General features: G+C 43.3%; 62 protein-coding genes, 1 pseudogene and 1 riboswitch (1 of these 64 running past the window's edge). Of the genes and pseudogenes, 36 read left to right on the top strand and 27 right to left on the bottom strand.

The genetic code is table 11. The features are described from left to right. The 6 genes from leuB to ilvE form a co-directional block, all read right to left on the bottom strand. Positions 1-102: the 5' end (the start) of a 3-isopropylmalate dehydrogenase gene (gene leuB, locus ABVF09_RS01440; RefSeq protein ID WP_371068452.1), read on the bottom strand. It extends 1,005 nt beyond the left edge of the window; only the first 102 of its 1,107 coding nucleotides appear in the window; the start codon lies at positions 100-102; its stop codon lies off the left edge, out of view. A gap of 55 nt (positions 103-157) precedes the next feature. Beyond that, positions 158-1,702 (bottom strand): 2-isopropylmalate synthase, encoded by a 1,545-nt coding sequence (locus ABVF09_RS01435; protein ID WP_026771444.1) that lies wholly within the window; start codon positions 1,700-1,702, stop codon positions 158-160. Continuing rightward, positions 1,689-2,723, bottom strand: a complete 1,035-nt coding sequence (gene ilvC, locus ABVF09_RS01430; protein WP_026570565.1) for a ketol-acid reductoisomerase — start codon at positions 2,721-2,723, stop codon at positions 1,689-1,691. Before ilvC ends, ABVF09_RS01435 begins: the two co-directional genes overlap by 14 nt. A gap of 57 nt (positions 2,724-2,780) precedes the next feature. Then, positions 2,781-3,305 carry an acetolactate synthase small subunit gene (gene ilvN / locus ABVF09_RS01425; protein ID WP_026570564.1) on the bottom strand — a complete coding sequence of 175 codons (525 nt, stop codon included), beginning with the start codon at positions 3,303-3,305 and terminating at the stop codon, positions 2,781-2,783. Continuing rightward, entirely contained in the window at positions 3,302-5,023 is a 1,722-nt protein-coding gene (ilvB, locus tag ABVF09_RS01420; RefSeq protein WP_026570563.1) for an acetolactate synthase large subunit, read from the bottom strand. Before ilvB ends, ilvN begins: the two co-directional genes overlap by 4 nt. A 423-nt stretch (positions 5,024-5,446) precedes the next feature. Beyond that, a complete protein-coding gene (gene ilvE / locus ABVF09_RS01415) occupies positions 5,447-6,355 on the bottom strand; it encodes a branched-chain-amino-acid transaminase (protein ID WP_371068451.1) in 909 nt (302 codons plus the stop codon). 577 nt (positions 6,356-6,932) lie between these two features. Between ilvE and ABVF09_RS01410 the strand changes: the two genes are divergently transcribed. From ABVF09_RS01410 to ABVF09_RS01385, 6 genes are all read left to right on the top strand, one after another. Continuing rightward, the gene (locus tag ABVF09_RS01410; RefSeq protein ID WP_026570561.1) at positions 6,933-7,133 is read left to right on the top strand and encodes a cold-shock protein; all 201 of its coding nucleotides are present in this window, start codon (positions 6,933-6,935) and stop codon (positions 7,131-7,133) included. 84 nt (positions 7,134-7,217) lie between these two features. After that, positions 7,218-7,685 (top strand): DUF6884 domain-containing protein, encoded by a 468-nt coding sequence (locus ABVF09_RS01405; RefSeq protein WP_153461838.1) that lies wholly within the window; start codon positions 7,218-7,220, stop codon positions 7,683-7,685. Between the two features lie 420 nt (positions 7,686-8,105). Further along, entirely contained in the window at positions 8,106-8,966 is an 861-nt protein-coding gene (locus ABVF09_RS01400) for a manganese catalase (RefSeq protein WP_026570559.1), read from the top strand. Between the two features lie 489 nt (positions 8,967-9,455). Next, on the top strand, positions 9,456-10,412 hold the full coding sequence (locus ABVF09_RS01395) for an AAA family ATPase (RefSeq protein ID WP_371068450.1): 957 nt from the start codon (positions 9,456-9,458) through the stop codon (positions 10,410-10,412). After that, entirely contained in the window at positions 10,409-11,608 is a 1,200-nt protein-coding gene (locus tag ABVF09_RS01390) for a DUF58 domain-containing protein (protein ID WP_026570557.1), read from the top strand. The genes ABVF09_RS01395 and ABVF09_RS01390 overlap by 4 nt, the downstream gene beginning before the upstream one ends. Then, positions 11,605-12,795 (top strand): DUF2339 domain-containing protein, encoded by a 1,191-nt coding sequence (locus tag ABVF09_RS01385; RefSeq protein WP_371068449.1) that lies wholly within the window; start codon positions 11,605-11,607, stop codon positions 12,793-12,795. The genes ABVF09_RS01390 and ABVF09_RS01385 overlap by 4 nt, the downstream gene beginning before the upstream one ends. Positions 12,796-13,165: 370 nt before the next feature. On the opposite strand, the gene ABVF09_RS01380 is transcribed toward ABVF09_RS01385, so the two are convergent. Then, positions 13,166-13,660, bottom strand: coding sequence for a GNAT family N-acetyltransferase (locus ABVF09_RS01380; protein ID WP_371068448.1), 495 nt, complete (start codon positions 13,658-13,660; stop codon positions 13,166-13,168). Between the two features lie 175 nt (positions 13,661-13,835). Between ABVF09_RS01380 and ABVF09_RS01375 the strand changes: the two genes are divergently transcribed. The 7 genes from ABVF09_RS01375 (at position 13,836) to ABVF09_RS01345 (ending at position 20,351) form a co-directional block, all read left to right on the top strand. Continuing rightward, positions 13,836-14,069 carry a phage holin gene (locus tag ABVF09_RS01375; RefSeq protein ID WP_026570554.1) on the top strand — a complete coding sequence of 78 codons (234 nt, stop codon included), beginning with the start codon at positions 13,836-13,838 and terminating at the stop codon, positions 14,067-14,069. Positions 14,070-14,085: 16 nt separating this feature from the next. After that, entirely contained in the window at positions 14,086-15,201 is a 1,116-nt protein-coding gene (locus ABVF09_RS01370) for an N-acetylmuramoyl-L-alanine amidase family protein (RefSeq protein WP_371068447.1), read from the top strand. A gap of 253 nt (positions 15,202-15,454) precedes the next feature. Beyond that, positions 15,455-17,248 (top strand): M3 family oligoendopeptidase, encoded by a 1,794-nt coding sequence (locus tag ABVF09_RS01365; protein WP_371068446.1) that lies wholly within the window; start codon positions 15,455-15,457, stop codon positions 17,246-17,248. Between the two features lie 352 nt (positions 17,249-17,600). Next, positions 17,601-18,785, top strand: coding sequence for a cation:proton antiporter (locus tag ABVF09_RS01360; RefSeq protein ID WP_026570553.1), 1,185 nt, complete (start codon positions 17,601-17,603; stop codon positions 18,783-18,785). Positions 18,786-18,864: 79 nt separating this feature from the next. Then, positions 18,865-19,278: a universal stress protein gene (locus ABVF09_RS01355; protein ID WP_371068445.1), complete on the top strand. Its 414-nt coding sequence runs from the start codon at positions 18,865-18,867 to the stop codon at positions 19,276-19,278. Between the two features lie 104 nt (positions 19,279-19,382). Beyond that, positions 19,383-19,484, top strand: a riboswitch (TPP riboswitch). Positions 19,485-19,576: 92 nt separating this feature from the next. After that, entirely contained in the window at positions 19,577-20,167 is a 591-nt protein-coding gene (thiT, locus tag ABVF09_RS01350; RefSeq protein WP_026771439.1) for an energy-coupled thiamine transporter ThiT, read from the top strand. A 34-nt stretch (positions 20,168-20,201) separates the two neighbouring features. Further along, on the top strand, positions 20,202-20,351 hold the full coding sequence (locus ABVF09_RS01345; protein WP_162832882.1) for a hypothetical protein: 150 nt from the start codon (positions 20,202-20,204) through the stop codon (positions 20,349-20,351). Between the two features lie 374 nt (positions 20,352-20,725). Here ABVF09_RS01345 and ABVF09_RS01340 read toward each other — a convergent pair whose 3' ends face one another. Further along, a complete protein-coding gene (locus ABVF09_RS01340; RefSeq protein WP_026570550.1) occupies positions 20,726-21,085 on the bottom strand; it encodes a YflT domain-containing protein in 360 nt (119 codons plus the stop codon). 187 nt (positions 21,086-21,272) lie between these two features. On the opposite strand from ABVF09_RS01340, the gene ABVF09_RS01335 reads away from it, so the two are divergent. The 3 genes from ABVF09_RS01335 (at position 21,273) to ABVF09_RS01325 (ending at position 24,894) form a co-directional block, all read left to right on the top strand. After that, entirely contained in the window at positions 21,273-22,136 is an 864-nt protein-coding gene (locus ABVF09_RS01335) for a DUF1028 domain-containing protein (protein ID WP_152525517.1), read from the top strand. A 195-nt stretch (positions 22,137-22,331) separates the two neighbouring features. Further along, a complete protein-coding gene (locus tag ABVF09_RS01330; RefSeq protein ID WP_371068444.1) occupies positions 22,332-23,759 on the top strand; it encodes a hypothetical protein in 1,428 nt (475 codons plus the stop codon). Positions 23,760-23,898: 139 nt separating this feature from the next. Further along, the gene (locus tag ABVF09_RS01325; protein ID WP_371068443.1) at positions 23,899-24,894 is read left to right on the top strand and encodes a zinc-binding dehydrogenase; all 996 of its coding nucleotides are present in this window, start codon (positions 23,899-23,901) and stop codon (positions 24,892-24,894) included. Positions 24,895-24,966: 72 nt separating this feature from the next. Here the strand turns inward: ABVF09_RS01325 and spoVAE are convergent, their stop codons facing one another. From spoVAE to ABVF09_RS01300, 5 genes are all read right to left on the bottom strand, one after another. After that, positions 24,967-25,317, bottom strand: coding sequence for a stage V sporulation protein AE (spoVAE, locus tag ABVF09_RS01320; protein ID WP_026570546.1), 351 nt, complete (start codon positions 25,315-25,317; stop codon positions 24,967-24,969). Then, positions 25,314-26,333 (bottom strand): stage V sporulation protein AD, encoded by a 1,020-nt coding sequence (gene spoVAD / locus ABVF09_RS01315; RefSeq protein ID WP_026771434.1) that lies wholly within the window; start codon positions 26,331-26,333, stop codon positions 25,314-25,316. The genes spoVAE and spoVAD overlap by 4 nt, the downstream gene beginning before the upstream one ends. Beyond that, on the bottom strand, positions 26,333-26,797 hold the full coding sequence (spoVAC, locus tag ABVF09_RS01310) for a stage V sporulation protein AC (protein WP_202616116.1): 465 nt from the start codon (positions 26,795-26,797) through the stop codon (positions 26,333-26,335). Before spoVAC ends, spoVAD begins: the two co-directional genes overlap by 1 nt. 16 nt (positions 26,798-26,813) lie before the next feature. Continuing rightward, entirely contained in the window at positions 26,814-27,287 is a 474-nt protein-coding gene (locus ABVF09_RS01305; protein ID WP_026570543.1) for a YhcN/YlaJ family sporulation lipoprotein, read from the bottom strand. A gap of 304 nt (positions 27,288-27,591) precedes the next feature. Beyond that, entirely contained in the window at positions 27,592-28,596 is a 1,005-nt protein-coding gene (locus ABVF09_RS01300) for an aldo/keto reductase (protein WP_371068442.1), read from the bottom strand. Positions 28,597-28,769: 173 nt separating this feature from the next. Between ABVF09_RS01300 and ABVF09_RS01295 the strand changes: the two genes are divergently transcribed. Next, a complete protein-coding gene (locus ABVF09_RS01295) occupies positions 28,770-29,216 on the top strand; it encodes a hypothetical protein (protein ID WP_026570541.1) in 447 nt (148 codons plus the stop codon). Between the two features lie 38 nt (positions 29,217-29,254). Here the strand turns inward: ABVF09_RS01295 and ABVF09_RS01290 are convergent, their stop codons facing one another. After that, entirely contained in the window at positions 29,255-30,010 is a 756-nt protein-coding gene (locus ABVF09_RS01290) for a hypothetical protein (protein WP_026771431.1), read from the bottom strand. A gap of 229 nt (positions 30,011-30,239) precedes the next feature. Here ABVF09_RS01290 and ABVF09_RS01285 point away from each other — a divergent pair, with 229 nt between their 5' ends. Further along, positions 30,240-30,638, top strand: a complete 399-nt coding sequence (locus tag ABVF09_RS01285) for a hypothetical protein (RefSeq protein ID WP_026771430.1) — start codon at positions 30,240-30,242, stop codon at positions 30,636-30,638. 271 nt (positions 30,639-30,909) lie between these two features. On the opposite strand, the gene ABVF09_RS01280 is transcribed toward ABVF09_RS01285, so the two are convergent. Next, positions 30,910-31,092, bottom strand: a complete 183-nt coding sequence (locus ABVF09_RS01280) for a hypothetical protein (protein WP_026570538.1) — start codon at positions 31,090-31,092, stop codon at positions 30,910-30,912. Positions 31,093-31,257: 165 nt separating this feature from the next. Here ABVF09_RS01280 and ABVF09_RS01275 point away from each other — a divergent pair, with 165 nt between their 5' ends. The 4 genes from ABVF09_RS01275 (at position 31,258) to ABVF09_RS01260 (ending at position 35,195) form a co-directional block, all read left to right on the top strand. After that, positions 31,258-31,836, top strand: a complete 579-nt coding sequence (locus ABVF09_RS01275; protein WP_371068441.1) for a class I SAM-dependent methyltransferase — start codon at positions 31,258-31,260, stop codon at positions 31,834-31,836. A 474-nt stretch (positions 31,837-32,310) separates the two neighbouring features. After that, complete coding sequence (locus ABVF09_RS01270) at positions 32,311-32,850, top strand: TRAP transporter small permease (RefSeq protein WP_026570536.1); 540 nt, start codon at positions 32,311-32,313, stop codon at positions 32,848-32,850. Then, on the top strand, positions 32,847-34,127 hold the full coding sequence (locus ABVF09_RS01265; protein ID WP_026771428.1) for a TRAP transporter large permease: 1,281 nt from the start codon (positions 32,847-32,849) through the stop codon (positions 34,125-34,127). Before ABVF09_RS01270 ends, ABVF09_RS01265 begins: the two co-directional genes overlap by 4 nt. Before the next feature lie 15 nt (positions 34,128-34,142). After that, the gene (locus ABVF09_RS01260; RefSeq protein WP_153462443.1) at positions 34,143-35,195 is read left to right on the top strand and encodes a DctP family TRAP transporter solute-binding subunit; all 1,053 of its coding nucleotides are present in this window, start codon (positions 34,143-34,145) and stop codon (positions 35,193-35,195) included. A 435-nt stretch (positions 35,196-35,630) separates the two neighbouring features. Here ABVF09_RS01260 and ABVF09_RS01255 read toward each other — a convergent pair whose 3' ends face one another. Further along, complete coding sequence (locus ABVF09_RS01255) at positions 35,631-35,960, bottom strand: hypothetical protein (RefSeq protein ID WP_153462445.1); 330 nt, start codon at positions 35,958-35,960, stop codon at positions 35,631-35,633. A 304-nt stretch (positions 35,961-36,264) separates the two neighbouring features. Here ABVF09_RS01255 and ABVF09_RS01250 point away from each other — a divergent pair, with 304 nt between their 5' ends. Together ABVF09_RS01250 and ABVF09_RS01245 are read left to right on the top strand one after the other, a co-directional pair. Continuing rightward, positions 36,265-36,675, top strand: a complete 411-nt coding sequence (locus tag ABVF09_RS01250; protein WP_026570533.1) for a YwpF-like family protein — start codon at positions 36,265-36,267, stop codon at positions 36,673-36,675. Positions 36,676-36,910: 235 nt separating this feature from the next. Then, positions 36,911-38,179: a putative bifunctional diguanylate cyclase/phosphodiesterase gene (locus ABVF09_RS01245; protein ID WP_371068440.1), complete on the top strand. Its 1,269-nt coding sequence runs from the start codon at positions 36,911-36,913 to the stop codon at positions 38,177-38,179. Between the two features lie 70 nt (positions 38,180-38,249). Here ABVF09_RS01245 and ABVF09_RS01240 read toward each other — a convergent pair. The 4 genes and pseudogenes from ABVF09_RS01240 to ABVF09_RS01225 all read right to left on the bottom strand — a co-directional run. Next, positions 38,250-38,330 (bottom strand): annotated as a pseudogene (locus ABVF09_RS01240) (YjcZ family sporulation protein); the annotation flags it as partial. A 298-nt stretch (positions 38,331-38,628) separates the two neighbouring features. Next, positions 38,629-39,798, bottom strand: a complete 1,170-nt coding sequence (locus tag ABVF09_RS01235; RefSeq protein WP_371068439.1) for a S1C family serine protease — start codon at positions 39,796-39,798, stop codon at positions 38,629-38,631. A gap of 27 nt (positions 39,799-39,825) precedes the next feature. Beyond that, positions 39,826-40,983, bottom strand: coding sequence for a zinc-ribbon domain-containing protein (locus tag ABVF09_RS01230; RefSeq protein ID WP_153462451.1), 1,158 nt, complete (start codon positions 40,981-40,983; stop codon positions 39,826-39,828). Between the two features lie 350 nt (positions 40,984-41,333). Next, the gene (locus ABVF09_RS01225) at positions 41,334-41,690 is read right to left on the bottom strand and encodes a PilZ domain-containing protein (protein ID WP_026771424.1); all 357 of its coding nucleotides are present in this window, start codon (positions 41,688-41,690) and stop codon (positions 41,334-41,336) included. A 205-nt stretch (positions 41,691-41,895) separates the two neighbouring features. Here ABVF09_RS01225 and ABVF09_RS01220 point away from each other — a divergent pair, with 205 nt between their 5' ends. Together ABVF09_RS01220 and ABVF09_RS01215 are read left to right on the top strand one after the other, a co-directional pair. Further along, positions 41,896-42,087, top strand: a complete 192-nt coding sequence (locus ABVF09_RS01220) for an aspartyl-phosphate phosphatase Spo0E family protein (RefSeq protein ID WP_035426735.1) — start codon at positions 41,896-41,898, stop codon at positions 42,085-42,087. 89 nt (positions 42,088-42,176) lie between these two features. After that, positions 42,177-42,347: an aspartyl-phosphate phosphatase Spo0E family protein gene (locus tag ABVF09_RS01215; RefSeq protein ID WP_081704527.1), complete on the top strand. Its 171-nt coding sequence runs from the start codon at positions 42,177-42,179 to the stop codon at positions 42,345-42,347. 233 nt (positions 42,348-42,580) lie between these two features. Here the strand turns inward: ABVF09_RS01215 and ABVF09_RS01210 are convergent, their stop codons facing one another. Continuing rightward, positions 42,581-43,738, bottom strand: a complete 1,158-nt coding sequence (locus ABVF09_RS01210; protein WP_026570530.1) for an aminotransferase A — start codon at positions 43,736-43,738, stop codon at positions 42,581-42,583. A 108-nt stretch (positions 43,739-43,846) separates the two neighbouring features. Between ABVF09_RS01210 and ABVF09_RS01205 the strand changes: the two genes are divergently transcribed. From ABVF09_RS01205 to ABVF09_RS01195, 3 genes are all read left to right on the top strand, one after another. Further along, positions 43,847-43,984 (top strand): FbpB family small basic protein, encoded by a 138-nt coding sequence (locus ABVF09_RS01205; protein WP_268744588.1) that lies wholly within the window; start codon positions 43,847-43,849, stop codon positions 43,982-43,984. 346 nt (positions 43,985-44,330) lie between these two features. Beyond that, complete coding sequence (locus ABVF09_RS01200; protein WP_337189822.1) at positions 44,331-45,206, top strand: patatin-like phospholipase family protein; 876 nt, start codon at positions 44,331-44,333, stop codon at positions 45,204-45,206. Positions 45,207-45,267: 61 nt separating this feature from the next. Next, entirely contained in the window at positions 45,268-45,651 is a 384-nt protein-coding gene (locus ABVF09_RS01195) for a hypothetical protein (protein ID WP_371068438.1), read from the top strand. A gap of 265 nt (positions 45,652-45,916) precedes the next feature. Here the strand turns inward: ABVF09_RS01195 and ABVF09_RS01190 are convergent, their stop codons facing one another. From ABVF09_RS01190 to ABVF09_RS01175, 4 genes are all read right to left on the bottom strand, one after another. After that, complete coding sequence (locus ABVF09_RS01190; protein ID WP_371068437.1) at positions 45,917-46,129, bottom strand: hypothetical protein; 213 nt, start codon at positions 46,127-46,129, stop codon at positions 45,917-45,919. Positions 46,130-46,524: 395 nt separating this feature from the next. Continuing rightward, positions 46,525-46,998: a YkyB family protein gene (locus tag ABVF09_RS01185; protein ID WP_153462457.1), complete on the bottom strand. Its 474-nt coding sequence runs from the start codon at positions 46,996-46,998 to the stop codon at positions 46,525-46,527. A gap of 87 nt (positions 46,999-47,085) precedes the next feature. Continuing rightward, on the bottom strand, positions 47,086-47,658 hold the full coding sequence (locus ABVF09_RS01180; protein WP_026570526.1) for an SCO family protein: 573 nt from the start codon (positions 47,656-47,658) through the stop codon (positions 47,086-47,088). 110 nt (positions 47,659-47,768) lie between these two features. Then, positions 47,769-48,620 (bottom strand): metallophosphoesterase, encoded by an 852-nt coding sequence (locus tag ABVF09_RS01175; protein WP_371068436.1) that lies wholly within the window; start codon positions 48,618-48,620, stop codon positions 47,769-47,771. Between the two features lie 144 nt (positions 48,621-48,764). Here ABVF09_RS01175 and fadH point away from each other — a divergent pair, with 144 nt between their 5' ends. Next, the gene (fadH, locus tag ABVF09_RS01170; protein ID WP_026771421.1) at positions 48,765-49,532 is read left to right on the top strand and encodes a 2,4-dienoyl-CoA reductase; all 768 of its coding nucleotides are present in this window, start codon (positions 48,765-48,767) and stop codon (positions 49,530-49,532) included. Positions 49,533-49,850: 318 nt separating this feature from the next. Here the strand turns inward: fadH and trhA are convergent, their stop codons facing one another. Continuing rightward, entirely contained in the window at positions 49,851-50,489 is a 639-nt protein-coding gene (gene trhA / locus ABVF09_RS01165; protein ID WP_026570522.1) for a PAQR family membrane homeostasis protein TrhA, read from the bottom strand. Positions 50,490-50,749: 260 nt separating this feature from the next. Here trhA and cbpB point away from each other — a divergent pair, with 260 nt between their 5' ends. The 4 genes from cbpB (at position 50,750) to ABVF09_RS01145 (ending at position 53,848) form a co-directional block, all read left to right on the top strand. Further along, positions 50,750-51,226: a cyclic-di-AMP-binding protein CbpB gene (cbpB, locus tag ABVF09_RS01160; protein ID WP_371068435.1), complete on the top strand. Its 477-nt coding sequence runs from the start codon at positions 50,750-50,752 to the stop codon at positions 51,224-51,226. A 187-nt stretch (positions 51,227-51,413) separates the two neighbouring features. Beyond that, positions 51,414-52,133 carry a 2,3,4,5-tetrahydropyridine-2,6-dicarboxylate N-acetyltransferase gene (gene dapD / locus ABVF09_RS01155; RefSeq protein WP_026570521.1) on the top strand — a complete coding sequence of 240 codons (720 nt, stop codon included), beginning with the start codon at positions 51,414-51,416 and terminating at the stop codon, positions 52,131-52,133. Positions 52,134-52,291: 158 nt separating this feature from the next. Continuing rightward, positions 52,292-53,407, top strand: coding sequence for an N-acetyldiaminopimelate deacetylase (locus tag ABVF09_RS01150; protein WP_026771419.1), 1,116 nt, complete (start codon positions 52,292-52,294; stop codon positions 53,405-53,407). Between the two features lie 198 nt (positions 53,408-53,605). Further along, on the top strand, positions 53,606-53,848 hold the full coding sequence (locus ABVF09_RS01145; RefSeq protein ID WP_371068434.1) for a YkuS family protein: 243 nt from the start codon (positions 53,606-53,608) through the stop codon (positions 53,846-53,848). Positions 53,849-53,908: 60 nt separating this feature from the next. Here ABVF09_RS01145 and ABVF09_RS01140 read toward each other — a convergent pair whose 3' ends face one another. Next, positions 53,909-54,754, bottom strand: coding sequence for a mechanosensitive ion channel family protein (locus tag ABVF09_RS01140; RefSeq protein ID WP_026570518.1), 846 nt, complete (start codon positions 54,752-54,754; stop codon positions 53,909-53,911). Between the two features lie 231 nt (positions 54,755-54,985). Between ABVF09_RS01140 and ABVF09_RS01135 the strand changes: the two genes are divergently transcribed. After that, positions 54,986-55,528 carry a peroxiredoxin gene (locus ABVF09_RS01135; RefSeq protein ID WP_026570517.1) on the top strand — a complete coding sequence of 181 codons (543 nt, stop codon included), beginning with the start codon at positions 54,986-54,988 and terminating at the stop codon, positions 55,526-55,528. 75 nt (positions 55,529-55,603) lie between these two features. Next, complete coding sequence (locus tag ABVF09_RS01130) at positions 55,604-56,056, top strand: redoxin domain-containing protein (RefSeq protein ID WP_026570516.1); 453 nt, start codon at positions 55,604-55,606, stop codon at positions 56,054-56,056. Positions 56,057-56,180 lie beyond the last annotated feature (124 nt).

Raw genomic sequence — 56,180 nt, 5'->3', positions numbered from 1 at the left:
ATGATCAAATTCTCCTGCGACGGCCTCCAGTACATCTTTGGCGGATTGGATGACCTCTTTTCCAATCCCGTCACCAGGAAGAAGGACAATATGTTTTTTCATTTTGGATCCTCCTGTCAAAAGTGTCTTCAAAGTAGTATCTCTCCAATACGGTTACCTAAAGCTGGGCAGTTTCGTGTGCAACAGTTCTTTTATTAAGGAAAACCCGATTCACGGCATTTAGAAATGCATGGGCAGCTGCTTCCAAAACATCCTGGGCAGAACCGCGTCCACTTACTGTTGCCTCATTGACGGTCATATTGACATGGACTTCAGCCAAAGCGTCTCGACCTTTTCCAATCGAGCTTAAATGAAAGTCGGTTAAATGAATGGTTTCTTCGACTAACGCCTCGATTGTGTTATAAAGAGCTTCGACACTGCCTTGGCCGGTTCTTGCCGTTTCCACTCTTGTACCTTCCGGGGTAGTCAGAGCAACAGTGGCTGTCGGCATATTGGAAGAACCATATTGGACTTGGAAGGCTTGCAGACTATATTTTTTCAAATCGTCAAGATTAGTCTGCACATCGATTAAAATCGTGAAAAGGTCGTCGTCGGTCACTTCCTTTTTGCGATCGGTTAGTTGTTTGAATGCTTGGAATGCTTCACTGACTTTATCTTCGGAAAGCTTGTAGCCAAGCTGTTCAATCTTATCTTTAAAAGCATGTCTGCCGGAATGTTTTCCCAGCACAAGATTGTTTGACTGGACTCCTACAAGTTCGGGAGTGATGATTTCATAAGTCGATGCATTTTTTAACACTCCATCCTGGTGGATGCCCGATTCATGGGCAAAAGCATTGCGGCCGACGACGGCTTTATTGGCAGGTACGGCCATTCCGGAAAATTTGCTGACGAGATCACTGGTCCGCTTGATCTCTTTTAAGCGCAGATTGGTTTGGTAGGGGTATTTATCTTGCCGAATGTTCAAAGCCACTGCAAATTCTTCAAGTGCTGCGTTACCAGCCCGTTCACCAATCCCGTTGATTGTCCCTTCAATTTGGGTCGCGCCGTTTTCTGCCGCTGCGAGTGAATTTGCCACCGCCATACCCAAGTCATCATGACAGTGGGCTGACAGTGCTACTTGGTCGATGTTGGGCACATGTTTTTTCATATAACGGAACAAAGCACCGTATTCTTCAGGGGTCGTGTAACCCACTGTATCTGGTAAATTAATCACTGTCGCTCCTGCCTCGATCACTTTTTCGACGATGGCGGCAAGAAAGCTCAAATCAGATCGAGTGGCGTCCTCGGCAGACCATTCGACGTGTGTAAATCTCTGTTTTGCGTAAGATACCATTTCGACCGCTGTCTGGATTACTTCTTCAGGCGTTTTTTTCAATTTATGCGTCATATGAATGGGGGAGGTAGCCAAAAAGATATGCAGCCTTGGTTCATCCGCGTCTTTCAATGCCTCCCAGGCAATATCGATATCCGTCTTCTTCGCTCTTGCCAAACCGGTCACCGACACGTTTTTGATGGTGCGGGCAATATTTTTGACAGCTTCAAAGTCACCTTTGGAGGAAGCGGGAAATCCCGCTTCCATGATGTCAACTCCAAAACGTTCCAATTGCTTGGCGATTTCCAGTTTCTCCAACTGGTTTAAGTTGACCCCGGGGGATTGTTCTCCATCCCGAAGGGTTGTGTCGAAGATTTTAATTGGACCCATTGGTGACCACTTCTTTCTTTTTTGAGTTCAGCGGCTGTTTGACAAACGGCATCAACTCACGAAGCTCGCGTCCCACTTTTTCGATGGAATGATTGTTCTCTTTGACATTGATTGCATTGAACTGCGGGCGGTTCGCCTGGTTTTCCAAGATCCATCCTTTGGCAAAAGCACCGGTTTGAATGTCCGATAGAACTTCCTTCATGCGGGATTTGGTATCCTCGTTCACCACTCTTGGTCCTGAGACAAAGTCTCCCCACTGCGCAGTATCGGAAATCGAGTAGCGCATGTTTTCCAAACCGCCCTCATACATCAAATCAACAATCAGTTTTAATTCATGCATACACTCAAAGTAAGCTACTTCCGGTTGGTATCCTGCTTCCGTCAAGGTTTCAAATCCGGCTTTTACCAGACTGGTCAGCCCGCCGCAAAGTACGGCCTGTTCTCCAAACAAGTCTGTTTCCGTTTCTTCTTGGAAGGATGTTTGCAAAATTCCGGCACGTCCGGCACCAATACCTTTTGCATATGCCAAGGCTGTTTGTTCCGCTTCCCCGGTGGCATCCTGGAAGATTCCGAACAATGCTGGAACGCCGGCACCTTCTTGGAAGGTTCTGCGAACAAGATGGCCCGGTCCTTTAGGTGCGACCAGAAAAACATCGACGTCTGCCGGAGGGACCACCTGATTGAAGTGGATATTAAAACCGTGAGCAAAAGCCAACGCATTGCCTGGAGAAAGGTTCGGTTTGATGCTTTTTTCGTAAACATTCGGCTGGAGTTCATCCGGAAGCAAAATCATCACCACGTCGGCTTGAGCAGTGGCATCTGCAACGGACTTAACATCAAGGCCGTCTTCGACTGCTTTATCCCAAGATTTTCCTTCTCTAAGGCCGACAACGACATCAAAACCGCTTTCCCTTAAATTCAAGGCATGTGCGTGACCTTGGGAACCATACCCGATGATCGCGATTTTCTTTGCTCTTAAGCTTTCTTCATGAATATCATTGTGATAAAGTACTTTTGTCATTTGTAGACATCCTTTCATTTCTATATTGTTTTTATAAAAATTGGCTTCTACCAACATTTATCTATTTAGTAAAGAATAGGAGGGGAGTTCCGTCGTTTGCGGTTGGTGTCCCCGTAAAAAAGCAGTCATCCCTGTCCGCGCCAATTCTTTGATTCCATAAGGGCGGAGCAGTTCAATTAGCGCTTCGATCTTCTCTGGCTTTCCGGTAACCTGAATGGACAAACTGTCTTTGGAAACATCGATGATCGTGGCGCGGAAAGGTTCGATAATCCCTTGAAGTTCGTTACGGAGCTGGCCGGCGGAGACAACTTTTATCAAGGCCAGCTCTCGTGCCACGATTGCTTTGTCGGTTATATCAGTGACTTTCAATACGTCGATTTGTTTGTTCAGTTGTTTCGTGAGCTGCTCCAGCTTTTGATTATCTTCCACTTCTACTACCAAGGTCATTTTTGAAATACTGTCTGTTTCCGTTCTTCCAACGGAAATACTTTCTATATTAAACTGGCGCTTTTGCAATAAACCGGTTATCCGGTTAAGCACACCGCTTCGGTTTTGTACGGTTGCTGTTATGATTCGTCTCATGGTTTCACCCCGATCATTTGATGAAGTCCTTTGCCCGGCGCTATCATCGGATAGACGTTCTCTTGCTGGAGTACACGGCAATCCAGGACAACAGGACCGTTGTATGAAAATACTTCCGGTAGTAAATCAAGGAAGTCTTCCTGGTTATCGACGCGATAACCTCGAATGCCGTAACTGTCGGCAAGTTTCACAAAATCCGGTTGTATTTGGAGCAGTGATTCCGAATAACGCTCCTCATAGAAGGTTTCCTGCCACTGTCTTACCATCCCGAGAGCGCCATTGTTTACAATGATCACTTTTACAGGCAATCGTCGTTCTTGCAGAACGGAAAGTTCTTGGAGAGTCATTTGAAATCCGCCATCTCCTACAAAGGCGATGACTGTTTCCTCCGGTTTGGCCAGCTGGGCGCCGATTGCGGCGGGAAACCCGAACCCCATGGTTCCTAATCCGCCAGAAGTCACCCATCTGTCCGGTTCTTCAAAAGCGTAATATTGTGCTGCCCACATTTGATGCTGTCCGACATCTGTCGTCACAATGGCATTGCCATTGGTAATCTTGTGGACGGCTTCGATTACCCATTGCGGTACCATTTCTTTTACAGGATTTTTATACCACAGAGGATTCTCTTGTTGATAGCCAGAAAGGTGTTGAAGCCACTCATCATGTTCTGCGCTACTTTCAGCATGAAAGGACAGAGCCTGCAATGCAGCTTTCGAATCAGAAACGACTGGTATATGTGTTGTTACATTTTTTCCTATTTCTGCAGGGTCGATATCGATGTGTGCAACTGTTGCCGATGGCGCAAAATGTTGCAAGTTTCCAGTCAAACGATCATCGAAGCGGGCGCCGATGTTAATCAACAAATCACACTCATAAAGCGCTCTGTTTGCGGTGAACGTGCCATGCATTCCTGCCATTCCCAAAGCAAGCGGGTGGCCGCCCGGAAAACTTCCAAGACCAAGTAAGGTTGTGGCGACAGGGAGGGAATGTTTTTCGGCAAATGTCCGCAACTCTTCCGATGCGCTGCCGAACATGACGCCTGCGCCAGCCAAAATAACGGGTTTTTCGGCGGTTTCCAGCACATTGGCCAGTTTCTTTAACTGCAAGGGGTTCGGCTTGATGTTCGGTTGGTAGCCCGGCAAGTGAAAATCGTCTTCGTATTCATCTTTGCATGGATTGGCTGAAATATCTTTTGGAATATCGACTACCACTGGGCCGGGTCTTCCGGTACTCGCTATATGGAATGCTTCCTTTACAATCCTCGGAAGGTCGCTGACATGTTGAACTTGATAGTTATGTTTGGTGATGGGCGTCGTGATGCCCATGACGTCTGCTTCTTGAAAGGCGTCTGTTCCGATTACCCCTCGGGCAACTTGGCCTGTGAATATGACAAGCGGTAAGGAATCAATCATGGCATCGGCAATGCCGGTAACGAGATTGGTAGCCCCTGGTCCAGAAGTGGCGATGACAACTCCTGGTTTTCCCGATACACGAGCATATCCTTCGGCAGCATGGATGGCACCTTGTTCATGCCTGGTGAGAATATGGGTGAATGATTCTCTTGCTTTGTAAATGGCATCATAGATAGGGAGCACAGCACCTCCCGGATAACCAAACAAGATATCCACCTTTTCCTTGATCAGTGATTCAACAAGCAAATCCGCTCCAGTTTTTGTTTCGATACGGGGTGCTGTCCCCGGTTTTGTCTGTACTTTCACCTGAAAATCCCTCCAATATAGTTTGAATTTTAGGAAATTTATAATTGTTGGTGTACTGCTTACCTGTGTGGCACTTTGATTTCCTAAATAAAAAAGACTTTTTCTTCCTCAGATAAACTGCGTATGTGCAGAATATCAGGGGAGAAAAAGTCTTTTCACGGTACCACCCTGTTTTTACAGCCTTCTCACGAAGACCGCCTCTGGAAGCAAGAAATGTTTTCATTGCTTCATTGGTAACAGGCAGATTTGGATATGCTGCCTGATCAAGCCTACTATATGGTTCAGCTCGACACTCAGGGACGATGTCAGAATAAGGTGTATTTCCGGGCTTCCAGCAACCCCGGCTCTCTGTGAATACAGGTTCTTATTCCTTTGTTCCCGTCATTGATTTCATGATTTATTTTTAGTCATTCTCAGTGTGATTTAACTGACAACTGCATTATTGTTTAGATCAGGGTAACACTTGACACCGTCATTGGTGACGACTTTCCAGAATTCCTTCAATAACTGATTGGTGATTCTGCCCGGTCTGCCATCATTTATTTTTCTGCCATCTACTTCAACGACAGCAATGACTTCAACAGCTGTGCCAGTCAAAAATACTTCATCCGCTACATAGACATCATGTCTGGTGAAAGGCGTTTCTTTCACTGTATATCCGTTTTCCTTAGCCAAATCAATGATGGCATTGCGAGTAATTCCTTCCAAGGCTCCAAGATAGACAGGCGGGGTGATGATGATATCGTCTTTGACGACAAAGACGTTATCGGCGGAACCTTCTGTCACATAGCCTTGATCATTAAGCATCAATGCTTCATCGACGCCTGCCTGGTTCGCTTCCAGCTTTACAAGGATGTTATTTAAATAATTGAGCGATTTTATTTGGGGACTGAGCACATCCGGCCGGTTTCTACGGCTGGCTACTGAGCCCATTCGAAGACCGCGCTCATAGAGTTCTTTTGGAAATAGAGCGAGAGCTTCCGCGATTACTACCAGCCGCGGTTCAGAGCAGTTTAATGGATCTAATCCCAGATTGCCGGAACCCCGGGAAACAACTACACGGATATATGCATCTTCCAGCTGATTTTTACGGATTGTATCGACAATAATCTGTGTCAGCTCCTCCTTGGTGTAGGGCACTTCCAACAAGATGGAACGGGCAGATTCAAAAAGCCTTTGCAGATGTTCATCAAGTTTGAAGACACTCCCGGCATAAGCCCGGATTCCTTCAAATACCCCGTCTCCATATAGAAAACCATGGTCATATACTGAGACGACTGCTTCTTCTTTCTTGACGAATTCACCACTCAGAAATATCCATTGACTACTCATGCTCAACCACTCCTTTCTGTCAAAATGTTAAATTAAGTTATCCTATTTCGCTGTGCCGGAAAGGGGGTGGACCGATGTCCTTTTTAATTTGAAAAAAAGTGGTTCAGCCCCGTCACCAAAAGTTTTTGATTACTTTATTTTCATTCGAAATTGTTAGGATTGACGACAATAATACAACCATTTAAAGGGGAGGTCAACAGGTAAAACGAAAGTTTTCTGATAGTTTAGATAAATCAGAAAACTAGTAAGCGCTTACAACGCTTGTTTGTCAATAAATCTGACAAAGATAACTTTTTTGAAAATATTTTTGCCCGGTTTGCTTCTGTCTTCCTGACAAGTTCTCTGTATTGCAATATAGAAAGAGAGTAGTCCTAGACATTTGCACAATGGAAGCGCCAAAAAAATTTACCAAAGATAGTTAAAAGACTTGGAAATGTCTAACGGATTTGTTATTATAATATTAGCTATTTTGTTCGTGACCGCTTCAAGTAATTGAAACACCAACAATCTTTGTTGAGGTAAGAGCAAGAATAGTAATACATGTGTGTGGAAGAACCACACAAGGAGGAAATGTTTCATGGCACAAGGAAAAGTAAAATGGTTTAACGCAGACAAAGGTTTCGGTTTTATCGAAGTAGAAGGACAAGACGATGTATTCGTTCATTTCTCTGCTATTCAAGAAGAAGGTTTCAAAACACTTGAAGAAGGTCAAGAAGTGACTTTTGATGTTGAAGAAGGAAACCGTGGACCACAAGCAGCTAACGTTGTAAAAGCGTAAATTAGCTGATGATAAAAAAGGCAAACCTTTTCGGTTTGCCTTTTTTTGATGTTTGCAACTCACTGACGAAGGAGAAGTAAGAAAATGAAACAATTATGCATCATACCCTGCGGAAAGAAAAAGGTATGGGATAAACAGGCAGATGCCGGTCCTGTAACTGCAAGAAATGCATACATCGGCACATTTCACCGTTTGTGTGAAGCATACGCCGAGCATTTCAATATGGATTGGGTCGTATTGTCTGCGAAGCACGGATTCCTGCTTCCGACGGATATCGTACCGGAAAACTATGATTTAACATTCAATCAGAAAAGTGACCAAATCGTCACAGCGGATTTTCTGGCAAGCCAGCTGAAATATAAGCGATTGGATGTTTACCGACGTCTTGTTGTCCTTACCGGAAGAAAGTACAAGCCTATCATTTCTGCTGCCTTTTCCGGGATAAATCCTGAGATGTTTTTTCCGTTGGAAGGATGCAAAGGAATAGGCCATATGCAGCAGCGCTTGAAATCCGCAGTGGCTGACAATACTCCGATTCATCCAGAAAGCTGATCATCTGTTCGCCTCAACATTGCAGGAGGATGTTCCTTCCCGTTTCCTCCTGAGTATGCTCATTCTTTAAAGCTTCAAAATATCGCTCCTGAAATTCCACGTTTCCCTGATGAATCAAATCCCGTTTCGGTGATGCAAACAAGCCAAAACCTACCTTTCAAACCTAAGGTTAAGAACTTGCAAGCATTTACATTGTCCACTATCCTTCCGGAAATCCGCATCTCTTTGTTCTGTCCGCTTTCCATCCAATCCGATGATGGAATAGCAACAAACCATGTGAATAAGCCTCGCCTGTGGATGTTTTTCTGGTTGCGAATGAAAAACTCATCCTGTATCCTTCACCCTTTTAACTAGAGATGAATACCTAATAAAGGAGGGGGCATTAACCCAATAAAAATTACCATTAAGGAAGTGGATAAATTGTTCTATCACGTAAATGAGCTTCAATATCGTTCAAAGCCTGACTGTCCGGACCCCGTGTATGCCAAAAAACTGCAAGAAGTTTTAGGCGGACAGTTCGGGGAGATTTCCGTGGCCATGCAGTATTTATTTCAAGGCTGGAACACCAGGGGAGATGGAAAATACCGGGATTTATTAATGGACACCGGAACAGAGGAACTAGCCCATATTGAAATGCTGGCCACAATGATAGCCAGGCTTCTTGATGGAGCTCCCGATGTGGAACTGGATGAAGCTGTTCAAAACCCGGTTGTCGCCGCAATTCTCGGAGGAACAAACCCGCAACATGCAATCGTATCGGGGCTTGGGGCAATGCCTGCAGACAGCGTGGGTAATCGCTGGACAGCTGATTATATCATTGCCAGCGGCAATCTGTTAGCGGATTTTCGTGCAAATTTGAACGCTGAATCCCAAGGAAGACTTCAGGTTTGCCGTTTATATGAAATGACGGATGACCGGGGTGTGAAAGATATGTTGTCCTGGCTGATCGCCAGAGATACCATGCATCAAAATCAATGGCTTGCTGCGATTAGAGAACTGGAGTCCAAAGAAAATATCGTGGTGCCTAGTACGTTCCCTCGAAACCTTGAAAAGCAGGAAGTGGCTTATACCTTGTTTAATTTTTCTAACGGGAACGCCAGTGCTGAAGGCCGGTGGGCTCATGGTCCTAGCATGGATGGATGCGGTATGTTCAATTACGTAGAACACCCGATTCCTTTCGGTAAGAAACCAAAACTGCCACCTGCCCCTCCATATATTTTCAATACGCCATTGTTCGCCATGCGCAATTCAGATGACTATCCGGATCCCAACATGATGTGATCGATAGTCTTTATGGATTCGGTAGATTGGAATGAATTGCATTTACGACTGCTCCGGCAGGATACTGCGCTTACCACGGATATGACTGGAAATGGTTGCACTCTTTATTGAAGGTTGCAACCATTTGCATTTTGCTAAGTCAATTTGCAGGACAATCAAACCGAACGAATTCGACTCGTTCGGTTTTTGTTGTGGCCGCTATGCTTTTATCTTGGCCCGTTTTATTTCTGGATAGCGTTGTGCAAAAATCTATCTGGTTGCAGGAAGGAGGAAATGATAGAATTTGCATCATTTCTTGAATCAGTCTTCCTGACATCCTGTCTTATTTTATCAGCGGGTTTATGGCTGCTCTATAAGTATGAATATGCGGGATGGCCAAGAAACGAGAAAAGGAGGGATGAATAATGTTATGAAAATTTCGTCGATTCATCCCAAATTATTGCTTGAAAATGATAAAATATGTAAAAGACAATCCAAGGGGGAAGTATGGTGTCATCATTACAAGAAAAAATCAATGCAGCAAAAAAGGAAATCGAAAAAGCAATTATCGGAAAGGAATTGGCAGTAGAACTGCTGTTCATAGCTATATTGGCGGAAGGGCATATTTTACTCGAGAGTGTACCGGGTTCTGGGAAAACAAAGCTTGCCAAAAGCTTTGCGACAATCATCTCCGGAGACTTTCAAAGGATTCAATTTACCCCGGATGTACTGCCCAGCGATGTAACAGGAATCCAATTTTATAATCCGAAGACGCAGGAATTTGAACTTCGGACAGGCCCAGTATATGCAAATATTCTACTTGCCGATGAAATAAACCGTGCTACACCGAAAACGCAATCAAGTCTGCTGGAGGCAATGGAAGAAAAGCAGGTGACAGTGGATGGCGAAACGGTGACACTTCCTGTTCCGTTTTTAGTGATTGCCACGCAAAACCCTGTGGAAAGCAATCATGGCACTTTCCAATTACCGGAAGCCCAGTTGGATCGTTTTTTATTTAAAATCGATATGGGCTACCCATCTTTAGAAGAAGAGCAGACAATCCTTGATACATATAAGGAAGCTGAACCCTTTGCTGAACTGCAGAAGGTAATAGGAATTGAAGAGTTGACCGCTTGGCGGAATCAAGTGAAACAAGTAACAGTTTCACAGCCTGTGCGTGACTACCTGCTTAAACTGGTAAGGGGGACCCGTGAACATCATGAAATCGAATTGGGCATCAGTACCAGGGGGGCACTGGCATTGATGAAAGCAGGGCAGGCTTATGCCTTGATCAAAGGGAAAGCGTATGTCAGTCCCGCAGATATAAAATTGCTCACCCCATATCTGTTTGAACACCGACTGATTTTGAACATGGAAGGTTCGATTCGCAAAACGCCTGCCCAAGTACTGGAGGAAATAATTAGTCAAATAGATGTACCCGTAGAAACAGGAGAACCTGTATCATGAAGGTGGAAAAAAGAATCGGCGACCAGTTGAACTATGGGTATGAATTAATGGTGTTCCTGGTCATCGTGATTTTCGTTTTCAGCATTATTTTCAACCGTCCCATATTATTCGGGCTAGTGGCACTGATTACGGCATACTTGCTTATCAATAGGCTATATGAAAAAAACATCGGAAATCATTTGGGTATCGAAAATCCGGCGAAAAGCATCCGGTTGTTTCCGGGAGAAGAGAGTGAAATCGCCTTTTCATTCAACAACCCTTCCCGTTTGCCGATAGTGAACGGCAGACTGTATTTCGCAATCAGTGAAGTGATAGAAGGGAACGGGATCAGTGAAGAAAAGGGAGCATCCCATAAATTCGGGATTCCCTTTTCTATGGCCAGAAAAGGAAAAACGACTGTCACCTTCCCTTTCAGGGCGAAACAACGAGGGACAGCGAGAATACATAACCTTCATTACCTATTTCCACACCTTACTGCTTTTGATTCGATTCGTTTGAATTTCAATGGTTTTTACCGCACGGAGTTGATTGTCTATCCTGAACCGTTGCCCATCCAGGGTGTGAAAAGTATTTTTGTACAAGCGCCAGGGAACCAGCGCGCGCTGATTTCCCCCTTTGAAGATACGATGGATGCCGCTGGAGCACGGGACTATGTCAGTTCCGACTCTTTTTCCCGCATTCATTGGAAAGCGACTGCACGATCGGCAAAACTGCAAACCAAAGTTTATGAACGTAGTCTGGATTTCACCTGGGTGATGGTCGTTAATATGGGGGAAACAAGCAGACTCGGCAACCGGTATTTTTCTGCCTCAATGGAGAAAATTCTTTCCCGAGTAACCTATTTATGCCATGTCGCCGTGCAAAAAGGATATCCTTTTGAAATTTATATCAATTTACAGCGTCCCGGCAGAAAACGTTTCTTTTCGATAGAAGCTGGAAGCGGGAAAACCCATTTAAAAGAAGCATTGGAGATGTTGGCGAGAGTGGATAAAAACTACAAGCTTGAAACCTCAGGTGCGTTGCTTCATTTTGTAGATAACCATATGTATAAACAAAAATCGGTTGTGTTTTTCGGAGAAATGGATGGGTCAAGCGAATACTATGCGGATAAGTGGAGTAAGCAAGGGATGCCGGTGTTTTATGTGGAAGAATCGGAAGAAGAAGGGAAAATGAAAAGTTGGGGGACTTACCGATGAATCGTACAGCCCTGACGATTACTCGTATTTATCAATTCACAAGTGAATCGGTGTTAATTTATTTGCTGGCGGTGCCATTTTTATGGGTATTTCGTATGGAATATTCGTTTTGGCATTATCTTCTGCTCGTCTGCATCCAAGCGCTTATTGGTTTATTGATTTTGCAGGCCACAGCAGTAATGGCTCCCCTCATAACCCTTAGTATTGCGGTTGCGGCAATGGCTGTGATTGTCTTTCATATCCCTTGGCCTGCGGCTGTCTTAACAGGTGTTTTACTGTGCTGGAGATTTATAAAACATCAAGAGAACGCCGACCATCAGCATGAAAAAGCCATTCTTGGATTAAGTTTTTTCCTGTTGGCGGTTTACCTGCTCTTAAGCACTGATTTCACTTTTTTGGCGATTGGACTTGTTCAATTTTTATTGATCATGTGTGGATTTTTACTTCGCAATATTTTCAGCATGGACAAGGACCGGGGGTTCGGAGTTTATATCGTAAGTGGAACAATAGGTGTTTTCGCTGCAGCCGGAATAGTAATAGCTTTACTTTATAATGGCGCCCGATCCATATATTTATTTGTCGGTGGTTTGTTGTCTTCTTTGGCGGGCGGGGCAATGGCAGCCTTGCTTAGTCCTTTTGATTTGGAGCCTGACCTGAAAAAGACTGAACGGGACGGAAATACGATGGAACAAAATCAAGGGGCAGAGGATCCTATGCCCGATCGTCCTGAAGAATTTAATGGAGAAACGGTGGATCGGATTTTTCATTTTTTGGAATGGTTGGTGATAATCGGGGCGGTAGTCCTCATTGTGTGGATAATCCTTAAATTATACCGAAAGCGGGTGCAAGTGGAGACCACTGATAGTGATAACTCAATGGTCACTTATGAATCTTTATCTGATCAAGACAAGCAAAACGGATGGCGGCTTTTCAAAAGGCGGAAACCCCAGTTAGATGATACTGTCCGTCAATTGTTTCTGGAATTTGAATTGTTTGCCGCCAAACTAGGATTGGGAAGAGAACGGTTCGAGTCGATAGAGGACTGGTTTCGACGAATCGATTTACAGGTGGACGACACAGAATTGTATCAACGGGTCCGTTATGGAGACGAGCAACTGGAAGAGGAAAAAATAACGGAATTTCGTGAGGAAATAGCAAGATTAACCTCCCGTTTGCAGGAGAAATAGAAGGAAAGGTACAGGGATTTTGAGGCTGGGACAATTAGCATAGTGAAACAAAACACCGAACAGTTACCAATTTGTTTGGTGTTTTTAATTGGGAAAAAACAAACCGTATTACGACCAGTAGAAAATACGGTTCTATATCTTCTTGAGAACATAGCGGAGGCAAGATACGGAGACTCCAATAGGAGCAGCACGAGCTGAAAATCCCGCAAGAAAACGGTTGGTGCTTGCTTAGGGAGTTGAAGCCGTGCTCATGGAACGCCTAGTATCTTGCCGTATCGATAGGAAGCATGCATTAAACACATTTAGAGTTCGTTCGGTTTTTCTTTGGTGGAGGTATTGTTATTCCACCGCTGTTTTCTCTTTGTTTTTTCTACCTTTTCACATGGCAACTCATCACGATAAATTCAATGTTGTTGTTCATAAAAGCGCCTTGTATGATGAAGCCCGCACGTTGATATACAGTAACGGCCCGTTGATTGAAAGCCGCCACAGTCAAACGCAATTTTGAGGGTCGAAAGGTTTTAATGCCGAAATCCATGCCTCTGGTCAAGAAACTGGCTCCCAACCCTTTTCCGGTCAGATCCGGCCGGAGACCAAGCCCGATATCAAGAGCTTTTTCCTCATAGAACCCCTCTTTTTTCCCGGCAGGTACATGCGCGCTTTCTCCATAACAAAAATACCCTATCAATGATTCGTTTACCTTCGCTCCATAGTAAGCACCGTTTAACAGTTCATTGATCAAAGCTGGGCTTTCGTCATGACTATATAAGTCATAAGGCTTCTCATACTTCCAAGCTGAGATTTCCCGAGCGCTTTCCTCGTTTAATGTGTCGATTCGTACAGGCAATCCTCCGATCAAGCTCATGGCACCTTACTCCTGTCTCCAAGCAATTATAGTAGTGAAACTAATCATATTGTAACACAAGTATATGCGGATTCCTGCTCAACCTGCAACAGATGCCGTGTCCGAAGTTTCTTGGTTTGATTCTACTATTAGGAGAGGCTTTATGCTTCCCAATCCATTATGAGGAGGTGACGATATGGACAAAGGAACATGGATTAGAACCGTCGTGCTGGCTTTGGCTCTGGTAAATCAGGTGCTAGTCATGTTTTCCAAGTCTCCGCTTCCAATCGACAATGAAATGGCAGAGCAAATAACAGCCAGTATTTTCACTGTCGTTACTTCTGTCTATGCTTGGTTCAAGAACAATTACGTGACGGAAAAAGGAAAACAGCAGCGGGATGTACTAAGGCAAAATGGATTATCAAAATAAAAGGAGGGATCGATAAGTGGCACCGATTTTAATCATTGATCCTGGCCACGGGGGAAACGATCCAGGTGGGGGTTCCAATCAGTATTGGAAGGAAAAAGACCTAAACCTGCAAATCTCATTATACCAATTTCAACGATATCAAGAGCTGGGTATTCCGGTTGCCATCACTAGAACAAAAGATCAAACGCTGACTCCGGAAGAAAGAACTCGTCTGGTACTGGAGAGTGGCGCCGATTATTGCCATTCGAACCACATCAATGCTGGGGGAGGGGATGGTGCAGAAATCATCCATTCCATCTATAACGATGGCAACATGGCGGAATTGATAGGAGAAGAATTACAGAAGTCCGGACAAAACCTCAGGGAAATCTATACGAGAACATTGCCTGGTGATACGAACCAAGATTACTATTTTATGATCAGGAATACAGGCAAGGTAGAAACGAATATTATAGAATATGGCTTTGCCGATTCGAAGAACGATGACATTCAACAGTTGAGACAAAATTGGAGGGCATTAGCAGAGGCTGTTGTAAAGGCATTTTGCCGGTTTACAGGTTATCAGTATAGTTTCCCTTCCGAGTCACTTAAAGGTGAAAGTGAACCGGTTAATGTATTTCCGGCAAAGCAATCATCAAACGGTGCACCACTCGGTCAGACACTGATCCTGCCCGCTGAAGCCGATTCCTGGCGTGTTTATCCATTAGGTGTTTCTCCTGTAAAAGGTAACGAAAAAGGGTTGTTAAAACCTGCGAAATTCGGTGGATTAGAATACAGAATTGAAGGCACAACCCAGCCGGAGGTTTACATCATCGAGACGGCAGACTATGGCAAGGTTCAAATCTATGCAGATCCAAGTACAGGAGCAAAAGTTGCCCAGGGAAACAAAAACAGTAAAAATCAACAGACTTTCGCCGGCCACAGGTTGGAAAGCAAAGTGGATAATTTACGATACTACAACCGCCCCTCTTGGAGTGACGCCCATATGGTGAATACTATTGACAAGGGAATCGGGTTTCCGGAAATCGTCGACAAAGTGAAAGTGGGAAAAAGTTATCAATACAAAGTCAAAAATTCCAAAGGATCAGTTTATTATCTTACAGCCAATCCCTCGTACGTCCGCGTCCTTTGACCTTATCTTCAGAACAGATATGAAAGAATAAGAAAAATCGCGGGCAAAGTCGGGGACTGACCCTCTTCTAACAAAGTCTGCAAACTTCTGCAGAAAACCGTTGGTGAGGGTCAGTCCCCATAGTGATTTCCTTCTCACGAAAAAAGCGGTATAATAGAATACCAAAATAGGGAAATAACAAGTAGAAATAAGAGGGAGTGTGCTGTCCTCCCTCTTTCTTGCTATTTTGCTAGAGAAAAAGGAGTGGTGTTGGATGAATAGTAGATATAATCCGCGCTGGGATTTGGAATCTATTTTTCCGGGAGGAAGTGAATCGGCCGAGCTTCAAAACTACATATCCGTTTTGGAAACGGATTTACAGCAGCTTTCCCAGCAAGTGAAAGGGTTTCCGTTGCCTGAAGAGCCTGAAGATGTGGCTTACATGGAAAGCATGATAAGCTTATTGGAAAAAGTATCCAAACAAGTAGGGGAGGTGTCGGCATTTGTCAGTTGCCTGACGGCTGAGGATGTACATGACTATAAGGCAAAACTGCTCGTAGGTAAAAGAAGCGAACTCAGTGCAGCATATGCTGCGAATTTAACGATACTGGATCGTAAATTTGTACAAATTGATTCAGATGTATGGAACGGCCTCCTTCAACAACCGACACTCTCACCGTTCTCCTTCATTCTTGATGAAAGGCGGCGAAAAGCGATGGACAAACTGCCGGTCGAACAGGAAATACTTTTGAACGATCTGGCGGTAGATGGTTATCATGCTTGGGGTGAAATGTATGATGCCATTGTGGCGAAAATGGGAATAGATTGGGAAGAAGACGGAAAAAAAGAACGGTTATCCATCGGACAGGCGGCTAACTTATTGAGCAGTTCCAATCGAAACGAACGTAAGTCCGCTTTTGACAAGCTGGAAAAGGCATGGCTGGAGCAAACGGATTTGTTCAGCGAAACGATCAATCATCTAGCTGGTTTTCGCCTTCAGACATACAAACATCGGCATTGGGAAAATGTTTTGAAAGAACCAGTCCAGTATAACCGGATGAGCGAGAAAACACTAAATGCGATGTGGGAGGCAATATCCAATAACAAAACCCCTTTTGTATCTTACCTCAAACGAAAAGCTGAATTGCTCGGACTTGAAAAATTGAGCTGGTTTGACCTCGATGCCCCAGTAGGGGAGAATAACAAGACGATCGATTACGATGATGCTGCAAGGATCATCATCGAGCAATTCAGCCGCTTCAGCACCGGGATGGCAGAATTTGCCCAAATGGCCTTCGATGAACGCTGGATTGAAGCAGAAAATCGTCCTGGTAAACGTCCGGGAGGTTTTTGTACAAGTTTTCCCGTTAGTCAGGAAACGCGTATCTTTATGACTTATTCAGGTACTCCTTCCAATGTAGCAACATTGGCTCATGAGCTGGGACACGGATATCACCAGTTCGTGATGAACGATATAGAAATTTTGAATCAAGACTATGCAATGAATGTAGCCGAAACAGCTTCTACTTTCGCAGAAATGATTGTAGCTGATGCCGCTGTGAAAAACGCCGAAACAAAAGAAGAAAAAATCTCATTACTGGATGATAAAATACAACGTAGTGTGGCGTTTTTCATGAATATCCATGCCCGTTTCCTGTTTGAAACCCAATTTTATGAGGAACGGAAAAAAGGTCTTGTTTCCGCTGAACGTCTGAATCAATTGATGAAAAAAGCACAAAAGGATGCGTATTGTAATGCGTTGTACGGATATGATCCGACTTTCTGGGCATCTAAACTACATTTTCATATTACCGATGTCCCTTTTTACAACTTTCCTTACACATTCGGCTATCTGTTCAGCCTAGGCATTTATGCCGATGCATTGGAAACTGAACAAGGATTCGAGGACAAATATGTGGCACTTTTAAGGGACACTGGACGTATGACCGTGGAGGAATTGGCTAAAAAACATTTGGATGTCCACTTGGACAGAATGGAGTTTTGGGAGAAGGCCATTCAATTGTGCAGAGACGATGTGGAAGAATTCTTAAAGCTGACCGAGCGATGAAGACTTGTCAATACAGTGGAAATGGGTCAAAAGCACGGCGGTCAAAACGAAAACCGAACGATTACAATTCGTTCGGTTTTTATATTTTAAAAAGCATGGCAATGCACTGAGTGACTAGCAAATGAAGCAAATCTCACTCCGGCAGGGTACTTCGCTTCACACGATAATATCCCGGTCTCTTCTCTCTATGGAAAATTTCGCTTCATTCAACATTGCTTGATGGAGGATACGATACGGTTTTCGAGGATGCAGTTTAAAGGCGGCAGAAAAAGATATGTATATACTGCCAGTTTAAGCTGCTTGCTTTAAGGCTAAAGAATAGAAATGAATGTTGTAGAAGGGAGTCTCGGTCATGTTAGCGCATCAGATCGTTTTGCTATTATTTATAGGTTATATCGTTTTTTCCATCGACAAAAAACAGAAGTATTTTCCGGTGCCGATGGTGTTGGTACTTTTAGGAATCGTGCTATCGTTTATTTCTTACTTCGATTCTCTCAAAATAACGAAAGAGATTATTTTCAACGTTTTTTTACCAGCCTTGTTGTTCACTTCCGCATACCAGTTTTCGCTTGATTCGTTAAAGAAAAATAAATGGATCATTGCTTCGCTTACTACTGTAGGCCTAATGGCGACTGCTGGACTTCTGGGAGTCGCCATCTATTTTATCAGTGGACCTTTCCTTCAAATTTCCCTGTTAGGAGCGCTTTTAATTGCGGCAATCCTGACACCGACTGATCCTGTCTCGGTCGTTTCCATATTGAAGCAATCAACGGGAAATGAAAAAATTGCCGATATTGTAGAAGGTGAATCGATGGTTAACGATGGAACAAGCATCGTTGTCTACTCGGTACTTTTGACCATGTATAAAAGTGGAGAATCGTTCTCGATCGGTTCCTTCTTAGGTGAATTTTTACTCGTGTCTGCAGGCGGAATCATCCTGGGGATCATTTTTGGCTGGCTTCTCAGCAGGGCCGTCCATTATACACATCATAAACAATACCAGGTTATGCTCAGTATTATCGTCGCGTACGGCAGCTTCCATATTGCAGAAAAAATCGGGGTTTCTGGTGTCTTGGCAACTGTCACTGCTGGGATCATGCTCTCCTGGGAATTCGGTAAAACGGAAAAAGAAGACTATTTCCATGAATCACTTGACGGATTTTGGACCATTGTTGAGCCGTCTGTGTTAGCGCTCATTTTCTTGCTTATTGGCATTGATGCGGCAGATTATCTTGCATTTCCAGGCTGGATCCTTGCTTTTATCATTTTTGTTTTATCGCTTGTTGTCCGTTTCCTTGTACTGGCTGGTTTTACGAGCGTCGTTCCTGCCTGGAGAAAAAAATTCAGTGCAGGGGACGTTGGTTTGATTACTTGGTCCGGGATAAAAGGGACGATGTCGGTCGCCCTATTGCTGGGATTAGAAGCTGGGGTGGATAAAGATAATGTTCTAGTTTCATTGACTTTCGCCGCCATATTGTTGTCATTAGTCATTCAAAGTGTCGGCGTCTATCCACTGACAAAAGAAAAAGAAAAATAATCAGCTTGTGAACATTTTTTCTCGACAGATGGTGCCTTTCTTTTCTTAATTGAATAGACTGCAATAGAGGTGAACGCCCATGCAGAAAATTTATTTGGTGCCAGTCGATGACAGTGAGCAATGTCTATCCGCAGTCGACCATGCTGTAGAAGCGGCGCTTGCAAGTGGATATGGAATCCAATTGTTGAACGTCCAGCCGAAAGTCCATACCCAGTATGCGCAATCAAAAGTCGGGATAAAGAAGTTGGAAAACTACAAAAAGGAAACATCCGGCAAAATCCTGGATCGGGCAGAAAAGAGGACAAAGGGGCTGGTGGAGGTTGTATGTAAAACGCGCTGGGGAATCCCTGCAGTGGAAATATGTGAAGAGGCCAAAGGGAAAGCTATAAAGGGAATTTTTCTAGCTCCTAGAAAACCAAAGAAAAAGCTAGGAAGCATCACTTATAAAGTCCTGCAAAAGTCGACTGTACCAGTGACTGTCATTCCAGTTTGACGATAAGCATTGATACTACCGCTTGGCACGACTTTCTATTCGCGCCGGATTTTTGCAGTACAGGGCAGTTTTCGTTATACTTTGTTTAACAAAAAAATGGTGCCGAAGCCTTCAGGGGGAGCCAACTGGCTGAGAGTGGACGTAGTTGTCCAGACCCTTTGAACCTGTTAGGTGATGCTAGCGTAGGGATGGCGGCTTTTTTGATGGCAATGAAGCAATGCAACGGGTATTTCCATCAGGAAGCTTCCCCCGCATTGCTTTTTTGTTGTCGTTAACCAAAATGAAGGGGGTGGGCACTATGGAATCAAGGCAAACACTATTTTTGGTCGAGGTAGCCATTATGTCTGCTATGGCGCTCGTACTTGATATTATTCCTTTCTTGTCGTTCAAAATCTGGCCGCAAGGCGGCTCTGTCTCATTTGCCATGATACCAGTATTCCTTGTTGCTTTCCGATGGGGAGTAAAAGGCGGATTGTTAAGCGGCCTATTGTTCGGGGCTTTTCAAGTCGTGACCGGTACAGCTTATATTCTTACACCTTTACAGGGATTGATTGAATACGGTTTTGCATTTACAGCTCTCGGAACGGCAGGAGTGGTATCTGCAAAAGTACAAGAATCATTGAAAGCTGGAAAAAATTCAGCATTTATTGTGTATATTGTACTTGGAGTGCTTTTGGGATGCACTGGACGCTTTTTGGGTCACTTGTTGGCGGGAGTTTTCTTCTTTTCGGAAAACGCACCCGAAGGACAACCGATTTGGCTTTATTCCGCTGTATATAATGGATCTTACATGCTTCCGGCATTTATTTTGAGTTCGATTGTCATTTCCTTTTTGTTCTACAAACAGCCAAGATTGGCAGAAGCAAGGTCTGGGTCGCAAGGAAAATGAGTATAGGGGAAGTAAAAGGAAGGCGGGATTCTTAATGAAGGAACTTATCGGCAATTGTAATCGTTGTGATGATGCTGTTTACTGTAAAGATGGTTTTTTTGATGGTGTTCTCCATGAGGGGAAACTGCTTTGCATTGTTTGTAGTGAACAAGCCGAATCGGAAGAAGCATCAACGAAAAGATGAATATGTTTTAAGTACATGGATTGGATGTAATGATTAAAGCTTCTCGGACTTGCGGTTTCTTTTTCCGTAAGGAAGCCAAGATAAAAAGGGGCTGCCGCAACAGGAGGGAACTGAAAAACGTCCTTTTTGTTTTCGGCGTTTGTCGGGGGATTTCACAAGTTGCCTGTCAGCGGATGCTTGCCGCAGGGGCGGCCATAGCTGACTATGTCAAGAAGGTCACATGACCAAGTGAATTTTCGCTCGAGTCCTTCCTGCAGCCCTCACTAAAACCTTTTGAAATTACGCGAAAAGCGGTCTGAATGGAGTGAACTCCCATACAGACCGCTTTTTTTAGGATTCTGCCTACCCTGGCATTCCAGTTTTGCTTCCACCTCTTACAGAGTTTCGGTTAATAATTGTTCGACATTATCTGTATTGGTGACCACTAGCAAAACTTTTCCTTCATCTAACTCTTCCTCATAATTGTTGGCTTCCACATCCGACAAACCAACTTCTTTCAGCTTGGTACGAAGCTCGTCTCCTTTTTTATTGAACATATTACCTACGGCGCTCTTTAGATTCATTTCGTTCAATCCGATGGTGTTGGCGTCAGCATTATCTGCAACGCGTTTCGTACGGTCACTGTCATGTGCCAGAACATAAACGTTATCTTTATCAATGCCCTTTTGACTTAGCTTGTTTACATCCTGTTGCAACTGTTCGTCATTCGTATATTTGCGGATAAATGGTGACATTGAAAGTCCTCCTTTTTTATTTTCCATTTCATTAGTAAAATACCCGTCCTGCATAGAACGAAACACTTGGATGGGGGGGCTTAATTCGTTGCCCGGTATCAGAAAAGAGTCAATTTTCAAGTAAAAACATTGTTGTTAAGGGAGGGATGCTCTAAAATAATTACAAGTCATTAAGGGGAGGATGAGGATGGAAAATAAAAAAATAGTAGCAACTTTTTCGATTGTCGGAGTGGATCCGGATACAGGAGAACACGGGATTGCTGTTCAATCAAAGTTTATTGCGGTAGGAGCTGTCGTCCCCTGGGCGAGGGCAGGGGCGGGAGCAGTCGCTACCCAGGCATTTGCCAATCCTTCATACGGCCCGCGGGGGCTTGAGCTCCTTGAAAAAGGTTATGCACCAGAAGAAGTTATCGAACAGTTGATCAAAGATGACCCGCAGAGGGAAGAACGTCAGGTCGGAATAGTGGACGCAAAGGGAAACAGCGCTACTTTCACTGGGAAGCAATGTTATGATTGGGCAGGTGGAATCCATGGCCGAAACTTCGCAGCCCAGGGGAACATCCTTGTAAATGAGGCAACTGTTGCCCAAATGGCGAGAACCTTCGAACAAACGGAGGGGAATCTGGCTGAACGTTTGCTGGCATGTCTGCAAGCGGCACAAGAAGCTGGTGGAGACAGCAGAGGAAAACAGTCGGCGGCACTGTATGTTGTAAAAGAAAAAGGTGGGTATGGCGGTTTGAATGACAGGCTTGTCGATTTACGGGTTGACGACCATCCGGAGCCGATTGAGGAAATCGCGCGTCTTTATCAGCTCCAACAGCTTTATTTTGGAGAGACCAAACCGGACAATATCCTTCCGCTTGAGGGAACTGTAAAGCAGCAGGTGATTTCTGGCTTAATAGGCAAGGGTTATATAAGGAGCGAAGGAGTCTCCGATGAAGAACTTCAGAAGCGCTTGACGGAGTACCTCCATACCGAGAATTTCGAGGAAAGGGAATTAGAAACAGGGAAGATAGATAAAGAAGTATTGGAGTTTTTAAATAAGCAGTAGCTTTAATCTTTAGTCGTCTTAGCCAGGTTGGGCTAAGGCGTTTTTTATAGGGGCGGTTTTGTGTTTTTCCTTGTTTCAAGAAGAAGTCCAAGGAATCCTCCAAGAATGCTTTTCGAGGAACGGAACTCTGTGTACTCCCGTTGCATAGGCTATAGCACTCACACAAGCAGTACCAGTTGAAGGGGGTTCCTTGCTATGGAGTTGACTTTTTCCCATTGGTTGTACGGTTTTTTTACATTTTTAATCATCCTTACCATGATTTTTCGGAAGGGCGTGGTACTGCCGACACTGCTGGGTACCTTTCTAGTTGCCTGGGTTTATAAAGGGAGTCTTATCGGTGGGTTTACTGCTATTTTCAACGCCAACCTTGTAGCGGCTAAAGAATTGTTCAATATCTTTTTGATTATCACTTTTATGGTCGCGCTGCTTCAATCATTAAAAGACTTGGATGCCGACAGACGGATGATTCAGCCGATTCAACGGGTGATGGTCAACGGACATTTAGCTTATTTTGTATTAGTCGGTGTGACTTACGTTATTTCATTATTCTTTTGGCCCACTCCGGCTGTTCCGCTTATTTGCGCACTCCTCGTTCCGGCAGCCATCCGTGCCGGACTTCCTGCAGCAGTGGCAGCAGTGGCTGTGGCTCTTGCCGGGCAAGGAATGGCGTTGTCTTCCGATTATGTGATTCAAGTCGCGCCAGGATTATCTGCCGCATCTGCTGGTGTGGAAACAGCAGACGTATTGGAGAAAGGGCTTATTTTATCTTTGATAACCGGGCTGATCGCTATATCTATTGCTTATTTTGTCAACCGCCGGCACATTCGTTCGCAGGATGATCCCAGAAATGAGAAGGAACTGAGCATGATGAGAGGGGTGGAAGAACAAGATCAATCGATAGAGGGGAAACAGAATGTCCCGTTGGTGGGGAAATTTTTTGCTGTAATTGTTCCATTGTCCATGTTGGCTGTCATGATATATATGGTATCGACAAAGCTGAATTCCGGAAGAATGGGAGGATTCGAGGGAGGAGACGGTGCTGCCTTTATCGGTGGAGTCGCTGTGGTATTGTTGCTCTTGTCGACCGTGGCATTTGGCAAGCACCGTGCCCTCGATTACATTAGTGAACATATTACCAATGGATTTGTTTTTGCATTCAAAGCAATGGGGCCTGTTATTCCGATTGCGGGTTTTTTCTTTCTCGGAAGTGCCGATTTTGCCAGTGCCATACTTTCCGTCGAGACAGATAAAGCGCCTGGGCTGCTGTTTGATTTAGTCCAGTCTTTTCAAGCATATCTGCCAGAAAGCTCGATATTGGCAGCGTTCAGCATTTTGCTCATCGGAATCATTACAGGACTGGATGGATCTGGATTTTCAGGATTGCCATTGACAGGGGCGTTGTCTGGTGCTTTGGCGGATGGAACAGTTGATCCATCTGTCCTTGCAGCGATCGGTCAAATGGGATCGATCTGGACTGGGGGAGGAACAATCATCGCCTGGTCTTCATTGGTGGCCATAGCCGGATTTTGCGGAGTGCCTGTCATGGAACTGGTACGTAAAAACTTTTTGCCTGTAATGGCAGGCTTATTTATATCCACATTGCTTTCGCTATTTATATTTTGACATTTTATCAGAGGGGCAGTCCGGATGGAGGGGGACAGTCCCTCTGTTCACTAGTGAACGAAATGTTTCCTGAAGTGGAGGGGGATGTGATACCATAAGAAAAAAACTGTACATAATCTTTGAGGGAAAGGATGGTTGGATGAAAGCTTTTGTCCATCAAGGCGACACGATTGCTTTTAGAGAAATAAAGGAACCTGTAACCGGAAAAGGGATGGTTAAAATCAAGCTGAAAGTGGCTGGTTTGAATCATCGGGACCTGAATATTCCAAAGAGAAGAGGCAGCCAGCCTGAGCCTTTAGTGCTGGGTTCGGATGGTGCCGGGACAATTGTCGAAACCGGTGCAGGTGTCACCGCTTTCGAGGAAGGGGACGAGGTGATCCTCAATCCGGGGTTAGGGTGGTATCATAATAGCGATGCCCCTCCTGCAGGTTTTGAAATCTTAGGGATGCCTGATGATGGGACATTTGCTGAATATATTGTGATAGCAGCTGACCATGTTGAAAAAAAGCCCGCTTTCCTGACATGGGAGGAAGCGGGAGTACTCGCTTTGTCAGGTTTGACAGGTTACCGGGCCTTGGTGACCAAAGGAAACATCCAGCCAGGTCAAACCTTGTTCATTCCCGGTGCCGGTAGCGGAGTTGCAACCTTTTTAATCCAATTCGCGAAAGCCATGGGTGCTCGTGTCATTGTCTCTTCCAGAAGCGAAAAAAAGCGGGAAAAAGCTCGCGAACTAGGTGCTGACAAGGCTATCGACACTAACAGTGACTGGCAAGAAGTTTTAGCAGAAGAACAAATTGACCTGGTGATTGACAGTGTCGGAAGAGCTACTTTCAACCGGTCATTGGATATTTTGAAAAAAGGTGGAAGGCTGGTCAGTTTTGGAGCTACGACCGAAGACGAAATCACGATCAACATACGCAAGTTTTTTTACGGTCAATACCAATTGTTCGGCTCCACAATGGGAAGCAGAGAAGAGTTGCGTGCTATGCTGCAATTCATGGAAGAACACAAGATTCGTCCGGTAGTAGGAAAAATCTTCGCTTTGGAGGAAACAAGTGCAGCATTCAATTATTTGCTGGAAGCAAAGCAGTTCGGCAAAGTAGCGCTTAGCATTGAAGGAGGAAACATCTCCTGAACAAACGAGCCCCGTTCCTGGGAATTTCCAAGGAATGGGGCTTTTTTATGATAAATTCTCAATGACAGCCGCTCAACCTTTTGGTTTGAATAAAATGGCACCGATCATGCCGAAAATAATCGCGGAAGTGATACCGGAGCTGGTCATTTCGAACATCCCCGTGACCACTCCGATCAAACCATGCTGATCTGCCTCCTGCATGGCACCGTGGACCAGTGAATTGCCGAAACTGGTGATAGGTACTGTAGCGCCGGCGCCTGCAAAGTCGATAAGTGGCTCGTAAAGGCCAAAGCCGTCCAGCAGTGCTCCAATTACTACCAAAATACTAAGTGTATGGCCGGGAGTCAGTTTAAGAATGTCGAACATCAACTGTCCGATTACGCAAATAAGACCTCCAACGACGAATGCCCAAAAAAACATCATGGCGTTGTTTCACCTCCAGATTCAATTGCCACAGCGTGTGCAATACACGGGATGGACTCTTTCTGCTGGGTAGTTAAAGGCGACAACAAGGCCCCGGTGGCGACAACCAATATACGGTTCAATTCGCCTCTTTTCATCCGATTTAAGAAGTGGCCGTACGTAACGACCGCAGAACATCCGGCACCGCTGGCGCCAGCATTGACATGCTGTTCTTTTCTATAAATGGTCAGGCCGCAATCGACATAGTTTTCATCAGGGATGTTGGTCCCATTCTTTTCAAAGAGGTCCAATGAAATTTTACGTCCAATCTTTCCTAAATCACCGGTGATGATTAGATCATAATAAGACGGTTCAAGATTGAGATCGTTGAGATGTGCTTCAATTGTATCCACTGCTGCAGGTGCCATCGCCCCGCCCATATTGAATGGATCATTCAGACCCATATCGATTACTTTGCCGATAGTCGCAGAAGTGACAACCGGTCCCTGTCCAGAGTTGCTCAGTAAAGCAGTTCCCGCGCCTGTCACTGTCCATTGGGCTGTCGGCGGTTTTTGTCCCCCATATTCAGTGGGGTAGCGGAATTGTTTTTCAACGGCAGCATTGTGACTGGAAGCCCCGGTCAACACATAATTTGCTCCGCTGGCATTCACTAAGAATGCACTGAGGGCTAGTCCTGCCATAGAAGTAGAGCAAGCTCCAAAAAGTCCGAGATAAGGGGTGCCCAGTGTTTTCGCGGAAAAACTTGTCGGCGTGATTTGATTGATCAAATCACCAGCGAGAAAAAATTGAATTTGTTCTTTGGTCAATCCCGCTTTGTCGATTGCTTGCTGACTCGCTTTTTCGAGTAATACTTTGTGGGCTTTTTCGAAAGAATCTTGTTCCATATATAAGTCGGGATGAAGCAGGTCAAAGTCTTCTGCTATGTTGCCCTCTGCCTCGAATGGTCCGCCGACGGTCCCTGTCGATATTATTACCGGTTTGTTGGCGAACGTCCAAGTTTGTTGACCAGTCAGCATCATAATACCCCCCATTGAATGAGTAATGTTTTAATCAGCGCAATGACAAAAGCAGAAAACACACCAAAGAGAATGACAGACCCGGCAAGCTTAAACATATTGCCGCCGACCCCGAGGACGAATCCTTCCGCTCGATGTTCAATTGCTGCCGATATCACTGCATTGCCGAACCCAGTCACCGGAACAGCAGAACCAGCTCCTGCAAATTGGGCAAGCTTATCATATAGGCCGAACCCAGTCAGCAGCATAGTAAAAAAGATTAGCGTTGCCACTGTAGGGTTTCCCACATTCTGCTCAGTAAAATGGAAAAAATGAATATAAAAAGTGGATATCAATTGACCGAATGTGCAAATCAGACCACCGACAAGAAATGCGCGGATGCAATTTTTAAGGATAGGCCGCTTCGTTTCCCGTTGTTTGGCGAACTGTTTGTATTCTTGATTTGTTTGTTTGTTAGATGTCATTGTCATCCCTCGTTCTTTATGCTTCATCTGAAATCAATTTCTTGATTCGGTTGGTTTCTTTGTCTAACTTTTGCTCGGATACATCTTTTGTTTGCAATCGGCTTTCCAGCTCATCGAGTTCTAAGTAAATTTTCTTATCGGTAGAAACGGTGACCTTTTTATCCTTGAATTTCTTTTCCAAGTCCGATGTGATGTTCTTTTCCAATTTTTTAAGCCGAAAGCGATCCATTTGCCGGATTTCTATGGCAACTAGCAGCTGATCAGATGTATTGACTGCCCTTGCTCCAATCACTTCTTGTTTCTTTAAAATGGTCCTTTTTGCTTGGTTGGCTATTTCCTGGCTTATCTCTGATTTATTGCTTACTTGCGTTAAATCGTAATCGGGATTATCGCTGGCACTGCGTCCATCCTCATTATTTGCACAGCCTGTCACTGAAAGGGAGATCAGCAACAAAGCTGGCAGAAAAGCTTTTTTCCGTATTTGTTTCATATGCATCACCTGTGATTTGTAAGTGTGAAAAGCAAAAGCTGGCAATGAATTTCCTGCTGTCTTAGCATGAACCTCTTGCAGGCAAATATACTTTCTATAAATTACCTGAGGGATATTTTTTTCAATAAAGTAATCAGAGGAAATGGCAGTGGATGTATAGTATAGGGTAGAGGAAGTATGGTGAAAGTCTGGTTAAAAGCACGGCCGCCAAGCAAAAACCGAACGATTCCATTTCGTTCGGTTCTGCTTAGGTCCCTATGTTTTTGGCCCAGCCACTTTTGGAGAGCCATGTTGGGCGTTGTTCTTATAAATCCTGTTTGTTTGGTGGAGCCATAAAATCAATCCCTATCGGTGTCTTCACTGTCCGCATCAGAATTTCATCTATATCCCTCATCGTTTCATCATCGATAAAGAAATCCCAAAGATTATCTAACGGAGCTAGTTGTTCTGGATGTCGGGCTCCCCATAATGAAATGGTGGACCCAGGCTGTTGAAGGTTCCAGCGAAGAGCCAATTCAAGCACATTTTTATTAAATCTGTCTTGGGCTAATTCATCTAATTCTTTGACTGCCTTCAAGTATTGTTCGAACCGTGGGGATTGAAATTTCGGATCCGTATCGCGACGGATATCTCCTTCGGAAAACTGGCTGTCCTTGGTGATATTCCCCGATAAAAGCCCCCTGGTCAGCGAGCTGTACAGAAATGCGGTCAGCTCTTTTTCTTCCGCATAGGGCAAGAGTTCATTTTCGCTATTTCTTTCAAACAAATTATGTGGTACTTGGATAGCGTGTATAGGTGCAGCTTCCCGGAAAATATCCATTTGCTCTGTACTAAAATTACTAAGCCCGATCGCACGGATTTTCCCTTCTTTATATAAATAATTCAAAGCTTCTGCTGTTTCATAAAACGGGGTCAGCGTATCCGGCCAGTGGACATGGTATACGTCGACATAGTCGGTTTGAAGATTGCGCAGGGTCCGTTCGATATCTTGATGAATAAAGGCCTTCGTGGAATCGCGGAACAATCCGTCTTTTTCGTTCCAATTGAGCCCCGTTTTAGAAGAAAGGGTAATCTCGGAACGATTGAGGGAGGAGGAGTGTAGCGCCTTTCCAATTATCTCTTCCGCTTTTCCAAAACCATAACCCGGCGCTGTATCAATCAGCTTTATTCCTTTGTCCAAGGCAGCATGAATGGTTTTTTGCGCTTCCTGTTCATCCGTGCCACCCCATTGAAAACCTCCAATAGCCCATGTTCCCAATCCAATTCTACTTGTTTCTATATTGGTTTGTTTCATTGTCATATTTTCCATGATTTCCACCTCCATTTATAATGGGCACTGATAATTCGATTCCCGTTATTTCTGTCATTCAATCTTAAAAAAATTGTCGGCAATATGAAACTTTTTCCACAGTGTCTTCGTCTATAATATAGGAGAAAGGTAATACATAAAGGTCGCTTAAAGAAATATGGAGGGGGAGAAAGATGGTAAAAAAATTGCTGATGATTTGTTCAGCATTAGCTGTTATTGGGGGAGCGGCAGCCTACTGGTTTGTGGAAACTTCCAGTGCAAAGCTGGCTGAACCTGTACAGGTTAGCGAGCAAATGGAGGATTTTATTATGCACGTCCAGGTTGAAAAAAATGAAGATGGCTTTCAAGTACTAAGATCGCTTGAATATATTGGGGATGAACCAATTGTTTTGTCCCACCGAACGCCTTTGATATCTCTCCGTGTCAATCACGACACGAAAAATTTCACAGGCAGTCCCGTTACCAAAGAATTGAACCCTGGAGATGTATATCATCCCCAGGAAGCAAAAACATTCAACCCTTTAAAAAAAGGAAGTCATACTTTGTATATGGATTGTGAATTTTACGTTGACGGTGAACGCAAAAACATCAAAGCTCATAAAGAAATGATTTTTCAGTGATGATGGAAAAGTCGGAATTTTCCATCATTCATTTTCCCTCATTCAATGGTCAATTCTATTGATTTTGTCGGTTGGTCGGATTGGTACCAGTTTTCAAGTGATTCTTCGGTATCCGATATAGCTGGTATCGTGACGGACAATACTTGGTTGTTTTTCCAGGTTGCCGACAGAACCGGCCAGTGATATTCATTTTTAAACGGTTCGCCACTATCCATCAGTGTCCTTTGCCTGCTCATTTGTTCCAAGTCGACGATCACCATTTTGTCTTTAGTGAGCTCTGTTTCCAAGCCAGGCTCTTTTCTGTTGAAAAGCAGGAGCAGAAGATCATTTTCAGGCGATATAGAAGCGGATTTAAACATCGCTAAATCCGCGGCAAGGTAAGAACCGCCTTCTTCCTGCTGATTCAGGAGGAGGTAAGAGCAAGCATCTGCTCTGCAGGAAAACTCCAAAAGGTAAATTGTATCTTTATCCGGAATATCTACTCTCGTTAATGCCATATCCTCTATTTCTGCTTCTCTGTCTGCAACGGCCGATAAATAGTGCTTCAAAATCGTAACTTGGTTTAAATCAATCACGACTTGTTCGTTCGGCAAGGTGAATTCAAGGAGCATTTCCTCTTGCCCTGATATATCATCGTTTTCTTCCGTGTCTTTTTCTACTAAGACAGGCTTTTTTTCTGTTGCATCCGTTTGTTCTTCCGATTTGACCACCACCGGTTGAGAATCATTATTTGAACATGCACTAACCGCCATAACGAATAGTAACCCCATCAAAAACAGCAAACCTGCACGCATAAGTGTCAACTCCTGCCCATCATTTTAATGCTTTATTATCATTATACAGAAAGTTTCTTGGAAAGAGTTAGAAATATGGTCCTCTTTTCTTCAGGCTGAATGCAGAGAAATTATTTACTTCCACTCCGGTGTGGGGAGAAAGGGAACTGACCTTCATACACATCAATAAGGAAAGAGTTTCTAATTTTTAAAAAGTGGTAAGAGTATTTTAAGGTGGTTGTTAATAGAAATGAGTAAAACATATTTATTGGCAGGGAAGGTGCTGACAATGGGTGACTTAATTGACTTTGACCAAAAAAGAACCAAGAAAAGAATGAAAGATACTGCCCAATCGAAGGGAATTGTATACGAAATTTATTTGATCGTCGTAAAGTATGTCTATAAATATGCGGATAAAGAAAGCGTCGATGCCAGTGACTTCTTGACTACAGAAGCTGACTTGTCCATCATGTTTGCAGGTGACAAAAACAAATTCAGACAGGCGTACGATGAATTGATGCGTTATTGGGACTTGTCGAATGTTTATGAGCGGGACGTCCAGGCCGGAAAGGAATTCCAGCAATTTCAAACGATTGGAGACTTGTGTTTTTATATCGAAGAAAAAGTAAACAAACAAAAAGGTCTGTAATGCCTAACACCTCAAGTTGGAACACCATAAAATCCAATTGTGAAAAACCAACTGGATAGGAATATAGAAAAGAATCCTCTTTCCAATCAAAGGTGACAAATATCTGCCCCAGGCAAGGTGCTTCGCTTTTCAGGGACACTCCTTGATAGTATTGCGTAACTAAGACCGAACGACTTCGAGTGCTTACCATCGAATGACGTTCGGTTTTTTTAGCCATCATGCTTTTGTCCAAGCTACATCAATGCTTTTGTCCAAGCTACATCAATGCTTTTTACAATTTTTCGGCTTCATCCGTTTCGTGTTCGGCTCCATGTTTGATGTAATCCTCATTGAATGCTTCCAACTCTTCCGTCGTCAAATCTGTAGTACTGTTCTTCTTTTTACCGTTTGTTTTAAAATATACAATGACACCGATAACAAAGGCGAGTATGATAAGTAAAAAAATCCATGTCATTACAGTATTCTCCTCTCGTGAATGGTATTTCTATATTTTCCCTATTTTTTGTTTTCTAATCGGCCTATTTCACAATTTTCCGGCATTTTCTTGTAAGCCAAGCGTGTTTGAAAAACGAAATAAAAGGCTACATACCTGTATACTTATCAGCGAAAGGGGATAAACATGGCAGGAGAATTATTTTCCTATCAAAAAGCAGATCAATTACTGAATCCCGAAAGAGAGGAATTGGTTCCGATCAATCAAGTCATCGACCTGCTGGGTTTGCAGGGAAATGAAAAAGTGATTGATTTAGGGGCTGGTAATGGTTACTTGACTATACCTATAGCAAAACAAACCGATGACCGGGTCGTTGCGGTCGATGTCCAAGAGGAAATGCTCGTACAACTGGCTGATCGAGCTGTTGATCAAGGCCTCGAGAATATAGACAGAATGCCAAGCGGAATCGATTATTTGAACTTTCCTGATAATTCATTCCAGAGAGGCGTCGCTGCATTTGTCTTCTATGAAGTGGATGAACTGGAAAAAGCTTTGCAGGAAATCCATCGGGTCATCAGTGAAGAGGGAAGGCTGCTCATCATAGAATGGGAGAAGTCGGATCATGAAGAAGGTCCACCCATGGATGTACGTCTTCCTAAAGAAGCCCTTCAGGAAAAGTTGGAAAAGACTGGATTTAACATCGAGAAGGGGAATTTAAACAGCAACATTTATTACTTGGTGGCGGAAAAAGAAAAACAGATCTGAAAAAAGGTCGGAATTTGTATTGACAGTCGGAGATAAACTAGGGCAGGAGTCTGAAACAAAATCCATCTGGATAGCGTTTTGAAAAAGCATCCCGCTTTTTATAATGAAAGTAACTTATAAGAAGCGGGGGAACGAATTTATGAAGTGGAAATCGAATTGGAACAGAGAAAGCATAAAATGCAAACAATAGAATAGTGGATATTCGACCAGTTGAATTCAGCTGGTCTTTTATTTTTATATCGGATTTTACAGCACAAAATCAATTCCTTCAGGTAGTTGAGGGAGATAGGAATCCGTCCCGGCGGCTTAGTGGAAGGGGCTCTTTTCCAGCTGGCCCGGGCTATTCCTTTTATAAGCAGTAGCAGGCAAGCGAGTATGACCATTTTCCTGCTTTCTTGGCAAATCGGAAGTTTACTTGTTTCCGCAAGCAGGTATTTATTAGTACCGGGCCTTAAGAATGAAAGGATGATCAGGATGAATCTGTTTAGAAGGATAGACAAAATTCAGGCTGGGATAGAAAAATGGATTATTACCTCGGCGATATTCGGGATGACCATTATACTGTTGGCCAATGTATTCGCCCGGATGTTGGGAAATAGCCTGACCTTTGCTGAAGAGGTTGGACAATTTTTTATCATCATCGTGACCTTTATCGGACTAAGCTATTGTGCGAGAAGAGGAAGGCATTTGAAAATGACGGCAATTGTAGAATTTTTGCCTTTTAAAATCCGCAAAATTCTCGTACTGATCATTACATTCACAACCTCCCTCTTGCTTTTTTACTTATGTTACATTTCTTTAGACTATACCATCACCTTATACCAGTTGGGGAGAGTAACCGCGGCACTCCGTTTTCCGGTGTATTTGATAACATTGTTTATCCCCATCGGATTTCTGTTCAGCGGTCTGCAGTATTTAAGGGAGTGCTGGCTGAATTACAAGTATAAAGACGAAATGATCGATGGTACGGAAGACCCCCAATGGGGGAGAAAGGAGGCAGATGAAACAACATGATTTGGATGCTATTGGGAATAATGTTTCTGCTTTTGTTCCTGGGTTACCCGATAATGGTACCGTTAATTGCGGCCCCGCTGGTAGTTGCCTTGATATTTTTTCCTGAATTAAATCCAATGGTTCTGATTCAGCAGTTCTCCATCGGAATCCAGACATTTGTGCTTTTGGCTGTTCCTATGTTCATATTTGCAGCTGATATTATGTCTTCAGGGAAAACGTCTACCAGGCTTTTGGATCTTGTAGGAAGTTTTATTGGACATATCCGCGGTGGTTATGCTATCACGACTGCTGCCGCCTGCGCTCTGTTCGGTTCCATCTCTGGTTCTACCCAGGCAACGGTCGTTGCTGTAGGAAAGCCGACAAGAGAAAGACTGAAAGAAATCGGTTATAAAGATAAACAAGCCATCCCGCTTATTATCAATGCGAGCGATCTTGCTCTCATGATCCCGCCAAGTATAGCGATGATCGTCTATGGGGTGGTTACCGGAACTTCTGTAGGTGAATTATTTATTGCCGGCATTGTACCTGGTTTGATCATTTTCTTGTTCTTTGCCCTTTATAGTTACTTTTTGGCAACGGCTAAAAAATTGGGTAATGAAAGGAAGGCGACGTGGAAACAGCGAGGCAGGGCTTTTAAAAAGGCAATATTGCCATTAGGTTTCCCGATTGTCATTATCGGCGGAATATATTTGGGGATATTCAGTCCGACGGAAGCTGCTGCTGTATCTGTTTTATATGCTTTCTTGTTGGAAGTGGTGATATACCGCGACGTAAAACTAAGTGAATTGCCCAAAATAGCAGAATCGACTGCCATTGTTACTGCTGCAGTATTTATATTGGTGGCGGCAGGAACTGCGCTTAGCTGGATTTTGTCCTATGCAAAACTGCCCCAGGAAATAACGGAGGCTGTATTGGGAAGTGATCCTTCTGCGACATATGTACTTTTCATTGTTGCTGTCTTTTTCTTTGTCGGTTGTATGTTCGTCGATCCTCTGGTCGTCATTTTGATTTTGACTCCGATTTTCTATCCAGTGGCGATGGATGCAGGTGTTGACCCGATAGCACTCGGAATCATCGTAACCTTGCAGGCTGCAATCGGTTCGGCGACCCCTCCGTTCGGAGTAGACATCTTTACGGCAATAGCCGTTTTTCAGCAGCCATATAAAGAAATAATCAAGGGGATCTGGCCGTATATACTTATTTTAGTGGCAGCTTCTGCTCTGTTTATTTTATTTCCGGAAATCATTACATCTTACCAATACTTTTATTCGGACTAGAGAGAAGGTGATAGGATGAGAAAATTAGCTTTATTGATGTCGATTTCCATTTTGCTCTTGTTGACTGCTTGTGGTTCCGGAGGGGCGGAAACGACAAGAGGAAAGGATGCTCCGGAGTATGTGTTCCGTTTTGCTCATGAAGAATCACCGGATTCCGTCCAGAATACCTACGTAGAAGAGTTCAAAAAAATCATCGAAGAAAAATCCGACGGAAACATCAAAATAGAGATCTATCCGGTAGGACAGCTGGGTAATGCTACTACACAGGCTGAACTGCTTCAAATAGGCGCCATTGACTTTGCAGTTATTTCACCGGGCAATATCGGTACGATCGTCCCTGAATCACAAGTGATGCTGCTGCATTTTCTTTTCTCTGACGACATGGAAATAAACAAACAAATCATGAATAACAGCGAGGCTCTATATGGTCCATTGGCAGATGCATTTGAGGAAAAGAAAATAAAAGTATTATCCTACTGGACAGAAGGATTCAATCAATGGACGACCCAATCTAAAATAGAACAGCCAGAAGATTTTTCAGGAGTGAAATTTCGGACCATGCCATCTCCGTTAATTGTTTCTTCTTATGAGCAGTATGGGGCAAATCCGACTCCTGTACCTTATGAACAGGTGTACAGCGGGTTGCAGTTGAACATGATCGAAGGTCAGACAAATCCTATGTTTGCGATAGAACAAATGAAATTTTATGAGGTGCAGCAGTACCTGACTATGTCTAAACATTCTCTATATACGACCACCACAGCGGTCAACCCGGATTTGTACGAAGGACTTCCTGAGAATGTAAGGAAGATGATTGACGAAACGGTTGCGGAGATGAAGGAGAAGGCCTTTGCGATTCAAGAAGAAACCAATAAACAGGCGTTAGAACAAGTTGAAAAGAATAGTGATATTGAAATCACCGAATTGACCGATGAGCAAAGACAGGCTTTTCGTGAAGCGAGTAAGCCGGTCAGACAACAATATATCGATCAAGTCGGTGGAGATGCGGAAGAAATCATCACAAAATTGGAGAAGGAGATAGAGGAAGCAGAAAAAAACAGCAAATGACACAATAGCCAGACTGGTCCCGAAATGGGAATCACCGGTCTGGCTATTCTGCTATGCACAAGGGAGGCAACATCGAGTATCATCCAAAGCTACAATAAAGCCCCGCACTTTTGAAACTCTTGAAGAAGCAAGAAATGTGGAGCCGCCTCCCGACTATATCAAACGTGCTCATACTTTAACGGTGAAAGCAGGAAAAAGGACGTTTGCTTACAGTACGATCATTCGCTTTCTGCAGTCGAAGGTACGATCCCGTTTCGGAAAAAAGAGTGCCGTTTTTTACACAAAAAGCATAACTCGCATCACGTGTTTAGAGTCAGGCCAAATCGGCCAATAAAAAAGACAAAATCCGTTTGAGTCGGATTTTGTCGAGTAAAGATGGAGAAAAGGATGATTATATATGATAAACTTCTTGATAAGAAGTTATCAGCAAGTTACTTAAATGACAAAGGAAATGTCATTGTCTACTTCTGCTTTATGTCGATTTCTGATTTTTGCTTGTTTCATATTTTTGTTCAACAGTTGCTTGATATGTTGATACCCTTCGTCCGGTTTTTCACCATCAATGACGATTACCAACGGCTTTTTACTTGAAGCTACCAGGAAAAAAGAAAGCATTTTCGGAAAGTTTCCCGCATCGGCCACCTGCCCGTTTTGGTATAAATATACGTCATAAGCACTTTTTGAAACATAACGATACAGGTTCATTATTTCATGTGTTGTCAATTGATAAGTTAAATCTACTTGATAGGATGTAATTTCTTTCAAGGTCATCACCTCTCCGATTTTTGTTGTCTGATCTGTCTATCTAATCACGCAGAACTTATAAGTAACAAAGTAAACAAGCCAGCCGGTCACTAAGTTTTTCATGTTGGTATATAGATACCCCCGTGCTGCAAGGATAAAACCCGAAGAATCGATAAATATTAAGATAGGCAAACAACAATCACAGCAGTTAGTTTAATATAGAAACGCAGCAGTTTTTGGTACAATGGAGTAAGAAATTGGCTGGTTATAGAAACAAGCAGCCTTCACATATTGCAGGTCCGATCAAATTGGTTAGGAGGAAATCATGAAAACATTTAAACTAATTTCTCTTGACGTGCTGGAAGATCAACATGAGGAAATCCGTCCACGGAACATTCCTTTGCTTGACGGGTTGATCATCAACCGGGAAGATGACCAAAACCGTTGGCTGCTCGAAGCTTATTTGGACAAGTCTTATGAGTCGTATTTCCATGCATTAAAAGAAGAGAATGAACAAGTGATGTTACAGGGGAAGATTACCAAAGAAAGTAACCAGCCGGCTACTTTCATGGCTTCTATAACCGATATCAACACAATTGGTGAACATATCAATGTGCTGTTTTTGAGCACCCTTGTCGACCGTAAAAAGGGAGAGATAGAGCGTACATTAAAAACATTGATAGAAGAAGGTTATCAGGGAGACGAATTGCTTGATGAATTTAAAGACAGGGTGTGAAAACTGTCCCGGCAACGCCGGCTGTTGGTGAAAACGGCCGGTGCGCTTTGATCCGATCCTTACGTGAGCTGTCCCGGCTCATTTTTTGGAATTTTTCAAAAGTCGTCTGCTGGCTGTCTTCCTTGGAATGATCGGACTCAAGACCTTTCCGTTATTTGCAGCACACAGTCAACGTTCCTTCGAGGGGACAGATAGTAGCCTGGAATGAATCATGAACTTGAGGGGGCCTGTCACTATGGTAAACAAACCAGAAGAAGAAAAGGAGTATCTGCGATTTCCGACAAAACACCAATTTTCACACAAAGCTGGCAAGACCGTTGATCGATCTCTAACTGTTTTTTATATTGGTTTGGATTCTTTAAGACAGATTTTTCATACATATAATGTAAAGAATGAGACAGGTTTTCTCAGGAAATGTGCTGACAGGATTCATCATTTTTGTTCAGAAATAGTGGTGACAGAGGGAGGCGAAGGGTTGTTACTTCATGTTCATGGTCTCCCTAGTAAGAAGGCGGCTGAACAACTGGCCCGCAAGGTCATCGAAGGATTTTCTGAACCTTTCTTGATGAATGGAACGGAAATTTTTTTGACTGTGAGTTTGGGTATTTGCCAGGATTTTGATCAAGGAAAGTCCCGAACCGAGTTGATCAAAGGAGCGGAGATGGCATGGACGTTAATAAAAGAGAAACCGGGAAGTAATTTTCACTTTTTCAGTCCGGATATCCTCACTACATGGAAGGACACATTCAACCTGGAGTTTTCTTTGAGAAAAGCATTAAAAGCAAATCAATTCGAACTCCATTACCAGCCGCAGAAAGACATAAAAACGGGAGGGATTGTCGGATGTGAGGCTTTATTAAGATGGAAACATCCCGATGAAGGCTATATCCCGCCAGATCACTTCATACCATTGGCTGAAAGCAGCGGAATGATGATTGAATTGGGCGAATGGGTTTTACGGGAAGCATGCAGACGAAATAAACAATGGCATAGTAGTGGAACTTACCGCGGACTTATCGGCGTCAATTTATCAGCAAAGCAGTTACAACAACCCGGGATGGCAGAAAAGGTGAAAGGAATACTGGCTGAAACCGGTCTTTCTGCTGCGTATTTGGAGCTTGAAATCACAGAGAGTGCGGCAATTTTCCAAAACAATGAGGTATTGGAAAATCTCATGCAGTTGAAAGATCTAGGTGTTCACCTTTCCATCGACGACTTTGGTACGGGCTATTCCTCTTTGAGATACTTGAGCGTATTTCCAATCAGTAAGTTGAAAATTGATAAAATGTTCATGAAACAAGAAGTACAACATAACCAGGCAATTGTAAAATCAATTATCAGCATGTCCCATTCCATGGAAATGAAAGTGATAGCGGAAGGTGTGGAAACAAAGGAACAGCTTGTTTTCCTGGAAAAGGAAAATTGTGATGAGGTGCAAGGTTATTATTTTTATAAACCACTTCCCCTCAAGGAAGCAAGCGAGTTGCTTTTGCAAGCACAGTGAAGGGATAAAATCAAACAAACCCCCCGACGACCGGGGGGCTGTTTTTGTTAGATGGTTGAATGAGGTTCAATTAGCAGTAGAAAGCTGCACCAACGATGATGAGTAAAATGAAGAGAACTACGATCAAAGCAAAGGAGTTACCATAGCCGCCGCCATAATAGCCGCCGACGTTGCCTCCGCCGCAGTAACCTCCACCATAAGGGTAACCAAAGGACATACATACTCACCTCCTGAATGTTTACAATTTACTATATGGAAAGTGCGGATGGTTTGTATGGACGTATGCCTATTAGAAAGAAAGTAAAGCAGGAATTGGGCGGGAGGGACAAGGGAAAAGCTTATTGCGGAAAAAGGACTGTTTCACCATACACCTCAACCTTTGGAAGCAGTCCTTTTCTGATTGTTGGTCATCCAGCCGACTCTTCCATTAGTGGAAAGTCGTCGGTATTTCATTCTTCACTGTTTTTTTCTTCTTCGTTGATCAGTTCACGCTTTCCTTTCAGCAGCCGGACTTGATCGTTTTCATATCCTGCTTCAAAACGGTAATGGTAAACTCTTGTAAAAACTTTATCAGGGCTGCTGCGCTCTTCATGCTTCACTTCCATGTTTACTTCTGCACGGTTGTTATCTTCGTTAAATTGGATATCCATTTCCGATGTCTTGGTATCCACGATATAGATGTAATCCTCACGGAATTGCTGGTAGCTCGTTTCCGTTTGCCAGTCACTGCCGAGCAGGGTATATGCATTGATGAAATCACGGATGGAGATACTTTCGAAAAAATAGTTGATCATATATTTAGCGTCTTCTTTTAACTTATCTGGATCCAATTCTTGAGCGTTGGCAATAGCACTTTCGTAATCCAGATTCTTTTCGTCTGCTTGTTCTGACCATTGTTTTGCTTGGTCGATCACTTGCTCCATCGGGATGCTGAATCCCATACTTCCATCATCCATTCCGGCAGAATTGACGGCAATCACTTTACCGGAAGCGCGATTTATGAGGGGACCGCCGCTGTTTCCGTGATTGATTTGTGCAGAGATTTGATAAGCATTCTCATAATCAAAACCATCAATTTCAAAGGAACGATTCAGCCCGGAAATTATTCCCAATGTAACAGAGTTTTGAAAGCCTAGTGGACTGCCGACAGCAAGAATTTCATCTCCCAGTTCAGCCTCGAAACTAGTGTCGAGAATCGCTGGAGACTGATTGGCGAGTTGAGGAACACGAATGACAGCGATATCGAGGTTATCCCCTTTTCCCACCAAGGCTGCAGTGTAAGTTTGAGCATTTGCGGTTTTGACATAGATCGTTTCGGCTTCTTCGACCACATGGGCGTTGGTTATGATATCGCCTTTGTCATTATATAAAAATCCGGAACCGATTTTTTCATTCCATTTATCCAACGCTTCTACCTGGACGACGTTTTTTTGTGATTGGTGAATAATCGATTTTAAATTCACTGTGTCCTGCTGTTCTTCAACTTGGTGAGCAAGCGTGTTTTTCAATTCCAGTGATCGTCCATCCCACTTTTGGTACATCAGAAACACTCCTGCCGCTCCGATAAATAGAAACAAAACGGTTAAAAGAACCGGAAGTATAAATTTTCTGTTTTTCATTATCTCACTCCGTCTTTCTGTAAGTCATTAGTCGAGGAACCATTTTACTTTCTCGATTTCTACATTGGAAGTATCCTTTGCTTTGGTATCAAAATGAGTGAACTCAAACTTGCCTTCCTCTCCTGGGTAGAGGGTATCCGGATATACATATACTTCATTGGTCAACAACTCATCGCCATCTGGATCGAGAATCTTATAATCAACCGATATGGAATAAACCGGGACCGTGGCGATACTTTTCAGTTTACCACTGACTACGGCATTTCCTTGTTCATCCTTGGAAATGGACACCTCGGTCATTTCGACGGCGTCATTTTTATTTTGATCCTGTTCTTTTTCTGCAGCGGTAACCGCTTGTTCGATTCGGTTTTGCTGTTCTGTTTCGAAGGCTGTTTTTTCTTTTTCTATAGTGGTTTGCAAGCTTTGCAGTTTGTCTGAATCGGGAACATAATTCAGCCCTTCTTCCACGACATCCCTTGCGTCGGTGAATTGTTTTTGGGACAACTGTTCATTCGCCGTCGAGAAAATGTAAGAAATGATTTGTTCTTCTATGCTTGCGGAGATGTTTTCCGCTTCTTCACTATTGATCGCCTTTGCTTGCCATAATAATGTTTTCAACTTTTCAATCGAGGGATCTTTTTCCATCGCTTCTTGTAATTGATTAAGCTGTATTTCACTTCGTTTTTCAACGACTTCGTCTATAATGACATCGACTGCTTCTCCGTCGTAGACCTTTAAATTATTTTCTGCTTCATCTATCTTTTCCAGAGATTTTTGGTAGTTTTCCTCTGATGCATAATCTGCTGCTTGTTTTAAGTCCAGCTTTGATTGGAGGGCAACCTCCATAAATGATTTATTTTCAAGGGCAGCAGGGAAATTCTCTTTTTCCCGAAGAGCTGTTTTAAAATGGACGAGCGCTTCGTCGTATGCACCATCCAAGGCTTTTTCTTCACCAGCCTTAAATGCTTCCTTGGCCTGATGAGACTGATGCTGTAAATAAAAATAGCCAAAACCGACAGCCACTATAGTGATAATGAAGGAGGCGACCGGTAAATACCAAATCCGTTTGCTGATCGTCGGTTCTGCAACACGATCATAGCGATCCTCCGGTAATTTTTTTCCGCATTGAATACAAAACAGTTCGTCATCGTTCGTTTTGCTTCCACAATATGGGCAATAAAGCATTAGCACACCCGCTTTCTTTTCTGGGAAACTAGTTTTATGTCGCGAGTCCCAAAGAATAGTTTACCACAATCCGGGCAACATCCGTACCCATTATTTGTTAATAAATTTTTGGGTTATGGGGGAAAAATAATCAAGAAAGACAGGCAATTCAGCAAAGTTTGATGGAGATGTTGCCGGATAGGAAACTATTGATTACAATAGAATCGGAGGTGTAGAGGATGATAAGTACTGCTTTGGCAATCGTTTCAGTCGGAATTCTTCTTTTGAATATCGGATACTGCATATTTGATAACAGTTAAAGGAAGCTTAAGCGATAAAACCTCCCGTTTTAAAATGGGAGGTTTTGCATGTCAATCACCTGTATGGGGAGTTTTGACCAGTTGTTTCAGCAGACGGGTGATATGCTTCTGGTAATCTTCATCATCGTTCAGTTTTATACCGAAAATATGATGATTGTAATGGCGTTTTTCCCAAACGACTGTTCCGACAGCCTGACAATCTGTTTTCATTAATTGGAAAGTAACTTGTACCATATCTCCTTTTTTTAGGGGACAAGCTTGCCCCTGTTTAACCCTGATGCCATTCATGCTGACGTCGAGAACGGAAGTGTGGTGGATCGTTTTTTCGTTTTCGGTGAGAATTTTTATCTTCCCGTTTATAGGAGAGGCAAACGTATACCGGTATGCCTCGTTGCGTTTATAGTACATCTGTAATCCTCCCAGGAAAATAGTACCTTGAATCTGGTCTATAATAATGTTTTACGTGGATAGGTGATATTGTCGAAATATCTGCCTATCTTTTTATTTTATCATAAATTGTTATAAAATTTTGTCTAATTTTGCGATTCCCTTTACTTATCCTAGTTCCTCTGACATAATCATGTAGGTTCAAAAAAAGAAAAAGTGAAAGGTCTTGGGAACGTTGAAGGGGAATATAGCGGGAAGAGAAATACATTATTTGCAAGAATCGATTGCTGAAAAACGAAGACAAATGATTCAGGCGGCAAACACAAATGGGCTATCCAGTCTCATTACCCTGAAAATCAGTCAAGAACTCGATGGTTTGCTTAATCAGTATACACGAGTCCGACAAGTGATCAAGTGAGATTCCAGAGAAAGACAAGCTAACTACATCCAGAAAAGCAAATGGAGGAATGAAATCAGCAAGCTGTTAGGAGGGTAACCAGGCCGAAGATGGATAATTCTCAGTCGCTTTTGGAAAAAATCGAATACTTACGCAACAAGATGACCAGCGTCGCCCTCCGCAAAGGCTTCACAAGCAATGAATCCATTTCATTAAGCCAGGAATTGGACCACTTATTAAACACCTATGAAAAGAGTAAAAAAAACAAGCATAGATCGTAGAAAAGCAAAGTACCTCAGCTAAATGTAAAACGGAACCTGCCGAGAGGGAAAGGGAGCGAATTGGCGTTGCGGATGCCGCCAAAGGAAAAGGAGGGGATGACAATCGGCAAGTAGGAAGTCTTCTGTTTTGACAGAAGATAGTAATCATGCTGATGCATTCCTTGTGTGACGAAGAACCTCATACAAGGAATGCATAGTGTTCAACTTTAGCAAGCACCAAGCACCCGGCTTTTTTACATGTTTCGCTCCAAAAACTTCTCCAGTCTGTTCAGTCCTTCTTCTAATGTGTGCAAATCATAGGCATAAGAAAGACGCAGAAACCCTTGTCCCCCTTCTGAAAAAGCATCGCCTGGAACAAGAGCCAGCCCTGCTTCCTCAACTAATCTTGACGCTAACTCATATGAGGAAATTCCATCTAGTTCTATACCGATGAAGAAATAAAAAGCCCCGTCAGGTTTGATGACGTTCAACCCCATATTCACCAGTCGTTCATATACATAATCACGTCTTTTTCTATACTGATGTCTCATTTCAATAGGGTCTTGTCGACCGTTTTTCAATGCTGCTATTGCAGCATGCTGACTGATGGAGGTGGCACAGGATACGTTATATTGATGAACTTTCAGTATATGTTGACATAGCCATGCGGGACACAGCAAGTAGCCGATGCGCCATCCAGTCATAGAGTGGGATTTTGACACGCCGTTGATTATGATGGTTTTCTCCCTGACTTGAGAAAATGTACCGAGTGAGATATGTTCATGCTCATATACGAGTTCACTGTAAATCTCATCTGCCAGAATAAAAATGTCTTTGTCAGCCAACAAATCGGCAATCTCCTGAAGTTCTTGCCTGTTAAGACTCATTCCCGTCGGATTGGAGGGATACGGGAGGATGATACATTTTGTTTTATTCGTGATGTGCGTTTCAATCAAATCTTTCGTCAGTTTAAAAAAGTTTGGGCGAGTATCGACGTGGACAGGCGTTCCGCCCGCCAGGCGGATTAAGGGTTCGTACCCTGGATAAACAGGGGAGGGGAGGATCACTTCATCCCCTGTTTCGATAATCGTCCTCAAGGTAATATCGATTGCTTGGGAAGCCCCGACTGTGACGATGACTTCATTGCTCGGATTGTAGGATAACTGGTAATTATCTTTTGCGAAGTCGGTGATTGCCTGACGCAAAGGGAGCAAACCGGCGTTATGTGTGTAAGTTGTCTGATTTTGATCGATCGCTTGTATGCCGGCGTTTTTCACATGATCAGGAGTAGGGAAATCAGGCTGCCCGATTGTCAGGGAGACGATGTCCTGCTTATCACTTACCATGTTGAAAAACTTTCTGATTCCTGATATTTGCAAGGATTTTACTTGGTCATTTAGAAGATGTTCCACATTTCCGACCTCCTGAAAAGTTCTCTAATTGTTCACACAATTATGATAAATGCAAGGTATTATTTTAGTATAATGAGATAGAGAGAGAATCAATCAAGTATATAAGGGGTGATCGTTTTGCGAAATCGTCCTTCCGCTTTCACCGAACTGGTGAAGAGAAATAAAGAGGAGTTGTTAAAAAACCCTCAAGAAATGGCAAAAATGGAAAAGAAACTCGATGCAAAACAAATAAAAAGAACCAAATAACCTGACTGGTAAACTGATGATACCATAATACAGAGTAATCTAAAACCAGAAAGGCCAAGGAACCGACATTGTCAAGGACAAAGGAATAAGCCAGGAAAACCGAACGTGCACCGATGCCAGCCCTCCGTGCCCGTTCGGTTTTTCCTTTGCTTTTTTTGTTGTTAGCTGGATAGGATCGTGATGGAACAACTATTTTCGCTTAAATTGGACGGTTTTTCCAGCGGATTTTCTTTTCCCCGCATTCCCCGTTTTTAATATTTGCTTGAAATGCATAAATTCGATATAATATTCCTATTTTGAACCTAGTAATTTCCAATTAAGCAAATTTGTCAAAGGATGTGTCTATATGATGCAGGAAGTCGGTTTGGTACTGGAAGGAGGCGGCATGAGAGGTGCCTATACAGCTGGGGTGTTAGATGCTTTTCATGACAGCGGGATTGTTTTCCCTTTTGTTGCAGGCGCTTCAGCTGGGGCTTGTAATGCTACTTCCTATGTAGCGGGGCAACGCGGGCGGAATTATAAAGTATTGGTCGAATATGGAAGCCATCCAGAGTATATCTCACTAAAAAGAGCTGTTACGAGGAAAGAGCTGTTCGGAATGGATTTTATTTTTGATGTTCTGCCGAATCAGCTTGTTCCTTTTGACTTCGCCTCTTTTTTTAACAGCAATATCCGTTTTGTGGTTAGCACCACTGATATCGACACGGGGGAACCAGTATACCATGATACTTTTCACTCGAATGAAGAATTACTTACTATCATCCGTGCTTCCAGTTCCCTTCCCTTTGTCGCACCTAGCATCTCCGTACAAGGCAGGAATTTAATGGATGGAGGAATCGTTGATCCCATTCCCTTGCAGCCATCAATCGATGCGGGAAACCGTAAGCATGTAGTGGTGCTCACCCGAAATCAGGGCTATGTGAAAAAACCAATGAAATTTTCCTGGTTGTTGAAACGGTCATTTAAAGAACATCCTGCGCTTGTCACAGCCATGCAAAATCGATATAAACGGTACAATGAGATGGTGAAGCGGCTGGAAGAGATGGAAAGAAATGACCAAGTATATATTATTCGGCCGAAACAGCCATTGGAAGTAGGCAGAATCGAACGAAACAAGTCCAAATTGGATGCACTTTATCAGCAAGGTTATCAGGAAGGGAAACAGCAAGAAGAGGCGGTTATTCGCTTTGCCAGTCCTGTGGAAGAGCCTCTCATGTCCTGAGAAGTATAAAGTCTGATGCAGGTGGATAGGCTGAAATCAAAGGGAATGAAGAGGTGAGCCTATGAACACTTGGATTGATAAATCTGAATTCGGTTTTACTTCCATCGTGAATAAAAATCAACTGCATACTTTAGGAATTTCAGATGATTATTTGTATGTTATATTGGGTTTCGTCACTATTTTGATTTGTTTTTGGCTGATCAGGCCGTTGGTAAGGTTTATGGTTTTGCTGAAATGGGATGATTTAATAGCCTATCTGATCGGCGGAATATTGTTGCTGTCTTCCTTGCTGCTCCTTATTCGGACAACTGGGGAAGGGGTCCAAGGTCGAGGCGGCCAGCTATCCTATCTTTTGCTCGGTTTTGTGTTGTTCGGAGCTTGTTTATGCGTGCTGAAAGTCATCAAAACGATGGTTAAACATTTTAATAAACAAGCCGGATCGTAATGGAAAACGGTAAAAAATTCCTTTCTGCAACATGGCGAAGAAAGGAATTTTTTATGGATTTATACCCCTTTTCATACTATAGAGGATATATGGTAGCCGTGTTGTTTATTTTCCGTTTGCAGTCTGTTTGATATTATTGAGGTATTGTATGACTCAGCCTGCTATGATGTCGTCAAAAAGAGAAGGGCCGAGTTTTTCTAAGATTGCATGACATTGGATGTGCTCGGCTTTGTTTTTATAGGAGATGGAAGAATCACGGCGTCTGTTATTCTTCCCCTGTGACGCCCATCTCCTTCTGCATGGCGGTGTGCCATTTAATCGCATTTTCTGCCAATTCCACCGGTGAAGTATGGGTCGGAGATTGTGATAAAACTAACTGCTTCTCTGTTTCTGTCAGTCTGTTAAAAGCGTCTTTAAGAGTGGAAGATTGATCCATATATTTATTCAGCTCATAGAGAAAATCCTGTAACTCCAGCATACGAAAACCTCCTTTTACAAAACCATTTCCGAATGGAAACCGAACTAAACCAATAAATCGCTCTCAGGTAAAACAAATGGTTCTCTGTCCAATGTATGGTGTGATTTTTAAAGCCACTAACTCCTTCTCGAAAGGCTCCTTCCATCAAAAAGGCTATTATTCTCAAGCCGCAGAGGAAATAAACTCGCTTTCCGCGAACGAACGTCCGAGCCTTCTCGCAAAGCCGCCGCAGAGTCTCGGACGCCTGTTTTTTTAAAAGGTCTTGGCTTATTTCCTTTACTACGCACCATTTCACTCTAAAAAGGCAAAAACCGAAGGAACTCGAAGTCTAAAACATTCGAATTCCTTCGGTTTTTTATGCTATGTGCCCATCAATCAGTTGAAGTCTTGGTTGGTCAGTGCTTTTTTTGTTTTCTTCGCGGCCGTCTTTCCCACTGGCCGAGTGAAGAGGGAGTATAATAAGAAGAAGGTTGTTTACGATCGGTTTCCTTTTTATCAGGAAAAGACCATCCCAAATAAGAGGAGAGTATTTTTTTCGCCTGCGTCAGGCTCATTTGCGGCTTCGGATTGCGAAAATCTTTGTCAGTCGCGCCAAGATGTTTCACTTCTTGGAAATCTTGTTTGGCAGGCGGGACATGAAAGTAAAAGTCGCTTACTTTGACCAGCAGTGTGGAGTGTTGCCGACTTAACTTCGGTCGGTCAGAGAAATGCAAGCCGATTTTTTCGGCGTGTTTTTCCTCAAGCAATTTGTTGATTGCCTGCTTTTTCATATCGTACAACTGCCGGGGATTCGGGGCAGTCTTTGCATGGCGATTCACAATGAACAGCGCTTTGGCAATATCATTCAGACTGTTCGTTTTGTTATTCATATAACTGTCCTCCTTTTCAACGAGTTAGAGGTAAATGGGAAATAATATCCGGGCCAGGGAGAAAACCCCGGCCTGATGGAAAGTCCCTTAGTTGCTCATTTTTTTAATGTCTTCTACTATTTTGTCCATTTGCGCTGCTTTAGTGCCATCATAAGCTTTGATGGCATTTCCTTCCGGAGAAACCAAGTAAAAGCTTGTTGCGTGTAAATATTGATCGGAATCATCCAATTCTTCGACTAATGCTTTGAATGAATTAATCGAGAACTCTTTTATTTCGGAAAATTCATATCCCGTAAGCAAGTCCCAATTGTCGAATTCGCCTCCGCGTTCTTTGCTATACTGTTTCAACTTTTCAGGAGAATCGTGTTCTGGATCGATACTGAAAGAAACAAGACGTACATCCAGGTTTTCCTCTTTTAATTTATCCTGGAGACGAGCCATGTTAGCTGTCATTGGAGGACAAACTGTTTCACAGTTAGTGAATATCATATCAGCCACCCAAAACTGACCGTCCAAATCCTCTTTGGAAACTGTATCGCCATCTTGGTTTTTATAGGAAAAAGGTTCGACTTCATAGGAAAAGTCCCCTTCATATTTTGGTCCGCAGGCAGCCAAGAATAGCAGAGAAAAAATCCCTGCGGCCATTGTCATCCTTTTCATGCTCATCTCCAAAAACCTCCGTGAATCCTTGATCTGTTTGTCCATCATTTTAGCATGGCTGGTTAAAAAATACTATGTCCGTTCTGTGAAGTATCTTTTTTAGCGTCGTGCTACTGTTTCGATTGTAGTTGAAAAAGAGTGATTTCAGGAGCACATAAAAAACGGTAGGGAAGCCTGGTGGTCCCTATCCCTCTGCTAACATACAACTGCAAGCGATCTCCAATCCGGTAATTCCCTTCAACATATTTCTCCGCGTAGGCGGGTGTGTAAATATGCCCGACCAATGGAATTTGCACTTGCCCCCCGTGACTGTGCCCGGAAAACTGTACATCTATCGGATATTGTTTTGCTTTGTCCGCATAGTCCGGTTCATGAATCATCACCATCGTAAAAGCATCTGGATCGGTCCCTTCCAAAGCCTTACTCAAGTCAGGACGACCGAGCATCACATCGTCCACCCCTGCCAGGGTGATGGAGTCATCGCCTTTCGTCAAGATCGCATGATTGTTTTGTAAAAGCTTGAAGCCGCCGGAATCCATGGCTTCTCTTACTATTTCTGTCCCATACCCCCCGTGATCATGGTTGCCGTAAATCCAAAACTTTCCCTCCGGCCCATGGATGTTTTTCAAGACATTCTTTATCCTCTGATCCCATTCAAACTTATCCGGTTCATCTACTAAGTCTCCTGTGAACAAGACAATATCCGGGTCATGACTGTTGATTTCCGCTGATAGCTGGTCTAATTGCTCTAGTGAATAATGAAAACCGACATGTGTATCAGAAAACTGCAGTATTTTTAACCCATCGAAAGATTTAGGGATTTTATCAGAAGTGAGTGTTTCTTTATGAAGTTTGAGCATGCCAGGTTCTATCTCTCTGGCATAATAGTAGGTTCCTCCTCCCACACCGAACAATGCAAGGACAGAAGCTGCCATTTTTTTAAGGAATGATCTGCGGTTCATCTATGTCCAAACCCTTCTTATGCTAGATTAATCTAGTAGCATTATAGCATGGAATGGAAATTTTGCATGGACATAAAAAAAATGAAGTGATGTGGAAGGGTTTTCATAGGTTCTATGGAAATGTTTAAGGGAGGGGGGATAGGAATGGAAAATGAGACAGTCATCATCACAGGAGGCTCCAGCGGGATGGGGAAGCATATGGCCAAACGAATGGTCGAAGGTGGAGCGAACGTAATGATTACAGGAAGAACGGAAAAAACTTTGCACGATACAGTGAAGGAATTGGAAAATGCCGGACAAGGCAAATCCGCCTATACAGTGATGGATGTCAGAGAACCCGACGAGGTGACAGCTTTGTTGGATAATACGATTTCAACTTTTGGAGGGGTGGATCATTTAATCAATAATGCTGCCGGAAACTTTGTATGTGCAGCTGAAAAACTGTCCGTCAACGGCTGGAAAGCAGTAGTGGATATTGTTCTGAATGGAACTTTTTATTGCAGCCGGGAAATCGGTAAATACTGGATCGAAAAGAAGCAAAAAGGGAGTATTATCAACATGGTGGCGACCTACGCATGGAACGCAGGGGCTGGGGTCATCCATTCGGCGGCTGCAAAAGCCGGGGTGCTTTCGATGACCCGGACACTGGCGGTCGAATGGGGGAGCAAACACGGTATCAGGGTGAATGCGATTGCCCCCGGTCCAATTGAGCGGACAGGAGGAGCTGAGAAACTGTTCGAATCTGAGAGTGCAACGCAAAAAACACTGGAGTCTGTTCCGCTTCACAGGCTGGGGAAACCGGAAGAAATTGCAGAGCTGGCATATTTCCTTTGTTCGAAACATGCTGCCTATATCAATGGAGAAGTAGTGACCATGGATGGAGGGCAGTGGTTGAATAAACATCCTTTTTAATTAATCCTTTCACAATATAAGGATAAATCACTTTCCATTACAGAAACTCAATAAAGTGCAGGAATAGAACTCTTTTGTTACCCTGGTGTTTCAGCAAAAAGCAGACAGGGAATAATTCCGTTCATTCTTTGGCTGATGAGGGTTCGGGGCAGGTGTGGAGGAAGGATGAACGCTATTTGGAAAAGCTTGATTCATTTGCCCATACGATTCCAGCTCCGTATAATTTCAAAAAGAAAAACCGGACGGATTCGATTGCTCAGGAAATCGAATCCGTCCGGTTTTTCTTTTGTCAGAATATGCGTTTGTATCGGTAGCTTGTCAAACTAAATAAAAAATGACTGAAAAAAAGTGAAGGGCGGTTCCCGCCAAAACAAATAAATGCCAGATTGCATGGTGGAATTTAAATCCTCTCCACATGTAAAAAACAGATCCGATTGTGTACAGGATACCGCCGACTACAAGCAGAAGCAGTCCGTTAAAATGAAGGTTCTCTACAAGCGTTTTCCAAGCGAAAACAATTTGCCAGCCGACGACAATATAACCGATAGTAGAAACGAACAAAAAACGTTTGACAAAAAAACATTTAAAAATCGTACCGGCGATCGCTATCCCCCAGACGATGCCGAACAAGGTCCAACCTAGCCAGCCTTTTACTGCCACAAATAAGAAAGGGGTATAGGATCCGGCGATAAAGAAATAAATGGAGGCATGGTCGAGAATTTCAAAAACATCTTTTCCCCGTCCTTTGGGTAAAGCATGGACAAAAGTCGAAGAAAAATATAGTAAAACCATCGTTGTGCCAAAGAGAGTGAAACTTACCACATGCCAGACTGTTCCGTACTGCGTTGCATAAACAATCAGAGTTACCAGAGCAGCGATGCTGAATACGGCGCCGACTGCGTGTGTTATTGCGTTGGCGATCTCCTCGTTTTTTGAAAAAGTATGGGTTTGAGCCAAATTGATCGTCCTTCCACAGGGGAATTGTCCCCAGCTTCGTTAATGTCCCTTTATTATACACTTATTGCCGGATATTATAAAGAATAGCGTTTCAACCGGAGAAGTGAAGTGTAAATAGTAGGTGGCAGTTGTCGATTTTAGTCGGTAATTCCTCGTGGGCAATCAGGATGATGGAATGGTTTTCAAGACTCGATTGTGGTAAAATTATCTTGGATACGAAGCGTGAAACTCCTTCAACTGCTAAAAAGGAGTGTCAACAAATGAACAGTACACAAAGCAAAGAAATGACAGAAATGGTAGTGGAAGATTTAATGATCCCTGCCGAGAAAGTAGCACATGTTCAAATGGGTAACCCCTTAGAGCATGCTCTGCTGGTACTGGTGAAATCTGGTTATTCGGCAGTGCCTGTGCTTGATGCTTCTTTCAAATTGCAGGGAACAATCGGCAAAACAATCATTTTAAATGACATCCTCGGACTGGAACGGTTTGAAATGGAGAAATTATCAGTTACCACAGTCCGTGAAGCGATGAATACGGATATCCCGTGCCTAACCAAAGAAGATGATTTTTTAAAAGCATTAAAAGCGGTGATCAATCATCCTTTCATTTGTGTCGCTGATTCGCAGGGTTATTTCGACGGTATTGTGACAAGAAGATCGATTTTAAAGCAGTTGAACAAAAATCTTCACGCAAGCAAGCATCCCCCGGTCACAGAGATGGTTAACGGGAAAAATTGAAAATAATCGTCGGTTAGGGTTCTTGCTCCGTCAAGGGCCCTTTTGTATGCAAAGATTGCTGCATATTATCCTGCAAAAATGGAAAAAGTGTACAGGAAGCACGGCAAACAGAATAAAATTCTTGTACCCTTATTTGAAAATTTGATAAAGTGTAAAGCAGAGTATGATAAAAATGGAGGGACAGTAAATGAAAATGATGGATGCAAATGAAATAATTTCTTTCATTTCTAATAGCAAAAAATCGACACCAGTCAAAGTATATCTAAAAGGCAGTCAATTGAATACAATTGACTTTGGTGAGCTTATTCAGGACTTTGTCGATGAAAAGACAGGCGTTCTGTTTGGTGAATGGAAAGACATAGCAACTGTACTGGATACATACAAAGAACAAATAGAAGATTATGTGGTCGAAAATGATCGCAGAAACTCGGCTATCCCATTACTGGATTTAAAAGAAGTCAATGCTCGAATTGAGCCGGGTGCGGTTATACGAGACCAAGTCGAAATCGGGGACGGCTGTGTCATTATGATGGGAGCTATGATAAATATCGGATCGGTTGTCGGTGAAGGCACTATGATTGATATGAATGTAACACTTGGAGGAAGAGCCACTGTCGGTAAAAATTGTCATATAGGCGCCGGCGCAGTACTTGCCGGAGTAATCGAGCCGCCTTCGGCCAAACCTGTGGTGATTGAGGACGGCGTAGTTGTCGGAGCAAATGCCGTTATTCTTGAAGGAGTAACCGTGGGAGAAGGGGCAGTTGTTGCTGCTGGAGCAATTGTAACGAAAGATGTACCAGCCAACACTCTTGTTGCTGGCACTCCTGCAAAGGTTCTGAAGGAAATAGATGACCAAACGAAGTCTAAAACAGAAATAAAAGCAGAACTAAGAAAATTGGATCAGTGATGATCAAATCACTTTGACAGCAAAAAGCAGGAGATTTTTCTCCTGCTTTTTGCAATTAGGGATGAATGGATCTCACGGTCTGAGAATTTTGCTGACCCGTTGATTATAAAAAGCATGTAAGAGCATATTGGAAGTATCTAGTAGGGGAGGATTGACCATTGAATCAGCAAGAATTAGTGAATATAAGAAGGGATTTGCATCAAATACCGGAATTAGGATTCCAGGAATATAAGACCCAGCGATACTTGCAGGAAGTAATTGCCTCTTTTCCGCAAAAGCACCTTACCATTAAACCATGGAGAACTGGCTTATTGGTGAAAGTATCGGGAAACAAAGCTGCACGGTTGATTGGCTATCGTGCAGATATTGATGGATTGCCAATAACAGAAGAAACAGACTATCCGTTTTCGTCAAAGCACCAAGGGAATATGCATGCTTGTGGACATGATTTTCATATGACCATCGCATTGGGAGCATTACAACGTTTGGCGGAAAAACCGATAGAGGACGATGTGTTGTTTATATTCCAGCCGGCGGAGGAGGGCCCCGGTGGTGCTTTGCCGATGCTGCAGACAGCTTTGTTGGATGATTGGAGACCGGATGTTCTATTTGCTCTTCATGTAGCCCCTGAGCTCCCTGCCGGCACGGTTTCTTCCAGAGGTGGTTTACTCTTTGCCAATACGAGCGAATTGTTTATCGACTTTAAGGGTAAAGGCGGCCATGCCGCCTATCCCCATTTGACTCATGATATGGTGGCTGCCGCCAGTAGCTTTGTCACCCAGTTGCAGCAAATTGTGGCCAGGCGGATTGATCCGTTGCAAAGTGCCGTGGTGACGATCGGAAAAATCACTGGAGGCTTTGTCCAAAATGTGATTGCAGAAAATGCCCGCCTTGAAGGGACGATCAGGACTCTTGATCCTGCAGCAATCGGCCTTGTGAAACAGCATATAGAACAGCTCGCTAAAGGTCATGAAATAAGTTTCGATTGCAAAATAAACATTGATTATGGGTCCAATTACCACCAAGTCTACAATACAACGGAATATATTGAGCGATTCAAACGAATTGTTTCACAAGAAAAACTATCGTGGAAAGAAGCGAAAGCTGCTATGACAGGTGAAGATTTTGGATATATGTTGAAGGAGATTCCTGGATTCATGTTTTGGTTGGGGGTCGATTCCCCTTATGGATTGCATCACAGCAAATTAAGCCCTGTGGAAGATGCTCTGTCGACTGGTGTACTTGTTGTGGAAAAGACGATAAGAAATTTGTGAAGGTGAAAGCTTTATTCGTTCTTCTTCTATAGTATGGTCCTGGAATTTTTCCTTTTCGCTAAGGACTGTTTTAGACGGAATTACGATTTTTCGAAACATTTTCAGCTGACGCTGCTGGCAGATTCCGGCTATTTCTTCGTATACTCTTTGTTTTTCAGGGTAGTCTATTAAGGATTATTCTAACTAGGAGGTATTTGGATGCCGCGAATAGGAATAGAAGGTACACTTTCGGATGTAAAGGGAGCATTACAGGAGCGGGGTTATGAATTGGTTGAATTGAGACAAGAATCAGATGTGCAAAATTGTGATTGCTGTGTCATTTCCGGCCAGGACAAAAATGTTATGGGAATGACGACGGCAAGTACTCAATCTCCTGTCATCAATGCCAACGGGATGACTGCTGATGAAGTTTGCCAGCAGGTTGATAGTCGTTTTCAGTAACGAGACCGATAGAGAAGAGGCCGGCTCCTGGTAAAATGAAGCCGGCCTCTTCTCTATTTCTTATTTAGATTGTTTATCAACATTGACTTGGTGGGGATATGGAATGTCGATGCCAGCTGCATCGAATTCTTCTTTGATCCGTTTCCTTAAATCCCGCTCTACTTCCCATTGCAGCATGTTTTCCGTTTGGCCGAGGACCCGCAGAACGATATCAGAGGAGCCGATACTTTGCACTCCCAACACGTCAGGGCCTTCTGCGAAACGTTCATCGTTTTCGCGGAAGTCGTCGCAAATGCGTTGGAGGACTGTCATTGCTTCATCAATGCTGTCTTCGTAGCTGATTCCGATATCCACCAGCGCCCGCATGGTACCGCGAGAATGGTTGCTGACACTGGTGATTTCCCTGTTCGGAACAAAATTCAACGTCCCATCGAAGCTGCGGATTTTGGTTGTCCTTAGCCCGATTTCTTCGATGATTCCATCGAATCCTCCTAGGGTTACATACTCATCCACTTCCACCTGTTTTTCCAGCAAAAGAAAAAAACCTGTTACGACATCGCTGACTAGACCTTGCGCTCCGAACCCGATGGCAAGACCCAGGACACCAGCTCCTGCAAGCAACGGGCCGATCGGGATTTCGAAAATACCGAACAGCATAACGATGAATAAAAAGATAAGCACATACGAGTAAACATTGATCAGCAGCTTTTCCAATGTTCTCATCCGGCCTTCAGAAATTTTTTCCCTTCTTCCTGCCCCGGAAAGAGTTTTAGCAATGATTTTTTTTCCGAGCGGTGCGGCAACTGTGAACCCGATGATCAATAGAATGATTTGTAATCCATAGCCGATTACCAGTTCGAGGAGTGCCCCGAAATCCAGTGACAAGCCTTCTTGAAATATGTCCATACTAAGTCTCCTTTCTATGTATTGTTAGGTTAAAAGAAAAAAAGACTGTTTGCAACTAAACAGGACAACCACCACCATTTTTCCTGATAATGCTCCAGATTTATCAAGGAATTTTGCATTACCTGAAGAAAAATGTTTATTTTTGACTAGGAATCGTTCGTCCTTTATAATGTTTTTTGTAAATCAACAGCGTTCGTTGAAATATAGAGAAGCAATGTGGAGGGATTACATATGGCAGAACGTATGGTAGGAAAACAGGCTCCTAGGTTTGAAATGGATGCCGTACTATCTAATAAGGAATTCGGTAAAGTATCATTGGAAGAAAACATGAAAAATGACAAATGGACAGTGCTTTTCTTCTACCCAATGGATTTCACTTTCGTGTGTCCGACAGAAATCACTGCGGTTTCAGATCGGTTCGACGAATTCGAAGATTTGGATGCAGAAGTTATCGGGGTATCTACCGATACCATTCATACCCATCTAGCATGGATCAACACTTCCAGAGAGGAGAACGGTCTAGGTGACCTGGAATACGCGTTGGCAGCCGATACCAATCATCAGGTTGCCCGTGACTATGGAGTCCTTATTGAAGAAGAAGGGGTTGCTCTTCGCGGACTCTTCATCATCAGTCCAGAAGGTGAGTTGCAATATCAAGTAGTAAACCACAACAACATCGGACGAGACGTCGATGAAACGTTGCGTGTATTGCAAGCACTTCAAACTGGCGGTCTTTGCCCGGCGAACTGGAAACCAGGCCAAGAAACTTTGTAATTCGGTTCCGTAAAGACTTAAACGGGTCTAACACATCGTGTTAGGCCTTTTTCACGAAAGAAGGAGGAAAAGGGAATGAAATTGAGAACACCTATGCCTGAGTTGGAAGGTGCTACCGAGTGGCTAAATGGAGAAGTGTCAAAGGAAGATTTAGTCGGAGGTAAGCCGACTTTGATCCATTTTTGGTCTGTAAGCTGTGGACTCTGTAAAGAAGCGATGCCGAATGTCAATGAGTTCCGTGATGAATATAAAGATGACTTAAATGTCGTAGCCGTTCATATGCCGCGTTCAGAAAAAGATTTAGATCTGGACCAGATAAAGGAAGTTGCTGAAGAACACGGGATTTCACAACCCATTTTTGTAGATAACAAACATGCATTGACAGATGCATTTGAAAATCAATACGTACCTGCTTACTATGTATTCGATGCAGAAGGAAATCTACGTCATTTCCAAGCAGGCGGCGGTGGTATGAAAATGCTGCGTAAACGTGTCAATCGGGTCTTGGGTCTAAATGAGAAAAAATAGAAAGACAGCAGGAGAAGGGATTATCCTCTATTCTCCTGCTTTTTTGTTTATATGGAAATTACTCTTCGTAATTATTGGCAATACGATAAAGCACGGGCGTTCGTCCGTAGAAAGCGAGTTTATT

The sequence above is a fragment of the Sediminibacillus sp. JSM 1682029 genome (assembly GCF_041366435.1).
In the GTDB taxonomy this organism is placed as follows: domain Bacteria; phylum Bacillota; class Bacilli; order Bacillales; family Amphibacillaceae; genus Sediminibacillus; species Sediminibacillus terrae.
Note: the sequence above shows the minus strand (reverse complement) of the source record. Positions and strands in the feature narration are given on the sequence as shown.

Coding starts and splice junctions, on each gene's coding strand:
- ABVF09_RS01435 (WP_026771444.1), bottom strand. CDS start 1,702: ATGGGTCCAATTAAAATCTTCGACACAACCCTTCGGGATGGAGAACAA.
- ilvC (WP_026570565.1), bottom strand. CDS start 2,723: ATGACAAAAGTACTTTATCACAATGATATTCATGAAGAAAGCTTAAGA.
- ilvN (WP_026570564.1), bottom strand. CDS start 3,305: ATGAGACGAATCATAACAGCAACCGTACAAAACCGAAGCGGTGTGCTT.
- ilvE (WP_371068451.1), bottom strand. CDS start 6,355: ATGAGTAGTCAATGGATATTTCTGAGTGGTGAATTCGTCAAGAAAGAA.
- ABVF09_RS01410 (WP_026570561.1), top strand. CDS start 6,933: ATGGCACAAGGAAAAGTAAAATGGTTTAACGCAGACAAAGGTTTCGGT.
- ABVF09_RS01405 (WP_153461838.1), top strand. CDS start 7,218: ATGAAACAATTATGCATCATACCCTGCGGAAAGAAAAAGGTATGGGAT.
- ABVF09_RS01390 (WP_026570557.1), top strand. CDS start 10,409: ATGAAGGTGGAAAAAAGAATCGGCGACCAGTTGAACTATGGGTATGAA.
- ABVF09_RS01385 (WP_371068449.1), top strand. CDS start 11,605: ATGAATCGTACAGCCCTGACGATTACTCGTATTTATCAATTCACAAGT.
- ABVF09_RS01380 (WP_371068448.1), bottom strand. CDS start 13,660: ATGAGCTTGATCGGAGGATTGCCTGTACGAATCGACACATTAAACGAG.
- ABVF09_RS01375 (WP_026570554.1), top strand. CDS start 13,836: ATGGACAAAGGAACATGGATTAGAACCGTCGTGCTGGCTTTGGCTCTG.
- ABVF09_RS01365 (WP_371068446.1), top strand. CDS start 15,455: ATGAATAGTAGATATAATCCGCGCTGGGATTTGGAATCTATTTTTCCG.
- ABVF09_RS01360 (WP_026570553.1), top strand. CDS start 17,601: ATGTTAGCGCATCAGATCGTTTTGCTATTATTTATAGGTTATATCGTT.
- ABVF09_RS01355 (WP_371068445.1), top strand. CDS start 18,865: ATGCAGAAAATTTATTTGGTGCCAGTCGATGACAGTGAGCAATGTCTA.
- thiT (WP_026771439.1), top strand. CDS start 19,577: ATGGAATCAAGGCAAACACTATTTTTGGTCGAGGTAGCCATTATGTCT.
- ABVF09_RS01345 (WP_162832882.1), top strand. CDS start 20,202: ATGAAGGAACTTATCGGCAATTGTAATCGTTGTGATGATGCTGTTTAC.
- ABVF09_RS01340 (WP_026570550.1), bottom strand. CDS start 21,085: ATGTCACCATTTATCCGCAAATATACGAATGACGAACAGTTGCAACAG.
- ABVF09_RS01335 (WP_152525517.1), top strand. CDS start 21,273: ATGGAAAATAAAAAAATAGTAGCAACTTTTTCGATTGTCGGAGTGGAT.
- ABVF09_RS01330 (WP_371068444.1), top strand. CDS start 22,332: ATGGAGTTGACTTTTTCCCATTGGTTGTACGGTTTTTTTACATTTTTA.
- ABVF09_RS01325 (WP_371068443.1), top strand. CDS start 23,899: ATGAAAGCTTTTGTCCATCAAGGCGACACGATTGCTTTTAGAGAAATA.
- spoVAE (WP_026570546.1), bottom strand. CDS start 25,317: ATGATGTTTTTTTGGGCATTCGTCGTTGGAGGTCTTATTTGCGTAATC.
- spoVAD (WP_026771434.1), bottom strand. CDS start 26,333: ATGCTGACTGGTCAACAAACTTGGACGTTCGCCAACAAACCGGTAATA.
- spoVAC (WP_202616116.1), bottom strand. CDS start 26,797: ATGACATCTAACAAACAAACAAATCAAGAATACAAACAGTTCGCCAAA.
- ABVF09_RS01305 (WP_026570543.1), bottom strand. CDS start 27,287: ATGAAACAAATACGGAAAAAAGCTTTTCTGCCAGCTTTGTTGCTGATC.
- ABVF09_RS01300 (WP_371068442.1), bottom strand. CDS start 28,596: ATGGAAAATATGACAATGAAACAAACCAATATAGAAACAAGTAGAATT.
- ABVF09_RS01295 (WP_026570541.1), top strand. CDS start 28,770: ATGGTAAAAAAATTGCTGATGATTTGTTCAGCATTAGCTGTTATTGGG.
- ABVF09_RS01290 (WP_026771431.1), bottom strand. CDS start 30,010: ATGCGTGCAGGTTTGCTGTTTTTGATGGGGTTACTATTCGTTATGGCG.
- ABVF09_RS01285 (WP_026771430.1), top strand. CDS start 30,240: ATGAGTAAAACATATTTATTGGCAGGGAAGGTGCTGACAATGGGTGAC.
- ABVF09_RS01280 (WP_026570538.1), bottom strand. CDS start 31,092: ATGACATGGATTTTTTTACTTATCATACTCGCCTTTGTTATCGGTGTC.
- ABVF09_RS01275 (WP_371068441.1), top strand. CDS start 31,258: ATGGCAGGAGAATTATTTTCCTATCAAAAAGCAGATCAATTACTGAAT.
- ABVF09_RS01270 (WP_026570536.1), top strand. CDS start 32,311: ATGAATCTGTTTAGAAGGATAGACAAAATTCAGGCTGGGATAGAAAAA.
- ABVF09_RS01265 (WP_026771428.1), top strand. CDS start 32,847: ATGATTTGGATGCTATTGGGAATAATGTTTCTGCTTTTGTTCCTGGGT.
- ABVF09_RS01260 (WP_153462443.1), top strand. CDS start 34,143: ATGAGAAAATTAGCTTTATTGATGTCGATTTCCATTTTGCTCTTGTTG.
- ABVF09_RS01250 (WP_026570533.1), top strand. CDS start 36,265: ATGAAAACATTTAAACTAATTTCTCTTGACGTGCTGGAAGATCAACAT.
- ABVF09_RS01245 (WP_371068440.1), top strand. CDS start 36,911: ATGGTAAACAAACCAGAAGAAGAAAAGGAGTATCTGCGATTTCCGACA.
- ABVF09_RS01235 (WP_371068439.1), bottom strand. CDS start 39,798: ATGAAAAACAGAAAATTTATACTTCCGGTTCTTTTAACCGTTTTGTTT.
- ABVF09_RS01230 (WP_153462451.1), bottom strand. CDS start 40,983: ATGCTTTATTGCCCATATTGTGGAAGCAAAACGAACGATGACGAACTG.
- ABVF09_RS01225 (WP_026771424.1), bottom strand. CDS start 41,690: ATGTACTATAAACGCAACGAGGCATACCGGTATACGTTTGCCTCTCCT.
- ABVF09_RS01215 (WP_081704527.1), top strand. CDS start 42,177: ATGGATAATTCTCAGTCGCTTTTGGAAAAAATCGAATACTTACGCAAC.
- ABVF09_RS01200 (WP_337189822.1), top strand. CDS start 44,331: ATGATGCAGGAAGTCGGTTTGGTACTGGAAGGAGGCGGCATGAGAGGT.
- ABVF09_RS01195 (WP_371068438.1), top strand. CDS start 45,268: ATGAACACTTGGATTGATAAATCTGAATTCGGTTTTACTTCCATCGTG.
- ABVF09_RS01190 (WP_371068437.1), bottom strand. CDS start 46,129: ATGCTGGAGTTACAGGATTTTCTCTATGAGCTGAATAAATATATGGAT.
- ABVF09_RS01185 (WP_153462457.1), bottom strand. CDS start 46,998: ATGAATAACAAAACGAACAGTCTGAATGATATTGCCAAAGCGCTGTTC.
- ABVF09_RS01180 (WP_026570526.1), bottom strand. CDS start 47,658: ATGAAAAGGATGACAATGGCCGCAGGGATTTTTTCTCTGCTATTCTTG.
- ABVF09_RS01175 (WP_371068436.1), bottom strand. CDS start 48,620: ATGAACCGCAGATCATTCCTTAAAAAAATGGCAGCTTCTGTCCTTGCA.
- fadH (WP_026771421.1), top strand. CDS start 48,765: ATGGAAAATGAGACAGTCATCATCACAGGAGGCTCCAGCGGGATGGGG.
- cbpB (WP_371068435.1), top strand. CDS start 50,750: ATGAACAGTACACAAAGCAAAGAAATGACAGAAATGGTAGTGGAAGAT.
- dapD (WP_026570521.1), top strand. CDS start 51,414: ATGAAAATGATGGATGCAAATGAAATAATTTCTTTCATTTCTAATAGC.
- ABVF09_RS01145 (WP_371068434.1), top strand. CDS start 53,606: ATGCCGCGAATAGGAATAGAAGGTACACTTTCGGATGTAAAGGGAGCA.
- ABVF09_RS01140 (WP_026570518.1), bottom strand. CDS start 54,754: ATGGACATATTTCAAGAAGGCTTGTCACTGGATTTCGGGGCACTCCTC.
- ABVF09_RS01135 (WP_026570517.1), top strand. CDS start 54,986: ATGGCAGAACGTATGGTAGGAAAACAGGCTCCTAGGTTTGAAATGGAT.
- ABVF09_RS01130 (WP_026570516.1), top strand. CDS start 55,604: ATGAAATTGAGAACACCTATGCCTGAGTTGGAAGGTGCTACCGAGTGG.